General features: G+C 70.0%; 44 protein-coding genes and 2 pseudogenes (1 of these 46 running past the window's edge). 22 read left to right on the plus strand and 24 right to left on the minus strand.

Annotated features, from left to right (window positions below):
- Positions 1 to 662 precede the first annotated feature (662 nt).
- On the plus strand, positions 663 to 848 hold the full coding sequence (locus tag ACZ67T_RS38475; RefSeq protein WP_469990653.1) for a hypothetical protein: 186 nt from the start codon (positions 663 to 665) through the stop codon (positions 846 to 848).
- Here the strand turns inward: ACZ67T_RS38475 and ACZ67T_RS38480 are convergent.
- From ACZ67T_RS38480 to ACZ67T_RS38490, 3 genes are all read right to left on the minus strand, one after another.
- Entirely contained in the window at positions 821 to 964 is a 144-nt protein-coding gene (locus tag ACZ67T_RS38480; protein ID WP_469990654.1) for a hypothetical protein, read from the minus strand. The two genes, ACZ67T_RS38475 and ACZ67T_RS38480, sit on opposite strands and share 28 nt — an antisense overlap.
- Positions 965 to 1,161: 197 nt before the next feature.
- The gene (locus ACZ67T_RS38485; RefSeq protein ID WP_469990655.1) at positions 1,162 to 2,493 is read right to left on the minus strand and encodes a multicopper oxidase family protein; all 1,332 of its coding nucleotides are present in this window, start codon (positions 2,491 to 2,493) and stop codon (positions 1,162 to 1,164) included.
- A 719-nt stretch (positions 2,494 to 3,212) separates the two neighbouring features.
- Positions 3,213 to 6,959 (minus strand): S8 family peptidase, encoded by a 3,747-nt coding sequence (locus tag ACZ67T_RS38490; protein ID WP_469990657.1) that lies wholly within the window; start codon positions 6,957 to 6,959, stop codon positions 3,213 to 3,215.
- Positions 6,960 to 7,370: 411 nt separating this feature from the next.
- Between ACZ67T_RS38490 and ACZ67T_RS38495 the strand changes: the two genes are divergently transcribed.
- Positions 7,371 to 8,381, plus strand: a complete 1,011-nt coding sequence (locus ACZ67T_RS38495; RefSeq protein WP_469990659.1) for an alpha/beta fold hydrolase — start codon at positions 7,371 to 7,373, stop codon at positions 8,379 to 8,381.
- Between the two features lie 355 nt (positions 8,382 to 8,736).
- Here ACZ67T_RS38495 and ACZ67T_RS38500 read toward each other — a convergent pair whose 3' ends face one another.
- Both ACZ67T_RS38500 and ACZ67T_RS38505 read right to left on the minus strand, forming a co-directional pair.
- Complete coding sequence (locus ACZ67T_RS38500; RefSeq protein ID WP_469990661.1) at positions 8,737 to 9,906, minus strand: esterase-like activity of phytase family protein; 1,170 nt, start codon at positions 9,904 to 9,906, stop codon at positions 8,737 to 8,739.
- Positions 9,907 to 10,095: 189 nt separating this feature from the next.
- Entirely contained in the window at positions 10,096 to 10,782 is a 687-nt protein-coding gene (locus ACZ67T_RS38505; protein ID WP_469990663.1) for a GntR family transcriptional regulator, read from the minus strand.
- A gap of 145 nt (positions 10,783 to 10,927) precedes the next feature.
- Between ACZ67T_RS38505 and ACZ67T_RS38510 the strand changes: the two genes are divergently transcribed.
- The 3 genes from ACZ67T_RS38510 (at position 10,928) to madM (ending at position 15,147) form a co-directional block, all read left to right on the plus strand.
- Positions 10,928 to 13,849 carry an AMP-binding protein gene (locus ACZ67T_RS38510; RefSeq protein ID WP_469990664.1) on the plus strand — a complete coding sequence of 974 codons (2,922 nt, stop codon included), beginning with the start codon at positions 10,928 to 10,930 and terminating at the stop codon, positions 13,847 to 13,849.
- Positions 13,850 to 13,922: 73 nt separating this feature from the next.
- Entirely contained in the window at positions 13,923 to 14,375 is a 453-nt protein-coding gene (gene madL / locus ACZ67T_RS38515; protein ID WP_469990666.1) for a malonate transporter subunit MadL, read from the plus strand.
- A gap of 1 nt (position 14,376) precedes the next feature.
- The gene (gene madM, locus ACZ67T_RS38520) at positions 14,377 to 15,147 is read left to right on the plus strand and encodes a malonate transporter subunit MadM (protein WP_469990667.1); all 771 of its coding nucleotides are present in this window, start codon (positions 14,377 to 14,379) and stop codon (positions 15,145 to 15,147) included.
- Positions 15,148 to 15,212: 65 nt separating this feature from the next.
- On the opposite strand, the gene ACZ67T_RS38525 is transcribed toward madM, so the two are convergent.
- Both ACZ67T_RS38525 and ACZ67T_RS38530 read right to left on the minus strand, forming a co-directional pair.
- Positions 15,213 to 15,440, minus strand: a complete 228-nt coding sequence (locus tag ACZ67T_RS38525) for a hypothetical protein (RefSeq protein ID WP_469990669.1) — start codon at positions 15,438 to 15,440, stop codon at positions 15,213 to 15,215.
- A 431-nt stretch (positions 15,441 to 15,871) separates the two neighbouring features.
- Positions 15,872 to 19,615, minus strand: coding sequence for a S8 family serine peptidase (locus ACZ67T_RS38530; protein WP_469990671.1), 3,744 nt, complete (start codon positions 19,613 to 19,615; stop codon positions 15,872 to 15,874).
- A 158-nt stretch (positions 19,616 to 19,773) separates the two neighbouring features.
- Between ACZ67T_RS38530 and ACZ67T_RS38535 the strand changes: the two genes are divergently transcribed.
- The gene (locus ACZ67T_RS38535) at positions 19,774 to 20,574 is read left to right on the plus strand and encodes a winged helix-turn-helix transcriptional regulator (RefSeq protein ID WP_469990672.1); all 801 of its coding nucleotides are present in this window, start codon (positions 19,774 to 19,776) and stop codon (positions 20,572 to 20,574) included.
- A gap of 185 nt (positions 20,575 to 20,759) precedes the next feature.
- Here the strand turns inward: ACZ67T_RS38535 and ACZ67T_RS38540 are convergent.
- From ACZ67T_RS38540 to ACZ67T_RS38555, 4 genes and pseudogenes are all read right to left on the minus strand, one after another.
- A pseudogene (locus ACZ67T_RS38540) lies at positions 20,760 to 21,854 on the minus strand (transposase family protein).
- A gap of 89 nt (positions 21,855 to 21,943) precedes the next feature.
- The gene (locus ACZ67T_RS38545; protein WP_469990674.1) at positions 21,944 to 22,351 is read right to left on the minus strand and encodes an STAS domain-containing protein; all 408 of its coding nucleotides are present in this window, start codon (positions 22,349 to 22,351) and stop codon (positions 21,944 to 21,946) included.
- 450 nt (positions 22,352 to 22,801) lie between these two features.
- Positions 22,802 to 23,065: an integrase core domain-containing protein gene (locus ACZ67T_RS38550; protein WP_469990676.1), complete on the minus strand. Its 264-nt coding sequence runs from the start codon at positions 23,063 to 23,065 to the stop codon at positions 22,802 to 22,804.
- 313 nt (positions 23,066 to 23,378) lie between these two features.
- Entirely contained in the window at positions 23,379 to 23,990 is a 612-nt protein-coding gene (locus ACZ67T_RS38555) for a class I SAM-dependent methyltransferase (protein WP_469990678.1), read from the minus strand.
- A 290-nt stretch (positions 23,991 to 24,280) separates the two neighbouring features.
- On the opposite strand from ACZ67T_RS38555, the pseudogene ACZ67T_RS38560 reads away from it, so the two are divergent.
- Positions 24,281 to 24,379: pseudogene (locus ACZ67T_RS38560) on the plus strand (integrase core domain-containing protein); the annotation flags it as partial.
- Positions 24,380 to 24,517: 138 nt separating this feature from the next.
- Here the strand turns inward: ACZ67T_RS38560 and ACZ67T_RS38565 are convergent.
- Positions 24,518 to 26,875: a glycosyl hydrolase family 95 catalytic domain-containing protein gene (locus tag ACZ67T_RS38565; protein ID WP_469990679.1), complete on the minus strand. Its 2,358-nt coding sequence runs from the start codon at positions 26,873 to 26,875 to the stop codon at positions 24,518 to 24,520.
- 522 nt (positions 26,876 to 27,397) lie between these two features.
- Between ACZ67T_RS38565 and ACZ67T_RS38570 the strand changes: the two genes are divergently transcribed.
- The 3 genes from ACZ67T_RS38570 (at position 27,398) to ACZ67T_RS38580 (ending at position 30,508) form a co-directional block, all read left to right on the plus strand.
- On the plus strand, positions 27,398 to 28,225 hold the full coding sequence (locus tag ACZ67T_RS38570) for an LLM class F420-dependent oxidoreductase (RefSeq protein WP_469990681.1): 828 nt from the start codon (positions 27,398 to 27,400) through the stop codon (positions 28,223 to 28,225).
- A gap of 33 nt (positions 28,226 to 28,258) precedes the next feature.
- Complete coding sequence (locus ACZ67T_RS38575; protein ID WP_469990683.1) at positions 28,259 to 28,693, plus strand: TIGR03668 family PPOX class F420-dependent oxidoreductase; 435 nt, start codon at positions 28,259 to 28,261, stop codon at positions 28,691 to 28,693.
- A 504-nt stretch (positions 28,694 to 29,197) separates the two neighbouring features.
- The gene (locus tag ACZ67T_RS38580; RefSeq protein ID WP_469990684.1) at positions 29,198 to 30,508 is read left to right on the plus strand and encodes an integrase core domain-containing protein; all 1,311 of its coding nucleotides are present in this window, start codon (positions 29,198 to 29,200) and stop codon (positions 30,506 to 30,508) included.
- Positions 30,509 to 30,768: 260 nt separating this feature from the next.
- Here the strand turns inward: ACZ67T_RS38580 and ACZ67T_RS38585 are convergent, their stop codons facing one another.
- On the minus strand, positions 30,769 to 32,118 hold the full coding sequence (locus ACZ67T_RS38585; RefSeq protein WP_469990686.1) for a serine hydrolase domain-containing protein: 1,350 nt from the start codon (positions 32,116 to 32,118) through the stop codon (positions 30,769 to 30,771).
- Positions 32,119 to 32,422: 304 nt separating this feature from the next.
- Between ACZ67T_RS38585 and ACZ67T_RS38590 the strand changes: the two genes are divergently transcribed.
- Together ACZ67T_RS38590 and ACZ67T_RS38595 are read left to right on the plus strand one after the other, a co-directional pair.
- Positions 32,423 to 32,644 carry a transposase domain-containing protein gene (locus ACZ67T_RS38590; protein WP_469990687.1) on the plus strand — a complete coding sequence of 74 codons (222 nt, stop codon included), beginning with the start codon at positions 32,423 to 32,425 and terminating at the stop codon, positions 32,642 to 32,644.
- Positions 32,645 to 32,743: 99 nt separating this feature from the next.
- Positions 32,744 to 34,429 (plus strand): ribonuclease J, encoded by a 1,686-nt coding sequence (locus ACZ67T_RS38595; protein WP_116507058.1) that lies wholly within the window; start codon positions 32,744 to 32,746, stop codon positions 34,427 to 34,429.
- A 141-nt stretch (positions 34,430 to 34,570) separates the two neighbouring features.
- On the opposite strand, the gene ACZ67T_RS38600 is transcribed toward ACZ67T_RS38595, so the two are convergent.
- Positions 34,571 to 36,199 (minus strand): serine/threonine-protein kinase, encoded by a 1,629-nt coding sequence (locus ACZ67T_RS38600; RefSeq protein WP_469990689.1) that lies wholly within the window; start codon positions 36,197 to 36,199, stop codon positions 34,571 to 34,573.
- 170 nt (positions 36,200 to 36,369) lie between these two features.
- Here ACZ67T_RS38600 and ACZ67T_RS38605 point away from each other — a divergent pair, with 170 nt between their 5' ends.
- Entirely contained in the window at positions 36,370 to 37,164 is a 795-nt protein-coding gene (locus ACZ67T_RS38605; RefSeq protein WP_469990691.1) for an FHA domain-containing protein, read from the plus strand.
- Between the two features lie 62 nt (positions 37,165 to 37,226).
- Here the strand turns inward: ACZ67T_RS38605 and ACZ67T_RS38610 are convergent, their stop codons facing one another.
- The 3 genes from ACZ67T_RS38610 to ACZ67T_RS38620 all read right to left on the minus strand — a co-directional run bounded on the left by ACZ67T_RS38610 (position 37,227) and on the right by ACZ67T_RS38620 (position 40,722).
- A complete protein-coding gene (locus tag ACZ67T_RS38610; RefSeq protein WP_469990693.1) occupies positions 37,227 to 37,454 on the minus strand; it encodes a hypothetical protein in 228 nt (75 codons plus the stop codon).
- A 32-nt stretch (positions 37,455 to 37,486) separates the two neighbouring features.
- Entirely contained in the window at positions 37,487 to 39,898 is a 2,412-nt protein-coding gene (locus ACZ67T_RS38615) for a hypothetical protein (RefSeq protein WP_469990695.1), read from the minus strand.
- An 89-nt stretch (positions 39,899 to 39,987) separates the two neighbouring features.
- Positions 39,988 to 40,722 (minus strand): Crp/Fnr family transcriptional regulator, encoded by a 735-nt coding sequence (locus ACZ67T_RS38620; protein WP_469990697.1) that lies wholly within the window; start codon positions 40,720 to 40,722, stop codon positions 39,988 to 39,990.
- 175 nt (positions 40,723 to 40,897) lie between these two features.
- On the opposite strand from ACZ67T_RS38620, the gene ACZ67T_RS38625 reads away from it, so the two are divergent.
- From ACZ67T_RS38625 to ACZ67T_RS38655, 7 genes are all read left to right on the plus strand, one after another.
- Positions 40,898 to 41,647 (plus strand): hypothetical protein, encoded by a 750-nt coding sequence (locus ACZ67T_RS38625; RefSeq protein WP_469990699.1) that lies wholly within the window; start codon positions 40,898 to 40,900, stop codon positions 41,645 to 41,647.
- A 9-nt stretch (positions 41,648 to 41,656) separates the two neighbouring features.
- A complete protein-coding gene (locus ACZ67T_RS38630) occupies positions 41,657 to 42,073 on the plus strand; it encodes a hypothetical protein (protein ID WP_469990701.1) in 417 nt (138 codons plus the stop codon).
- Positions 42,070 to 43,272 (plus strand): protein phosphatase 2C domain-containing protein, encoded by a 1,203-nt coding sequence (locus tag ACZ67T_RS38635; RefSeq protein ID WP_469990703.1) that lies wholly within the window; start codon positions 42,070 to 42,072, stop codon positions 43,270 to 43,272. Before ACZ67T_RS38630 ends, ACZ67T_RS38635 begins: the two co-directional genes overlap by 4 nt.
- Positions 43,269 to 44,417: a hypothetical protein gene (locus tag ACZ67T_RS38640; protein WP_469990704.1), complete on the plus strand. Its 1,149-nt coding sequence runs from the start codon at positions 43,269 to 43,271 to the stop codon at positions 44,415 to 44,417. Before ACZ67T_RS38635 ends, ACZ67T_RS38640 begins: the two co-directional genes overlap by 4 nt.
- Before the next feature lie 14 nt (positions 44,418 to 44,431).
- On the plus strand, positions 44,432 to 45,082 hold the full coding sequence (locus ACZ67T_RS38645; protein WP_469990706.1) for a vWA domain-containing protein: 651 nt from the start codon (positions 44,432 to 44,434) through the stop codon (positions 45,080 to 45,082).
- Positions 45,082 to 45,387, plus strand: a complete 306-nt coding sequence (locus ACZ67T_RS38650) for a hypothetical protein (RefSeq protein WP_469990708.1) — start codon at positions 45,082 to 45,084, stop codon at positions 45,385 to 45,387. The genes ACZ67T_RS38645 and ACZ67T_RS38650 overlap by 1 nt, the downstream gene beginning before the upstream one ends.
- A 79-nt stretch (positions 45,388 to 45,466) precedes the next feature.
- On the plus strand, positions 45,467 to 45,721 hold the full coding sequence (locus ACZ67T_RS38655; protein ID WP_469990710.1) for a hypothetical protein: 255 nt from the start codon (positions 45,467 to 45,469) through the stop codon (positions 45,719 to 45,721).
- Positions 45,722 to 45,783: 62 nt separating this feature from the next.
- On the opposite strand, the gene ACZ67T_RS38660 is transcribed toward ACZ67T_RS38655, so the two are convergent.
- The 7 genes from ACZ67T_RS38660 to ACZ67T_RS38690 form a co-directional block, all read right to left on the minus strand.
- Positions 45,784 to 46,146: a CU044_2847 family protein gene (locus tag ACZ67T_RS38660; protein ID WP_356287729.1), complete on the minus strand. Its 363-nt coding sequence runs from the start codon at positions 46,144 to 46,146 to the stop codon at positions 45,784 to 45,786.
- Positions 46,147 to 46,185: 39 nt separating this feature from the next.
- Positions 46,186 to 47,499: an extracellular solute-binding protein gene (locus tag ACZ67T_RS38665; RefSeq protein ID WP_469990712.1), complete on the minus strand. Its 1,314-nt coding sequence runs from the start codon at positions 47,497 to 47,499 to the stop codon at positions 46,186 to 46,188.
- Complete coding sequence (locus ACZ67T_RS38670; protein WP_469990714.1) at positions 47,496 to 48,461, minus strand: hypothetical protein; 966 nt, start codon at positions 48,459 to 48,461, stop codon at positions 47,496 to 47,498. The genes ACZ67T_RS38665 and ACZ67T_RS38670 overlap by 4 nt, the downstream gene beginning before the upstream one ends.
- Positions 48,458 to 49,921, minus strand: a complete 1,464-nt coding sequence (locus ACZ67T_RS38675) for a vWA domain-containing protein (RefSeq protein ID WP_469990715.1) — start codon at positions 49,919 to 49,921, stop codon at positions 48,458 to 48,460. Before ACZ67T_RS38675 ends, ACZ67T_RS38670 begins: the two co-directional genes overlap by 4 nt.
- 119 nt (positions 49,922 to 50,040) lie before the next feature.
- Complete coding sequence (locus ACZ67T_RS38680; protein ID WP_469990717.1) at positions 50,041 to 52,284, minus strand: serine/threonine protein kinase; 2,244 nt, start codon at positions 52,282 to 52,284, stop codon at positions 50,041 to 50,043.
- A gap of 4 nt (positions 52,285 to 52,288) precedes the next feature.
- Positions 52,289 to 54,034, minus strand: coding sequence for a S1 family peptidase (locus ACZ67T_RS38685; RefSeq protein ID WP_469990718.1), 1,746 nt, complete (start codon positions 54,032 to 54,034; stop codon positions 52,289 to 52,291).
- Between the two features lie 174 nt (positions 54,035 to 54,208).
- Complete coding sequence (locus ACZ67T_RS38690) at positions 54,209 to 54,970, minus strand: hypothetical protein (RefSeq protein WP_469990720.1); 762 nt, start codon at positions 54,968 to 54,970, stop codon at positions 54,209 to 54,211.
- A gap of 560 nt (positions 54,971 to 55,530) precedes the next feature.
- Here ACZ67T_RS38690 and ACZ67T_RS38695 point away from each other — a divergent pair.
- Entirely contained in the window at positions 55,531 to 56,562 is a 1,032-nt protein-coding gene (locus ACZ67T_RS38695) for a 2,5-dihydroxypyridine 5,6-dioxygenase NicX family protein (protein WP_469990722.1), read from the plus strand.
- Positions 56,563 to 56,624: 62 nt separating this feature from the next.
- Positions 56,625 to 57,671, plus strand: the 5' portion of a protein-coding gene (locus tag ACZ67T_RS38700; RefSeq protein WP_469990724.1) for an FAD-dependent monooxygenase. It continues 225 nt past the right edge of the window; 1,047 of the gene's 1,272 nt are visible here — the first part of the coding sequence; its start codon is at positions 56,625 to 56,627; its stop codon lies beyond the right edge, outside the window.

A 57,671-nucleotide genomic window follows, 5' to 3' on the forward strand; every position in this document is an offset into this window, starting at 1 on the left:
TGCTCCGACCCGCTCACCGGGACGACAGCCATAGTTAGCGATGGCGGAACGGGGGCGCAAGGATGTGACGTACTACCCCACATCGGAGAAATGTCTGAAATGACCGAATAAGGTGGCTTAGGGTGGCTTCCTTGAGCCGCCAGACGACCCCACGGACCACTACCGCCCCTAGTATGTGATCTGGCCCCTATGGGCCGCCTCACAGCCCCAGGCCCGCCCGCGTTACCCACGTCACGCGCCCAGCCCGGCTCACAGGCCACGATCACGCCCTCAGGCCGTGGTGTTCCAAGACCAGCACGTCGGGCGCAGAGTCGACTCGTGCCGGCAGGCATTCCTCCGCAGATTCGATCGTGAGCACACCTTCCGGCTGTTCAACCAGACCCTTGCTGGGCCGTCCCCAAGGTCCGGGACCCGCACGCCTGCGGGATGCCAGAAGTCGTGCACCATCGTTGACCTGGGTATTTCGTCAGCCAGCTTGTGGATCTTGGTTAGGCGGTCGCGGCGTACTCGTGGATGAGTCCGGCGAGAACGTCGCGGCGGTGAATGCGCTGCGCCGGGAAACGGGATGACGTTCGGGTCGTCTGTAGGGGCTCGGAGTGCAGGGCCCGGTGGGGCCTTCCGGAGTCGTGGTGCTCCGCGTACTCGTCCAGGACCCGCCGGGCATGCTGCTCGTGGTAGATCAGGATCCGATCGGTGCACTCGGCGCGGACGCTGCGAATGAAGATCTCTCGGCGTGGGCGTTCATCGTCGGCGCCTGCGGCGCGCTCTTCAAGATCGCTATGTTCTCGCTCGTGACGACGGCATCGAAGGCGGCGGTGTACTACGCGTCCCGGTCGCGCAGCAGGTAGCGGAAGTCTGCGGCGCGCTCGCCGAGGTCGAACAGCAGGTTGCGGGCGAGTTGGGTTGCCCGGGCGGCGGTGGGGCGGGTGGTGACGCCGAGGATGTGGACGGTGAACACCAGCATGCAGACTGAACTCCGCGAATGGACTTTTCGGCAGGGGCACAGCCACCGCCTCCGGATCGTTGCCTCACCCGGGGCGCGTTCGACAAGCCGCGCAACGCGCTGGTGCCCGGGCGGGGCAGACATGCGGCACATGAGATCGGAGCTGCGGGACCGTCATCACACGTCGGCTGCCCCGCCCCGTGATGTCGTCGGGGTGGTTACTTCTCGATCTGGAGTACCGCCATCATCCCCGCGTCCTCATGATTGAGGATGTGGCAGTGCAGGACCGTCTTGCCCGGATAGTCGAGGAACCGGATCCGGATGACCATGTTTCCGCGCGGAGGGACGTCGACGGTGTCCTGCAAGCCGTAGTTGGTCTGCGGCCTGCCGTTGATGCTCATCACCTGGAAGTCGTTGGTGTGGATATGGAACGAGTGGACCTCGTCGCTGTCGTTCTTGATCGTCCACTCTTCGACGGTGTTGAGCTTGGCCCGGAAGTCGATGCGGCTGTGGTCGAACTGCTTGTGGTTGATGTAGAAGAGCGTGCCTGCCTTGTTCTCCGTGAAGGTGACCGTCTTGCGTCCCGCGACGGCCTCCTTCGCGAGGTCGTCCACCGGGGCGAAGGCTGTGGGCAAGGCCGCGGGTCGCATCGGTTCGCCGTCGGACTCGACCGTGGCCAGTGTCGCCCGGGGGAACTGGTTGCCGGCCTTGCCGGTGTTGTACGGCAGGGTCTGCAGTTCCGACACGCCCGCCTTCGGGCCCTGTACGAGAACGTCGTAGCGGGCACCGGCGGGGATGACCAGGGAGTCGACGGAGTAGACCTTGTTCACCGGGTAGCCGTCCTTGGCGACGATGTGGAACTTGGTGCCCGGCAGCCTCACTTTGTAGAAGATGTTGGCCCCGATGTTCGCGAGGCGCCACAGCTGGGTCTCGCCCGGCCTGATCCGGATCCGTGGGTTGAGTTGTCCGTTGACGGTGCGCGTCGTGGGTGCACCGATCTTGAGGTTCGAGGTCTTGATCTGGTCGCCCACGAGTTGGAAGTCCTTGAGCGCGACGACGTGTTGTGTGATCCCACGGAGCGCCGCGGGCAGATACGTGTCAAGACCGTCGACCACGATCAGGCCGGACATGCCACCGGCGGTCTGGGCGGCGGAGAGCGTGTGCGGGTGCGGGTGGTACCAGTACGTCCCCGGCTCCAGGCTCTTGGGGAAGGCGTACTTGTAGGTGAACGTCTTCCCTGGCTCGATCTTGAGGAAGATGTTGTCCGAGTCGCCGACGGGTGAGACATGCATGCCATGCACGTGCAGGTTCGTCTGCTGGTCGAGCTTGTTCTCGAAGGAGATCTCCATCCGGTCCCCCGGCCGTAGCCGCAGAGTGGGCGGCATGTACATCCCGTTGTACGTCAGAGCCCACAGATCGCGGCCTGCCAGGCGCACCTTCTCGCGTTTGACGACGATCCTGGTCCTGAGCAGTCCGTTCCTGCTCACGATCTGCTGGGGGTCGCGCAGATCTTCCGTTGCCCGCGCGGTGAGGGCCGGCGACGGGGACACGGTCTGCAGGGGAACCGTCGACCCTTCCGGGTGGCCTAGCGCGCTCGTGTCGCTACGCGTGGCACACCCCGCCGCCAGTGCGAGCGCGGCAAGTGTGGATCCGATGACGGTCCAGGTACGACGGGCGTGTGCGGACAAGCTGAACCCCCATGCACTGCACATGTGGAAGACGGGCGGCCGTAAGCTGCCATCATGCACCCGAAAACCAGGCGAAATCGGTCACGACCCGAAGGAGCAGGGTGGGCATCACCTTGATGAGCGAGCCCGTTCCGCAACACTCATCGGTACCGCGACACCAGGGTGCCCCTGGAGCTGTGCTCCCTGAACACCGCCGCAGAGCCCAGGGACAGGGTGGAACGGTGACCGGCGGCACGGGCGGCCCGAGCGCATCTCGTCGGCCGCGACGGGGAGCGACCGAGGCTGCGGTGCAGCTCCTGCCATGAGCCGAACTCCGCGAGCGCATCGCCGCCGGAGGGGCGTCGGACGGGGCAAGGGTGGTCACGGGCGCACCTGCCTGGGATCAGTGTTCCTGTCGAGCGACAGAAACCGGGCGCGGGCCGTTTCGGCCGCATGACACACCCATGTCCGCCAGGACATCGAAGTCCTCACTCACGCCGACGACTTCATGGGTGCAGGACAGTCCCGCGAACGGCGGAGAACCTCATAGCCCGATCGGCTGTCGAACTCGGGACGACAGGATGTGAACCTGCGGCCACCCCTCAGCCGCGCAGTGCGCAGGCACGTATCACCGTCTGCTGAGTGCGGCTGCCGGCCGCGTCCCAAGCGGTGACCCGCAACGTGACATAGCCAGTGTCCGTCTCCGCGTGCGGGTGGCGGTTCAGGACAGTGGTGGCCGAACCGTCGACGTGGACCCGTGGGTCGACGCGGTCGCTCCAGGTGGCACCGTCGTCGTACGAGGCCTCGACGCGGATGCCGGTGACCGCTGGGCCTCGGTAGCCGTCGGGACGCAGCGTGCCGATGTGCACCGGGAAGGCGTGGCGGGCCGAGGCGGTGTTGGCGCCGTCCACGTCGAGGTCGTAGCTGAGCAGGATCACCGGCAGGGCGGCACAGGAGTGGTCCTTGCCGTAGACGTCCGTGCAGCCGGGGGCCGTGTCGCCCGCCTCGGGTGCCTTCGAGCGGAAGGTGTACGAAGTATCGGTGCGGGTGCCGAGGGTCTCCAGGGTGTTGGTGTTGCGCCGCACCGTCTGGTCGATGCGGTACTCGGCCTCTTCCGGGGCGAACAGCTGGGCCGGGGGAACCTGTTGACCGTCACGGCGGTAGCTGAACGTGCTCGTGGCGGCGCCCATGCCGAAGTGAGCGGGGTCGCCGTCGCCGTAGGGGGCGAGCAGGAAGCTGGCGCCGTTGTCGGCGCGGCACAGCGGGCAGCTGATGCGGCGCGGCAGGGTGGGGTGCATGGGAGCGCGACCCCAGTCACGACGCACGGTCGTGCCTGTCTTGTACGTCGCCGGGTACTCCTCCAGGTACGTGCTGGACAGGTCGGAGGCGCGGACCGTCTGGAGGTAGCGGCTGTCGGCGGCGTGCACGAAGTCGGTGCGGGTGCCGGGGGCGAGGTGGCGGGCGCCGGTGCGGAAGGTCGTCTTCTCCCAGGTGTGCCAGGTCGTCAGCACGTCCTCGGCGATCCGGGCCGTGCCGTCGGCGTGGAAGGTGTTGACGAGGCGGGCGAACCGGTCGGCCTTCTCCGTGACGGTGGTGTGCGCCGGGATGGCTCCGGTGGCGTGGAACGGCAGCGTGTACGTGAAGCGGCTGTCGAGGCGGCCGGCGAGGGTGACCGTGACGTCGCTGTCGGCCATGGCGGCGAGGAGGGCCGTGCCCTGGTCGCGGGGGACGGCGACGGCCGGGATGGTGCTGTCGCCGTTGTCCTGGGCGAGGGTGGTGCCGTCGGTGGCACGGATCGCGAGGACGGCGACGGCGCCGTGCTGAGCCGCGGCAGCCAGGGCGGGCACCAGCCAGCCGTTGGCGCGGACGACGGCGAGCTTGCCGCTGACGTCGTGGTTCGCGTAGTCGGCGGCGCTGCCGGTGCCCACGTCGACGGCTGTCAACTTCCTTGTGCCGTCCAGGCGTTGACCGAGGTCCGGGGTGAGCAGGTCGAGCGGTGTCGTCCGCCCCGCGGCCCTCCACGATCCGCGGACGAGGGGGTCGCGCAGCCGGTGTTCGGCGGTGAGGTCGAAGGTGCCGTGCGCGGCGGTGGTGTGCGAGGCGATCGCCCCGTACGCGGTGGTGCGGTCACCTGTCACGGACGAGGTGCCGATGGCGGCACTGGCCCCGTCGTCGAGGGTGCGGCGCGCGGTGACGGACAGGGCGGCGCGCTCGAGCGGCCGGTCCTCGCCGTCGACGCGGACAGCCAGCGGCTGCGCCTCGCGGGCGTCGATCCCGACCGTGCTGTCGTCGCCGACGGTCAACTCCGGTTCGGCGAAGGTGTCCAGAGAGTGCACATAACCCTGGCCGTCGTACGTCGTGATGAGAGCCTGCAGTGCGTACCGGCCCTCTCGCAGCTTCGTCTGCCAGGTGCCCTCACGCAGGAACGTGACGCTCTGCAGTTCGGCCTCGCCGGTGGTGAGGTTGAGGATCTGCAGGTTGGTCTGGCCGGCCGCCTTGCCGTCGCGGCCGGTGAAGGTGAAGTCGACGGTGTGGCGCGGGGGTTGCTCGGTCCAGCCGACGGCGGTGGTGAGCGTGGTGCCGTCGCCGGTGGCGGTCAGGTAGCCGTCGAAGCGGCCGGTGCCGGTGCGGGACGGGTCGACGGTGAGGGTGGTGGTCGCGGTGGCGTGCGCGGGGACGGTGACCTTGTCGCTGGAGAGCGTCGCCGCCCCGTCGGGGACGGCGGTGCCGCGGCTCAGGTCCAGGTCGAGGGCGAGGGTGACGTCGTGGTCGCCGTCGTTGGTGTACGTGATGTCACGGGTGCCGGGCTGCTGTTGCTCGCGCAGGTCGCCGAAGTCGGCGGTGCCGGAGGCGGTCACCGACTGGGCGGAGGCCCGGTCGACGGCGAGCCGTCCGGCGCCCTGTTCGTAGACGTCGTAGTCGGGGCTGGTGTGCGCCGCCGAGACGAGCGCGTCCTTGAGGCGGGCGGCCCGCCACTGCGGGTGCTGCTGTACGAGGAGGGCGGCCGCGCCCGCGACGTGCGGGGTCGCCATCGACGTACCGTCCAGGGAGGTGTAATGGGCGTCGACGACCGCGCCGAGGCTGGTGCCCGCGGCGCGGGCCGCGACGATGCCGACGCCGGGCGCGGTGATCTCGGGCTTGAGCGCACCGCTGACCGTCGGACCGCGCCCGGAGAAGTCGGCGAGCCGGTCCTGCTTGTCGACCGCGCCGACGGTCAGCGCGGTGCGGGCGGTGCCGGGGCTGGCCACGGTGGCGCGGCCGGGACCGGTGTTTCCCGCGGCGATCACGAACAGGGCACCGGAGGACTCGCTGAGCGCGTCGACCGCGTCGGACAGCATGTCGCTGCCCTCCTCGGTGGCGGCGCCCAGGCTCATGGAGACGACGTCGGCACCCTGGGCAACGGCCCACTCCATCCCGGCGATCACACTGGACTCGTCGCCGCTGCCCCGGTTGTCCAGCACCTTGCCGACGAGCAGCTCGGCGCCCGGGGCAACTCCCTTGTACTTTCCGTCGGATGCGGCGCCGCTGCCCGCGACGGTGCTCGCCACGTGGGTGCCGTGGCCCTTCCCGTCCTGCACACTCTGCCCGGCGATGAAGCTCCTGGAGTCGAGGACGCGGTCGGCGAGGTCGGGGTGGGTGAGGTCGATGCCGGTGTCCAGGACGGCGACCTTGACACCGCTGCCGTCGTAGCCGCTCTTCCACACCTCGGGCGCGCCGATCTGCGGGACGCTCTCGTCGAGGGTGGCGTGCACGGTGCGGTCGGGTCGGACGACCGCCTTCGGCCCGTCGAGTACGTCGCGGTAGAAGGCGTGCAACTTGTCCTTGTCCACGTCGACGGCGGTGGCGCCGAGCGAGGTGAGGGCGGTGTGGTGAGTGACGCCGGGGGCGTCGTCGGCACAGGCGGCGAGCGTCGAACGGGCCGGGCTGCCCGGGTAGTCGACGATCAGCGGCAGCGTGTCACGGTCGGCATCGCCCTGCTGGTCGGCGGCGAGTCGCGTGACGTTGAACAGCTCCCGGTCGAGCCGCCCGTCCGCGAGCCCCTCCCCCGCGCTGTCCGGGATGACGTAGGTGTCACCGGCGGGCGTCTCCTCGGTGTGGAAGGAGGCCGAAGTCCCGGGCGCGGGCTCGGCGTCGACCGCTGCCCGCCCGTCGGCGCCGGTGGTGACGGTGACCGTGTCGCCGGTCACGAGGGTGACGGTGTCGGTGTGTGCGCCCCGGTCGGCGGCCTGTGTGGTGACGGTGACGGGCACGGCTGCGTCCGCCGAGACGGGCAGCGCCGGGCCGATGAGAGCCAGGATGAACGCGGCACCGAGCACGGTGGCTCTGCGCGGGACGACAGCGGTCGGCATGGCGGACTCCAGGCGGGACGGCGGGAGGCGGCCGCTGCGCCGGCTGCCGGACCACGGACACGTACGGATGTCAGGGCCGAGCGGCGACCGCAGCAGCCACCCGGCCCGACGGCCACCATGCTTCGGCCAACTTCGCGGCTACGGCAAGAAGTTGACGATGGCGAGGCTGCGTCATGTCGCGATCCCGACAGACGGTGGCATCGTCCAGACCTCAAGCGCGCCTACGCCCGGCGCTGAGCGCAGCACATCGCCCACACAGCACGCCACTTCCCCGCCCCGCCGACAAGGCGGAATACATCCGCAACCAGCGCGAAACCCTCCGCCGTACCGCGCTCCGTACACTCGACGCACCGCTTGCGGCACCGGGATCCGGCACGCACCTGCGGAAAACCGCGTACGGGGAGAACGGCCATGGCGCACATCTTTCCGGTTCACGGCCCGGCCGCACCCGCGCCGGAGACCGACAGCACGCTCACCTTCTCCACCGTCCACGGCTACCGCCGCGCCTACCGGATCGCGGGCCAAGGACCGGCGCTGCTCCTCATCCACGGCGTCGGGGCGAGCTCCGCGCACTGGGAGGACTGCATCGAGACCCTCGCGCGCCGCCATACCGTCATCGCCCCCGACCTGCTCGGCCACGGCCACTCGGCAAAACCGCGCGCCGACTACTCGGTCGCCGCGTACGCGAACGGCCTGCGCGACCTCCTCGGCGTCCTCGATGTCGAACGTGTCACCCTCGTCGGGCACTCCTTCGGCGGTGGTGTCGCGATGCAATTCGCCTACCAGTTCCCCGAGCGCGTCGACCGGCTCGTCCTGATCTCCACCGGCGGGGTCGGACGCCAGGTCACCCCCGTTCTGCGGGCCGCGACCCTGCCCGGCGCGGGACTCGCACTCGGCCTGCTGAAAGTCGCAGGCGCACGGTGGCAGATCACGGCATTCGTCCGCGCCCTCCAACTCCTGGACACCGGACTCGGCGTGGACGCACCCGACCTCGTCAACCTGGTCGACGCCCTGCCCGACCAGAACTCCCGCAACGCCTTCACCCGCACGCTGCGAGCCGTCGTCGACTGGCGCGGCCAGGTGGTCACCATGCTGGACCGCTGCTACCTCGCCCAGGGCGTGCCCACCCTCCTCGTCTGGGGCGACCGCGACAGCGTGCTGCCCGTGGCACACGCTCACACCGCCCACGAAGCAATGCCCGGCAGTCGGCTCGAGATCTTCCCGGGCGCCGGGCACTTCCCGCACCACGCCGACCCCGCCCGCTTCATCCATGTGCTGGAGGAGTTCATCGCCACCACGACTCCAGGCGACTGGAGCCTCGCGCAATGGCGTGAACTCCTCTGTACGGGACGGCCGGAGGAGAAGTGCGCGCCGACCTTGGCACGCGAGTACCGCGAGGCCAGCGAACGCAGCGCGACGTGACGGAGTCGGGGCGGATCGGGTCGGGCTCTCGAGGGCGACAGCGCAACAGCAGTGCTTCCGCCGATCGTTGTGCATGTGCAGCAACCGGCCCGTCCCGCGCAGCCGCTCGTCGTTCTCCCTGAGGCGTTCAGGATTGCGCTGTACAGCGCGGCCCGCTCACCGGCGGGCGACGAGGAACATGTCGGGTGGAACGCGCAGGACCCATCCGCAGGCGACGCCGGCGGGAACCTTTGACGGCTGCCGATGCAGATGCCCGTTCGGCTGCTCGCGGAGGGCCCGGACGTGCTCCGCGGTGTACGACAAGGCGCGGGCAGGGCGGAGGAACCGTCCTGCCCGCGCCTTGTCGCGTTCCGGCTCAGCGAAGAGCGAGGGCGACCACCTGGGTGACCGCACCCTTGTCGAAGTTGTCGTCGCTGACCAGAATCAACGCCCTTTCACCGGTAGGAAGTTGCGGACCCCAGGTCATGCCCTCGGTGTTGTCGACCGTGGACAGGCCGAGGTTGTCGAAGTCCGCGACGAGCTTCTTGCGCATCACCGCGACGTGCCGCCCGGCCAGGGACTGGATCGCCCGCACATCACTCGCACCGCGCGTCGTGGCGTCGTAGAGGCGGATCTTGTATCCGGAACCGGCGACCCACGTGCGTTCCAGCACGAGGAAGCGGTGCGGGTCGTCGGGGAAGGCGAGGATCGACGGGACTCCGGTGTCCGGGCCCCACGGGCTGGTCGGATCGGACTCGGCGAAGATCTTCTCGATCGGGTAGGCGTACTGGCCGAGCACCCGGCCCGTACGGCTCTGCTGCGTGAGGCGGACGAGCGCGCCGTGATGCGTGTCGGGCACCGGCCCGTCCTGGATCAGCGGCCCCTCGATGGCACTGGTCACCACCTGGCCCCGCGCCCCGAAGGTGAACGCCTCGAGCGACTGGTTGCGGCGCGGCCCGCGCTCGCCTCTCGTGACCGCGTAGTTGCTCGGCAACCGCAGCCGGCCCCGGTAGGCACCCGCACGGGAGGCGAACTGGATCGACGGCTGCACCAGCGGCGCGTCGTCCGCGGTGGGCCGGTCGCCCTCCTGCGCCCACCAGTAGCGGCAGGTCCGCGGGTCCACGCGGATCTCTTCCGGATCCACGGCCTTGGCCGGGTCGGCGGCCGGTGACGGATAGACCGCCCCGTCCGGCTGCAGGAAGGGACGGGTCCCGGTGAGACGGACGGAGTGCACGCCGTCGGCGTCCACGTCCACCGCGGCGGTGTAGAAGCGGGCGGGTTGCTGGAACGAGCGGTCGTCGCTGATGAACACGTACTGGCCGGTGCACCGGTCACGGTCGATGCCGGACAGGCCCCCGACCGTGGTGCCGTTGAAGTCCAGCTTGTACGGAACGATCTTCTCGCCCAGCAGGCGCGCATGAGCCGCGGGCCGGGAAGGTCGGGCGGAGTCACCAGGCTCCGGGGCAGCCGCAGCCACCGCGGGAGTCAGAGCCGTCGCCAGGAACAGGGCCGCACCACTCGCGCGGCGCATCACAGAAGCTCTCATGTAGATGATCTTCGGTAGCCGTGCAGCGGATCCTCAGTCGCCGATGCGAGTACTGCCCCGATTACCACCGAATGGGCCACCATCAGAACTGATATGCCATGTTGACGATTCAGGCCGCTCGGACCGCTTCGGTGCAGTCTCGCTCCAGCTGCCCGGAATGGGAGTCGTCCGGTCTGAGAATGTCGCTGCTCACCTGGCGCTGCGCCCGGTCGGCTCCTGTTCGGTCAGGTGCCGCCAGGTGCGCACCAGTTGACTGAACTCCTTGACCTGAACGAGAACATGGTCGCGGGCCGCGTTCTCGGCGCGCTCGGCGTCGCCCACGGCGATGGCGTCGGCGATCGCGCGGTGCTCGGCGAGGGAGCGCCGCATCCGGTCCGGCACCCTCAACTGCAGGCGCCGGTAGGGCTGGAGGGCACGCTTGAGGGCGTGGGCCTGGTCGGACAAGTAGGCGTTGCCGCAGGCGTCGTAGACGATGCCGTGGAAGCGCGCGTTGGCGTAGTAGTAAGGGTCGGCGTCGCCCGCGCGCGCGTGCTGCTCGCATTCCTCGAGGGCGTCCTCCAGCCCGTCGAGGGCTTCACGCTCGATGCGGCGGGCGGACAGGCGCGCGGCCATCCCTTCCAGCTCCGCCATGACTTCGAACCGCTCGGCCAGTTCATGGACGCTCAGTTCGGTCACGTATGTGCCCTGCTTGGGGCGGATCTGGACGAGGCCCGAACGCTCCAGCGCCTGCAGCGCTTCGCGGACCGGTGTGCGCGAGCAGCCGAACTCCCGCTCCAGCTGCGCCGGGTCCAGGCGCTCGCCGGGGCGGTAGCGGCCGTCCACGACGGCGTTCTCCAGCGCGTCGCGCACGCGCCTGGCTTCCGGTACTCGAGCCATGTGCACCTCCGAACGATCACATTATCCGGCGCCTCCAGGGGGTGGTGCGCCGTCGTTCCGTGATCTACGGTGCGACTGTTATATACATCACGCGCCACGATGCATATCTGCTGCGCGAAGGAGCAAGGAGCGGGGAGGGGCAAGCATGGAGCGTCACCCTCGGCACGACACGGCACGCGACGACGGTCGGCTGGTGGCCGCTCTGCGCCGGGCACGGGGACAGCGGTGCCTCGATGAGACTGCCTGCACCAGTCGCGGAGGCGGTGGGGGTACCCCGCTCGACGAGCTGCTCGCCGCCTGCGACGTCCTGATGACCGATGTCGGCGAGGCCTCGATGCGCGCGGTCGCCGCGCAGGCACTCGCCGCATACGGCCTCCTCGACGACGACGCCAAGGGCGCCTTCTTCCGGCACATCACCCGGGCCTACGACGCCGACGCCGACCAGGTCCGCGCCGCCTACCGCAGCTGGGAGGCGGCCCGCGCCGCCGGCTCGCAGGGCGCACCGGAGCTGGTCCACCTCTTCGGCGCCGTCGAACCCGCACGCCAGCAGCTGCTGCGCCGGATGAACCACGCGCCCGACGCCACGCTCGCGCTCGTCGGCATGCGGGCGGACCTGCGCCGCCTGATGCGCGAGGAACCCGAACTGCGGCCCCTGGACCACGACTTCCACCACCTGCTGACGTCCTGGTTCAACCGGGGCTTCCTGCACATGGCCGAGGTGACCTGGGACGATCCCGAGGAGCTCCACGCGCATGTGCTGCGCGGCGAGCGGGTCCACCCCATCGCCGACCGTGCGGAGCTGCGCCGCCGAATGGAGCCCGAGGACCGCCGCGTCTACGCCTTCTTCCACCCGGCCACCGGCGACGTCCCCCTGATCTTCGTGGAGGTGGCCCTGGTCCGCGGGCTGCCGGACAGCATGGCCCCGCTGCTCGAACCCGGACCGGCGCTCGATCCGGCCCACGCCGACACGGCCGCGCTCTACTCCATCAACAACGCCCTGGACGGACTCGCCGGAGTCTCCTTCGGCAGTTTCCTGATCAAGCAGGTCATCGAGCAGGTCGGCGAGCAGCTCCCGCATCTGACGCAGTTCGCCACGCTCTCCCCCATCCCCGGGTTCCGCGGCTGGCTGGAGGGGCGGGCCGGGCGGGAGCCCGAACTGAGTGCCCTGGTCGCAGAGTTGACGGCTTCGGACATCGACGTCGACGGCGTCCGCCCCCGGCTCTTCGACGCCCTGACCCGCTACATCGCGGTCGAGCGCCGCGACGACGGGCGCCCCCTGGACCCGGTCGCCCGCTTCCACCTGGGCAACGGCGCCGCGGCCTGGCGCCTGAACTGGCCGGCGAACGCCTCGGCCGAGGCATGGCGGCAGTCCTACGGCGCGATGATCAACTACCGCTACGAGCCGGAGCTGCTCGAACGCCGCCACGAGGACTTCGTCCGGCGCCGCACCGTCGCCCTGGGCGGCCCGATGCGGGCAGCAGGGACGACACGCACAGAACAGCACGAGAGAGGAACGACCCCGATGGCCCCCACGGGAACCCCGACCGCCCCCTTCCCGACCCTTCACCGGGCCTTCACCGAGCAGGTGACGCGCCACCCGGACAAGGCGCTCTTCGAGCTGCCCGACGGACGGTCCATCAGCTACCGGGAGACCGAACGCACGGTGGCCCGGATCGCGGCCCGGCTCGTCGCCGACGGGGTCGTCCCCGGCGACCGGGTCGCCATGCAGGTCGACAAGTCGCCCGAGGCGATCGCGCTGTACCTGGCGACGCTGCGCGTCGGCGGTGTCTTCCTGCCGCTCAACACCGCCTACACCGGCGCCGAGATGGAGTACTTCATCGGCGACGCAGAGCCTCGCGTCCTGGTCTGCTCCCCGAAGCGCCTGGCCGAGCACGCCCACCGCGCGGGCACCGGCCTCGTCGTCGAGACCCTCGGCACCGTCGGCGACGGCACCCTGCTGCAGGGCGAGGACCACCACGACGACGTGTACGAGGCCACGGCCGACGAACCGGCCGCCATCCTCTACACCTCCGGCACCACCGGTCGCTCCAAGGGCGCCGTGCTCTCTCACGGCAACCTCGCCTCCAACTGCCGTGCCCTGCTCGACTCCTGGCGGTTCACCGAGGACGACCGGCTGATCCACGCCCTGCCGATCTTCCATGTGCACGGCCTGTTCGTCGCCGCCAACATGACCCTCGCCGCGGGCGCCTCGATGTACTACCTGCCGAAGTTCGACGCGGAGCAGATCCTCGACCTGCTGCCCGAGGCCACGGTGCTCATGGGCGTACCGACCTTCTACACCCGGCTCCTCAAGAGCGACCGCCTCACCCCCGAGGCCTGCGCTTCGATGCGCCTGTTCGTCTCCGGCTCGGCGCCGCTGCTCGCCAGTGACCACGAGGCGTTCGAGGCGCGCACCGGACACGCCATCCTGGAGCGCTACGGGATGACCGAGACCGGCATGAACACCACCAACCCGTACGCGGGCGGCCCGCGCAAGCCCGGCACCGTCGGCATGCCGCTGCCCGGCACCGAGATCCGCGTGGTCGACCCCGAGAGCGGCAAGGCGCTGCCCGACGGCGAGGTCGGCAGCATCGAGGTGCGCGGCCCGAACGTCTTCACCGGCTACTGGCAGATGCCGGAGAAGACCGCCGCCGAGTTCCGCACGGACGGCTTCTTCATCACCGGTGACCTCGGCCGGATCGACGAGGACGGCTACCTCTGCATCTCCGGCCGCGGCAAGGACCTGATCATCTCCGGCGGCTTCAACGTCTACCCGAAGGAGATCGAGGAACTGCTCGACGCCCACCCGAAGGTCCTGGAGTCCGCCGTGATCGGCGTGCCCCACCCGGACTTCGGCGAGACCGTCGTCGCCGTCGTCGTCCCGCAACCGGGTCAGGAGCCCGAGGCCGGCGAGCTGCTCGACGCCATCGCGGGCGACCTCGCCCGGTTCAAGCACCCGCGCGCGGTACGCATCGTCGAGGCGCTGCCGCGCAACGTCATGGGCAAGGTGCAGAAGGCCGAACTGCGCAAGCTGTACGCCGACTTGTTCAACGAAACGGATGCGTAACCGCCCCCGTCCGCCCGCTTCAACCCCTCCCGTGATTCAAGTCCCAAGTCCCCAAGTCCCCAAGTCTCTCAGTGTGGAGAAGACGATGGTCCTCTATGGAGTGGCAGCGCTGGCTGCGTGCATGCTCGCAGGCACGCTCGTCGGTGAACTGCTCGGTGACGCCCTCGGCGTCGACGCGAACGTCGGCGGAGTCGGCTTCGCCATGATCATGCTGGTGCTCGTCACCCACTGGCTGCGCCAGAAGGGCAAGTTCCCCCAGGCCTCCGAGCAAGGCGTGCTCTTCTGGAGCGCGATGTACATACCCATCGTCATCGCCATGGCCTCCACCCAGAACGTGGCCAAGGCCGTCACCGGAGGGCCGATGGCGCTGCTGGCCGGCCTCGGCGCCGTCGTCGCGACGGGCGCCCTGGTGCCCGTCCTCGCCCGGATCGGCGATCCCGCCGAACCGCTGCCGCCGCTGACAGCTGACACCGATACCGCGGACGACGTCGCGGGCGACACCGCCGCGCAGAAGCAGGGGGCCTGACATGGACTTCGATGTGCTCGTCTCCGTCTGCGAAGACAACGGCCTGATCGTGGCGTTCGCGCTCATCGGCGGGCTGATGCTGCTGTCCGCATGGCTGTCCAAGGCCCTGACCCGCGGCCGCCTCCAAGGCTCGGCCATCGCCATCATGCTGGGCCTGGTCCTTGCCTATGTGGGCGGCAAGGCGTCGGGCGGCGAGAGCGGACTCGCCGACTTCACCGCGCTGTCCGGGCTGAGCCTGATGGGCGGGGCGATGCTGCGGGACTTCGCGATCGTCTCCACCGCGTACGGCGTCGATCTGCGTGAGATCAAGCGGGCCGGACTCACCGGCGTCCTGTCGATCCTGCTGGGCGTACTGGTGTCGTTCCTCATCGGGTCCGTCGTCGCCGCGCTGTTCGGCTACACCGACGCCGCGTCGATGGCGACGATCGGCGCGGGTGCTGCCACGTACATCGTCGGGCCCGTGACCGGCACGGCGGTCGGCGCGAGCTCGGACGTGATCGCGCTGTCGGTGGCGGCGGGACTGGTGAAGTCCGTGGTGGTCATGGTGGGCACCCCGCTCGTCGCCCCATTCATCGGCCTCAACAACCCGAAGTCCGCGATGGCGTTCGGCGGGCTGCTCGGCACCACGTCCGGTGTGGCCGGCGGCCTCGCGGCGACCGACAAGCGCCTCGTCCCGTACGGCGCAATGACCGCCACCTTCTACACCGGCGTCGGCTGCCTGCTCGGCCCGTCCCTGCTGTACGTGACCCTGCGCGCCGTCGTCGGCGGGTGAGGGACGCATAAGAACGGACCAGGGCACCCCTCGTCAGCGTTCTGCCGGACCTGCCTTGTCGACCTTCACGGACGCCAGGCCCAACTCCGGTATGACGGCGCCGCGTTCGCTGCCCCGGCAGGTCGTCGCCCCGCTCCCGCAGTTCGGGTGCGGACGGCTTGCCGCTGAGGTCCGGCGGGCAGGGCATCGGTATTCGCGTCGCCGTACCCGTCCTTGAGCAGCTGTGTGACGTTGAACAGTTCGCGGTCGACGGTGCCGGCCGCGATCGCGACGAGCGCGTCGGTCGGGTACACGTACAGGTCGCCGTCGTCGCCGGACGAGATCTGGAACGACCGGGGTGCTCTCCCTCCACCGGGAGGGCACCGGGTCGCCGATCCGTCGGCCGCCTCGCGGCGTGCGTGGGATCAGTCGGCGGACCCGTCGTCCGTCGGGCCGGTGAAGTCGACCTGCTCCGTGTTGGAGCAGTGATTCGTGCCCACGTCACACAGCTTGTACGTGTACGTCGGGCCCTCCGTGACGCGGATGACGTCGGTGTACCGGCCGGTGTTCGGGACGGCCTTCTACGCCACGGACGCCCAACGGACACCCAGGACGGCGGTTCGACGAGGATCGTCGTCGCGGACCTGCCGGACTGACCGGATCACCTCGCTCATAAGACGGCCCGGCTCATGAGACGGCCCGGTTCCCTTCGCGGGGAACCGGGCCGTCTGCTGCGGGAGGCGCGTCAGCGCACTTCGTACGCCCTGACCATCGTCTGCGTCGTCCTCGCCCCGTGTCCGTCGGCGAGCGTGACGCGCAGGTGCACGAACGTGCCCGTGGGAAGGTCGCCCGGGACGGTCGCCCGCCAGGCGCCGTGGGCGTGCGCGACGTCGGCCTGGTGCCAGTCCGTGACAGCGTCGACGGTGGTCTGGTTGCCGTACGCGTAGTCCAGGCGTACGTCGTCCAGCGCGACCTGACCGCTGACGCCGTCGGCCACCGCGCCCAGGCCCACGTTCGTGGCCTCGCCCGCCGGGCGGGTGTTGCGCAGGTCCGACGGGAGGCCGACGACGGGGACGAGGAGCCGCTGCGCGCCCTGGTCCGCGGCGCTCGACGGGAAGGTCCACTCGGTGGCGTAGGCGAGACCCGTGCGGTTGCCGGCCGTCGCCGGGCGCCGCCAGGTCTGCCGGAACGTCACCTCAGCCCGTTCCTGCGGCAGTGTGAACATGCCCGAAGTGGCGGCCTGCGCCTCGCCGTTCACGAGGACCTGGCGGGTGCCCGTGTCACCCAGGGCGAGCGTGTTGTCGTGCCCGCCCGCGTCGCCGAACGGCGCGAGCGCGTAGCTGAGGCGGTTGCTGTCGCGCGTCATGAGCGCCTGACTGTAGGTGTTGCGCACCGGTCCGTACGGCGCCTTGTACCACTGGGCGGTCGTGTGCCCCTTGCCGAGGGTGTGCGGGCCGTCGTAACCGGTGCTGCCGTACGGGCCGAGGTCGCGGCGCATCAGCGTCGTCCAGGTCAGCCCGGCGTCGCCGGACGGTGTGAACAGCTCGGTGCGCTGCTGCGGTGCGTGCAGCGGCAGCGTCGTGCCGCCCGCCCACACCGAGCCGATGCCCGGCAGGCCTACCTGGACGTCCGACCAGTACGTCGCTTCGCCGGTGTTCTGCACGTGGTAGCGGGCGTCGGTGACGGCCAGGTCGTCGTCGTGGACGCGGATCTTGCCGGGGCGGATCGCGTTCCGCGAGGTCGTGGCGAGGTTGTAGAGATACGGGCTGTCGGCGGTCGCGGTGCCCGACCAGGACACCGTGGCCGTGCCCCGCTCGGCGGCCTCCGCCTTGAGCGCGAGGGAGTCGGCCCAGGTGATGGTGGCCTGCGGCACCCCCTCGGGGCCGGTCACCTGGAAGCGGCCCACGCTGTCCGGCACGGCGGCGAGTACACCGACCGCTCCGGCCTTCACGGCGGCCGGGCCCCACCCGAAGGCGTTGCCGCCGCCGATTCCCGCGTCGACCAGGGCGACCTTGCCCTTGAGGTCCTGGCCGGCGAAGGCGGCGTCCGTGCCCTTGCCGATGGCGACCACCTCGGCCGAGCCCTTGCCGTCGAACTCGGTGGCCTTCTGTATCGGGAGTGTGTCCAGGGTGCGGCCGCCGCCGGTGGTGAGTTCGGCGAGCGGGGCGGTCTGCCGTGCGGACGCCAGGAAGGTGAGGTCGTCGGCGTGGGCGACCCGTTGCGCGTAGATGCCCTTCGTGTACGAGGGGACGGAGGTGAGGTAGCCCGCCTTCAGCTGCCTGCTGTCGTCGAGTCCGACGGCGAGGCCGAGCGCGAAGCCGCCCGACTGGCTGGGCCGGTCGGTGTCCCAGGAGATCCGCTCGGCGTCGCGGGCGTCGAGGGTGACGCTGGTGTCCCCGTCGACGGTGACCTTCGAGTCGTAGAGCTGGGACACGGAAGCGACACTTCCGACGTTCCCGGGCTCGTCCCTCGTCATGATCACGCCGCTGAGGGAGTACGTGCCGAGCGGCACCCGGACCGTGGTGGAGCCCGCGTCGGGATAGCCGAGCGTGTACCGCCTCGCGGTGTCGCGGTGGTCGTCGAACAGCTGGAACGCGGACGGCGTGGCCGCCGGATCACCGTGCCGGTCGAGGCCCTTGACCGTCAGGTCGGCCGAGGGCTCCTCCATGTACACACCGAACGGGACGGTGACCCGTGTGCCGTGGGCGCCGACGGCGACGAGCCGGCCGGTGACCGTGCCGTAGTCACCCGCGTCGAGGCGGGAGGCCGGGGATATGCGCACCGGGACGTCCGCGGTACCGCCCGCCGGGACGGAGACGGTGCGCCGGGCCGGGGCCGCGAACCCGGAGAGCCGGGAGCCGTCGTCGCCGCGCACGTCCTGCACGGTGAGCGCGAGGTCGACGTCCTCGTCGGTGAGGTTCGTCAGGGTGACCGGCTTGTCGACGGGGTTCAGGCCGGACTGCGGGTACGCGAACTCGGCGAGCAGCGCTGCGGGTTCGGCGGTCACGGGCTGGGTCACCGCGCGCGCCACGTCCATCGGGCCCGCGCCCTGCTCCAGGACGGGGGCGCCGGTCGCGGTCGCGGACGACGTCAGCAGGGCCTTGATCCGGGCGGGCGTGTAGTCGGGGTGCCGCTGGAACAGCAGCGCCGCGCCGCCCGCCACGTGGGGGGTGGCCATCGAGGTGCCGGACATCGCCCGGTACGCCTGGTCGCCGCGGCCCCCGGCGCGTGCGGCGACGACCTCGACGCCCTGCGAGGCGATGTCAGGCTTGGCGCTCTGCCCGTCCGCGGAGGGGCCGCGGCTGGAGAAGGACGCGGTGTCGTCGTGCCGGTCCACCGCTCCCACGGTGAGCGCCGCCGGGGCGCAGCCGGGCGTGGAGACAGTGCCGCGCAGGGAGGCGTTGCCCGCGGCGATCACGAACAGGGCTTTGTCGCCGAGGCGTTGCACCGCGTCCACGTCGGGGCCGGCGCAGCTCGTCGCGCCGGCCGCGCCGAGCGACATGGAGACGACGTCGGCACCCTGCGCGACGGCCCACTCCATGCCGTTGACGATGCCGCTGAGGGTGCCGGAGCCGTCGTCGCCGAGGACCTTGCCGATGAGGAGGTCGGCCTTGGGCGCCATCCCCGCGTACCTCCCGTCGGAGGCGGCGCCCGTCCCTGCCACGGTCGAGGCGGTGTGGGTGCCGTGGCCGGTGCGGTCGTCCGCGTCCGCGCCGGTGACGAAGACCTTGGTCGCGGTGATCCGCCCGGCGAGGTCGGGGTGGTCCGCGTCGACGCCGGTGTCGAGGACGGCGACCTTGACGCCGGAGCCGTCGAGCCCGGCCCGGTGTGCGACGTCGGCCCCGGTGAGCGGCACGGTCGGGGTGCCGAGGCCGGTGACGGCGCTGCCCTTGACCTTGGCGTCGAGCCAGAGCTTGGTGACGCCGCCGGCCGCGCGGGCCGACGAACCGGCCTTCGGGGCGAGGGACTTCCAGGCGTCGGCGGCGGAGTCCTTGGCGACGGTGAGCCCGGCGCCGCCGATGGAGTCGAGGTCCGCGGTGACCTCGGTGCCGGGTGCGGTGCTGCGCGGCAGCCGCCCGCCCGCGTACTCGGCGACCACGGGGACGGAGTCGCGGTGCGCGTCGTCGTAGCCGTCGGCGACGAGCAACCCGATGTCGAAGAGCCGGGGATCGGCCAGGCCCGCGTCCACCAACTGCTCGGCGCCCTGCGGGAACACGTAGGTGCGCGTGCCGTCCTGCCAGACGGCGGCGGGGTGGTCGGTGGTGGCGTCGGCACGCGGCGCCGCGGACAGCACCCGGCCGTCGGTGCCGACGCGGGCATCGACGACATCACCGGTGATCAGGGTGACGGTCACGGAACGGCCTCTCGGCCCGGCGGGCGAGGAGGTCTGCCCGGTGTCGGCCGTCGCCGCGGGAACGCCGGCGGCCAACAGGGCCACGGCTGCCAGTGAGGCGGCGGTGCTGCCCCGCCACGGTCTGCTGCGTCTCACAGGAAGTCTCCAGGGAAAAGGAGGGGGTGGAGGAGCAGGGTGACCAATGCGCGCGTGCTGCGGGGGCCTTCGCGGTGGCGAGCTCCTGCCTTGGCGCAATCTCGACAGCGCCGCCGCCACCCCTGGGGACCATCGACCCGTTGGGGCACACTGGTGCGATGCCCTCCGATCTTGAACCGCCGTCCGCACGGGCAGCCGCCCCCGTCACCGACTCGCTGCGCGACCGTTTCGCCGGGCTGCAGGACGAACTGCGCCGGGCCGACGACGAGTTGACCCGTCTCCTCGGGCAGTGGGCCGCCACGGGCCCGCGGCAGTCAGACGGTCTGGTGCGGCTCTGGGAGCAGCGCGAGGACCAGGCGCGTCGCGTCTACGAGGTGGAGTACGGGGCCCGCAGGTCGCTGTCCGGTTTCCAGTCCGGGGCCAACACCATCACCCCCGTTCCGACGACGGTGCCCGGGTCGGAGGAGCCGACGGGGGTCGCTCTGCGCAAGGACGGTAATCCGGACGCCGCCTATCGCGTGGTCGTCGACCGCGCGTTCCTGGCCGAGCCCGCGGCCATTCGCGCGCTCGACGATCGCCTCGCGGCCGGCCATCACGTCCGTGTCGTCGACCAGCCGTTGATCAAACTGCTCATCGCGGACGAGGAGACGGCCCTGGTCCAGCTGGAGCCGGGCCGCACCCTGGAGCTGCGGCCGCCGCTGGTGCTGCTGGCCACCGAGCTGTTCGAGTCGGTGTGGCGCCGCTCGCGCCCGTACCTGCGCGAGGACGGCGACCTGGCTCCGACGGACCGCCGCATCCTGCAGCTGATGCTGTCCGGCCTGACGGACGCGGCGACGGCGCACCAGGTCGGCATGTCGTCGCGCACCGTCCAGCGGCGGCTGCGCGCCCTGATGGACCTGGCCGCCGTGTCGTCACGCGTGCAGCTCGGCTGGTACGCGATGCGCAACAACTGGGTGTGACACGACGGCTGTTGCACCCGGATCGGATCTGTGAGCTGTACGACGTCCTGTGTTGCCCGTACGCCCACAAGGCGAGCGCCTCCCCGGCGGTCCGCCGCGAAGTCGCAGGGAGCACTGCTCCCCTGCGGATTCCGCCCGATTCCTGCATGCGGCCCTGCTCTTGCCGGAAACCTCGTCCGCCCAGGTCACGAGTCATGTTTGTATGCGTGGAGGATGCCGCCCAGGCGTTCACGCCTGCGTATGTCGAGGCGGGTGATCTGCCCTGGATCGGCGATCACCCAGGCAGCGGGTGTGGCGGTCGGGCGTCGCGATGCCCTGATGGGGCCCTATGGGAGTTATAGAACCGCTCGAACTCCCGCAGAACATGGCAGAGGTGGCGCTGGTTCCAGATCAACGTGCGGTCCAGCAGCTCACGCCGACAGGTCCACACCCACCTCTCCATAATCGAGTTCATTCGCGGAATCTGGACTCCGCTGAGCACGACCTCGATGCCCGCGTCCTTCAAGATGGCGTCGAACAGCTCAGAGAACCTGCCGTCCCTGTCCCGGATCAAGAACCTAGCTCGGCAGCCCGCGTCCTCCAGGTCCATGACGAGATTCTTCGCGGCCTGCACCACCCAGGCTCCCGACGGGCGCGGGGGCGCGCCCAGGATCCGAATCCGTCGGTTGGCATGCCCGATCACTGCGAACACGTACAGCCGCGCTCCAGTCAGGGTGACCGTCTCGAAGAAATCGCACGCCAGCAACGCCTCGCGCATGGGAACGCAAGAAGTCGGCCCACGTGCTGGAACTCCGCTCGGGCGGCCGGTCGATCCCGGCATCCCGCAGGATCTCCATACCGTGGAAGCGGCCACCTTGATCCCCAGCAAAGGCAGTTCGCCGTGCACCCACCTGTAGCCCCACGCAGGATTCACCCGCGCCAGGCGCAGAACCAGGACACATGGAGTGCACGGTGCGCGGCCGGCCCGAGCACTTCGGCCGAGAACGGGCCGCGTGGTGGCGCGAAACCAGGTCGCGGTGCCATCGCAGCACCGTGTCGGGGCGCACGAGCAACCGCAGCCGACGCGGTACATCACGCGGGACCTGGTGCAGCAACGCCGCCAGGAAGGCCCGATCACCCGGCCCGAACCGCGGCCTGTCCCCGCCCAGTTGCCGCTCCAGAACCGTGATCTGATGACGCAGCGCCAGGAGTTCCACGTCCTTGTCGCGATCGCTCATCGATAGCAAGCGCAGCATCGCGAACACGTTCGCGACACCCAGGTAGGCCAGTCGAAGCAGCACGATCGATCATGTTCCCGCAGCTTTCCGGCAAGCGCAGGGCTGCCGAGACCTCCAAGTTGCCGCACACCCGACACACAGTGGCGCCCTCCTCAGCCGGAGGATGGATGCGGCCAGTCCGCGAGGCTGCCAGGCAAGGGAGCAGACGCCGTCGCTTCCGCTGTCGAGGGGAGGATCTCGTAGCTCTTGCGCATGCCGCTCAGGTCGAAGATCTTCAGTACCCGGCTGGAGGCGGACACAATACGCAGTGCGCCCTCCTGTTCACGGAGGCGTTTGGTGATCGCCACGATCATGCCCAGCCCCATCGAATCCATGAAGGCGACAAAGCCCAGGTCCAGGACGAAATGGCGGTGTCCCTCGTTGAGGAGCTTGATCACTCCTTCGCGGATCACGGGGGCGGTGTGGGCGTCGACCTCACCATCGACCTCGATGACGGTCCAGCCGTTGACCACGTCGTAGCTCACCATCATGTTCTCGTGCCGGATGATGTTCGTTCGCATTGCCATCCCTCCTCACATCTCCAGGCGGCGTGGGATGCCCAGAAGCGTGCGGTAGAGACGGCCGGCCCGCGCCCGATCAAGGCGTACGCAAGCGCCAGTCCGCGTGAACGGTGGTGACCGCCACCACTGGCGTCTCACGTACTGGTCACCAGCTCCTGGTCAGCCACTCGGCGAGAGCAGCTCCCGACTGTGGTCCACATCCTTAGCGGCGCCCAAGACGATCTGTTCGGCCGTAACGGTGCCCTTCCAGACCGGTCGGCCGCCCCGACCTCGCGGGTTGACCAGCTCCGCCCCCGTTGCGAAGCGGTTGGTCCCGACCCTGTGACGCTCGAACACTTCATCCTGCGCCTGGCCCGGGAGAACAGCAACTGGGGCCCCCTCCGGATACAGCGCGAACTCATCCGGCTCGGCTACCCGATCGTGTGGGGCTCGAAAAGTCATCGCTGCAGCTCAGGCGGCATGTCGGTACTTGTTGATTGCTCCGCCGAGTATGCGGGTGCGTAGGAGTCCTTGGGCGTCGGGGTCCTGCCCGGGAGCGGAGAGGTCCTGGGCATCGGGCGGCCGTTGGGCTCGGGATCTGTGCGGCCGATGTCTGCTGTAGTGGTCCTGGTACTCGGCGAGGTCCTGTCGGGCAGGGGACTCGTTCATGATCAGAATGTGATCGAGCACCTCCCGGCAGATCGTGCCGATCACTCGCTCGCGATGGGCGTTCATGCGCGGCGCCCGGGGTGCGCTGAGCAGCACGTCCCATGCCTTCGGCGTCGAAGATGGCGTCGAAGGAGCCGGTGTACTTGCTGTCGCGGTCGCGGAGAACGAAGCGGAGCGACTCGACGCGGGCGCCAAGGTCGGCGGTCAGATTGCGGGCCTGCTGGGTCGCCCACTCACTCACGTCCACTTCGAGTCCTCAGCCCCCTTACGTGCCACTCGTGGCAGTCACGCTCTCGTAACGGGCGCCGGCTCCTTCTCGGCTCTCAGGACTCCGCCGCAGCGGGCTTGCCCCCCGTGGTCATGAAGCTGGACAACTGAGTCAGGGGCTGGCCCTGTGGATACTGACGGTGTAGCCACCACCGTCGTAGGCGTCAGCGTCCCAGGTGGCAAAGCGGTCGACGAGGGCGAGACCCGCCGCAGTGCAACTCGCGTCGTACTCCGGCAGCGTGATACCGGGCGGCACGGGCAGGTGGGCGGCGTCCAGGCCGAAACCCGCGACCAACAGGCCGCCCGGACGCAGGGCCCCGGCCAGGCGCTTGACCACCGCGCCCTCGGTACCGGCGGCCAGCAGCGGGAAGACATTGCCGGCAGCGACGACGAGGTCAAAGTCCGCGGCGATGCCGAGCCGGGCCGGATCGAACTCGGCGAGATCGGCCCGGAACCACGGCAGCTGAGGTCCGTGAGCCCGCGCCACGTCCAGCATCGAGGCGTCGAGGTCGACCCCGACGCAGTCGTACCCCAGCTCCGCCAGCCGGATCGCAATCCGTCCGGTACCGCATCCGGCATCAAGCACCCGTGCCCCAGCGGGCACCAGGGCCGCACAGAAACGCGCCTCACCATGCACATCCCTGCCGTTGCGGGCCAGCGCAGCAAAGCGCGCGGCGTACGCATCTCCCGATGTGCCACCGGTCAGTTCCTGCCAACGACTCATGAGATCGACTATAGGCCGCCCGGCGGCCCCGACATCCGGCCCAGGGCTGCCCCACCCCCGGTCGCGACCAGCACCGCGAGGGACGGTCACAGGCCTCGCCTCGCCTACCTCGCCGTGACCCAGACCTTCGCACCACTACGTTTGCTGCCGATGACCGACCGCGAGAAGGACGCCGAGATCCTGCCGCTTCGCCACCAACTCAGTTTCCCGCAACGGCAACTCGACGGAAAACGGCCGCCTTCAAAGCCGAGGAGATGGAGATCCTCATGAGCGCGCCGCGGGCCCCTCGGATGAACGCTCACGGCGAGAGGGTGATCGGCAGCATCCGGCGCGAGGCCCTCGACCATCTCCTCATCATGAACGAGGCCCACGCCCGACAGGTCCTGGCCGCCTACGCACCGCACGACAACGAGCACCGCCCCCGCCGGGCCCGCAACCAACTACCGCCAGGCGCCGACCAACAGCCTGCTCCGCTTCAACAAGAACATCCCTCCCGAGTCCGCCGCGCCGGTGCACTGACTCCGCGTTCAGTCCGGCAGTCCCCAGGGGCGCCGCGCCGACAGTGCGGGCACGTCCCGCGGTGCGGGACCGGTGACCCTCTTGCCGGCAGGGGTCACCAACACTGCGGCGCCTTTCGGGAGTTGGATCACAGCGCGCCCGACACCCGTCGTGCGGTACGGCAAACGTCGCCCCCGCTCGTCCCGTACGTCGATGTCCCCGCTGATCCCGTGCTCCAGGTCGAGCGGCGCGCCGGCCTCGCTGTGCACCCGTACCCATCGGGTGGCGCCGTCGGCCCGGTCGGCGTCGATGAGGAAGGCGCCCTGGGCGCGCAGGCCCTGGACACTGGCGTCGGGCCAGCTCGCCGACACACCGGGGAAGACCCGCACCGGCCCGGAGTGGCTCTGGATCATCATGTCGAGCACGGACTGGCCTGCGGTGAGCGGGGATTCGACGGCCAGGTTGCCGCCCTCGACGTACATGGTGTTCTCGGTCATCCGGGAGTTGCGGAACACGTTGCCATCGGTGAAGTACGTCAGCAGGTCGAGGGCCTGCTCGGGACGGCCGATCCGGGCGGCCATCGAGGACGCGGCGGCGAAGCTGTAACCCGCCCACTGCGTACGGTCCTTGACCCAGTGGTCGAAGGTGGCGTCGATCAGGGCGCGGTCGGCGGGGCGCGCGTGGTCGTACTCGGCTAGCGGAAAGAGCCAGAGCATGTGCGAGAAGTGCCGGTGCGACTCGGTGAGCGGCTTGTTCGCGCCGACCATCACCCCGGTCGCGTCCTGCGGGTAGGGAGTGAGCCGGTCCAGGATCTCCTGCCAGCGCGCCGCCTTGGGGTGCGTCGTGCGCAGCAGCTTCAGGCACTGCAGGAGGGTGGTGCAGCCCCAGCGCACCAGGGACAGGTCGTAGGTGCAGTCCTCGGCGTCGGCCCACTCCGGTGAGCGGGTCAGCGGCAGATGCAGGGCGCCGTCCGAACCCTCGTACAGGAAGTGGTCGTAGAAGTTCACCGCGCGGGTGAGGATCGGGTAGAGCACGTCGCGGACGATCGCCAGGTCCATGGAATGGCGGTAGCTGAGCCAGATGTTGTGCAGCGCCCACAGCAGGTTGCCCGTGTTGTCGGTCTTGGAGGCGGTGCCGGGGACGCCGACCGTCTTTCCGCCGGTGCGCAGCATCCAGTCCGAGGGGTGCGCGAGGGCGTAGGTATCGCCGTCACGGTACTCCGCGGGGACGGAGGTGGGGAGTTCTGCCTCGAAGGCCTTGAACGTCGAGGTGACGGAGTCGAGTTCGGGATGGTTGGAGCCCTGCAGCAGCCAGCTGGCGATCTGCACGTTCAGGTTCCACCAGACGGCGGTCCAGCTGCCGCCGGTCTCCGGATACCACGGCCCCCACTCGGACAGGGACGGCCCGTTCGCGCGGGTGGCGCTGGCGAGCTTGTACAGCTGGATCCAGTAGAAGTCCTGGATTCGCTTGTCGGGCACGGAGACGAAGCTGCGGCGGTAGTAGCGGTGCCACCAGGATCGGTGTTCGCGCAGCAGGCCCGTGGTGGAGGCGGCGAGGGTGCGGTCGACCGCGGCGAGGGCGAGGCGCGTGGTGCAGCTCAGCTCCTCCGGGTGCCGGTACACGACATGGGCGGCCAGCACCCGGCGGGTGCCGTCGCGGCGCTCGCGCCAGGCCGTGGTCCAGCCGCCGCCCGCTATCAGCGGCTGCTCGACATAGGAGGTGCCCTCGGCAGTGCCGGTCGCGGGGTCCGGGTTGCCCACGTAGTCGGCGGGCTTGTCCTTCGTGCGCGACGTGGTGGCGGGCATCCAGGTGAAGGACCACGCCGCGTCCTCTTCCCCCGGGCTCGGCTCGGTGAACGCCACCAGCGCGTCACGGGAGTTGTGCACCAGGATACTGAACGCGACGCTGCCCCGGGCCGTGGTGATGGTGCCGCGCAGTTCGGCGTCGTACAGGTCAAGGGTCCAGTCGACGGCGGTGATCTCGCCGGAGAGGCTGAGGGTGAGACAGCCGATCGGCAGCCGGGAGTAGCCGATGGCCGCACGCCACTGCCCGCGCTGGTCCTGCACCTTGGTGTGGCTGAGCATCACCTGGAGGGTGTTCGCGGCGGCGCCCTTGGAGACGACGGCGCCCAGCAGCCCGTTGCCGAGCAGTGCGCCGTCCTTCCAGTCAGCGGGCAGCGTGCGCCAACGCAACGAGGCCTCGCGCGCGACCCGTTCATGGGGCGAGACATCGGTGGAATGCGCGCTCGCCCCCACGGTGGCGGCAGAAGCGGCCCAGGCGGAGGCGGTCTGCGGGAGAAGCGTGGCTGCGCCCATTCCGGTGGCCAGAGTGAGAGCGGTCCGCCGGGATGGGCGGGAGAGTGCGGCCGAGATGTGTCTCTCGTTCATATAAGTGACTCCCATACTCGGAGGTGAACCCGCGTCTCGGGAATGATGCAGTCAACACCCCTGAGTCACAAGGGGTATTGAAGCAAGAGATCCGATCTTTTCGCGCGGCCGTGGACGGGAGGCCGCCGTCCTTGCGGTCCGGCGCGGTCCGATCGACCAGACGTAGCAGCACGCCCCACTCGAGGGCGCAGGCGTCATGGTTCTCGCAGTCGGAGGCCGCGTCCCGCGCGCGCGAGGCGGCGGCCGCGGCCTGCCGTGAGGTGCCGACGGCGTTGCGTCGGCACCCGGCACACGTGGGTCCTGCGCTGGCAGCGCAACTTCATGAATAACCGTCACGTCCGCCTCAGCCGCAACCCGCGTCCCGGCCGCCCTCGCACAGTCACCTCCGTCCGCACGCATGGGTCGGGCAGTGACAGTGGGCATAGGGTCCGGACGCCACGCCGCGGGAGGTCATGCCCGACGAGGAGCGACCGACCGCGTCACACTGACAGCAGGGGTGCCGACGAGACGAGGTGGTCGCGGATGAAGTTCGGAGTATCGACATTTGTCACTGATGAGGGCATTGGCCCCAAGGCGTTGGGACCCGCCGTGGAGGAGCGTGGGTTCGACTCCCTGCTGCTGGCCGAGCACTCGCACATTCCGGTCAAGCGGGAGTCCCCGTACCCGGGGGGCGGTGAGCTGCCGCGGATCTACTACCGAACGCTCGACCCGTTCGTGGCGCTCGCCGCGGCCGCCTCGGTGACCCGTGACCTGCTCCTGGGCACCGGCATCGCTCTGGTGATCCAGCGCGATCCGATCCACACCGCGAAGGAGGTCGCCTCCCTCGATCTGATCTCCGGCGGCCGGGCCGTGTTCGGGGTCGGCGCGGGCTGGAACCGCGAGGAGATGCGCAACCACGGGACGGATCCGGCCGTCCGCGGGCGGCTCATGGACGAACGCATCCGCGCGATGATCGAGCTGTGGACCAAGGAGGAGGCCGAGTTCCATGGCGACTTCGTCGACTTCGATCCCGTCTACGCCTGGCCCAAGCCGGTCCGGAAGCCCCATCCGCCCATCTGGGTCGGGGGCGACAGCGAGCGCGCTTTCGAACGCGTCGCCGCGTACGGTGCGGCGTGGATGCCGAGCGCTCTGCCGCTCGAGAAACTGGGTGAACGCATCGCGCGTATGCGGCGGACGGCCGGTGACCGCCCGTCCGTCGTGGTGTACGCGGGCCGGCACGACCGGAAGGCGCTCGACACCTACGCCGAACTCGGCGTCGAACGCGTCCTGCTGTATCTGCCGACCCTGCCGGAGAACGAGACGCTGCGCACCCTGGACGAACTGGCCGAGGCCACGTCCGGCCACCGGTGACGGCTCGCGGCTGCCGCTGAATAGGAGCTGACCGTGCCGGACATGGCCCGGGACGAGGCGCGCCGCCGGTTCATGACCGCGCGGGTGGCGCGCCTGGCGACGGTGGACGCGGGCCTGTGCCCGCATCTGGTGCCGGTCGTCTTCGCGGCCCACGGCGAGGAGATCGTCACCGCCGTCGACTGGAAGCCGAAGAGGTCGCAGCAGCTGAAACGGTTGGACAACATCGCGGCCCACCCGGCTGTCTGCCTGCTCGTCGACGCGTACGACGAGGACTGGGAGCGGCTGTGGTGGGTCCGCGCGGACGGTGACGCCCGCGTGCTGCCGCCCGGCACCCAGGGCGAGTACCCGACGGCCGTCGCCCAGTTGCAGGAGAAGTACGCGCCGTACCGGCAGCGACCGCCGACCGGTCCGGCGCTCGTGATCGCCGTCCGCCGGTGGCACGGCTGGCGTGCCGCGTCGGGGGGGTGACCGTAGGGCAGGAGACACGCCGCCCCCGGCATCACCAGTACCGGCACCATCACGGCTCGTCGTCGCCGTTATTCGGCTACCCGACACCGCCGTTGTCCCGGAGGAGCTGGGCGTCCACCGGCCGCCGTCCCGACACCGCTCGTCCCACCCGGCGCGCGGCGAACGCCGCAGCTCAGCCGGGCCCGACTGCGGGTCACCCCGCAAGAACTCCTGCAGATCGCGCAGCCCCTCCCGAGCGACCCGGCCTGTCTCGACCTGGTGATGGACGCCGTCTGCGCCCGGGTCCAGGCGCGGAGGGGCTCAATAAGCCATCACTGCAGGTGAGTTACGGGCGGATCAATAGTCTGCGACGCCGTGGCAATGATCGTTTCGCTGGTGTACCGCGCCGTTAGGGGACTGCTGTCACCGCCGGAGCTTCTACTCCGGCGGGAGGCGTCGGTGGAGGCCGAGGTGCTGGTCTTGCGGCACGAGAACACGGTGCTGTAACGGCAGTTGATCTCGCCCGTGCGCTACGAGCCGGCGGACCGGTTCTGGTTCTCCGTTCTGTCCTCGTTGATACCCCGGCAGCGCTGGGCCCGCGTCTTCCTCGTCACCCCAGGCACTGTGCTGGCCTGGCATCGCAGACTGATCGCCCGCCAATGGGACTACAGCGCGCGCCGAACGCGCATCGGTCGGCCGCCCTCGTCGGTGGCGTTGAAGAAACTGGTCCTGCGCCCGGCCGACGAGAATCCTCGATGGGGGCACCGGCGCATTCAGGGCGAGATAGCGCGACTGGGGCACTCGGTGACATCCGGCACGGTGTGGAACATTCTGCACGCGGCCGGGATCGACCCGGCACCAAGGAGGCAGGGGCCGAGTTGGAGGGAATTTCTGACCGCTCAGGCCAACGGTATCGTCGCGGCAGACTTCTTCCACCTCGACACCGCGCTCGGCCAACGCCTGTACGCCATGGCCTTCCTGGAACACGGAACCCGCCGACTGCACATCACGCCCGCAACCGCGCATCCCACCGGACAGTGGGCCGTCCAGCAGGCCCGCGAAGTCGCCAGGGCGCTGGCCGAACACGGCGCACAGGTCGGGTTCCTGATCCGCGACCGGGACGCGAAGTACACCCCATCCTTCGATGCCGTCTTCACCGCCGACGACGTCGACATCCTCCTCAGCGCCCCATGCACACCCAAGATGAATGCCCACTGCGAACGCGTGATCGGCACCATCCTGCGTGAAGCCCTCGACCACGTCCTGATCATGAACACACCCCACGCCACCAAGGTTCTCGCCGAATTTGCCGATCATTACAACCAGCACAGACCCCACCGATCCCGAGGACAACTGCCACCAGACGCGACACAGCAGACATCACCCGCCGCCAGCATCCAGAACCCCCGACTGCTGCGCACCCGCGTACTGGGAGGCGCAATCAACAACGAGTATCGATATACCGCGCTTGACCTGCAACAACGAATAAATGAGCCCCACAGGGGCCTCAATCACTTCCACAACCTCACCGATCAAGCCGGCGTCCCCCGCTGCGCCGTCCACGACCTGCGCCACCTCGCCGTAACCACGGCCATCAGCGAAGGCGTCAGCCTGTGGGCCGTCTCCCAGACCGCATGGCACTCCACCGTCTCTACCACCGCGAACATCTACGCCCACCTCACCCGACGCACCGCCCACCAGGCCGTCGACGCCATCGCCGCCGCCCTCAACCGCGAGGAACAACACCGCGACCACAACACGACCACCACTCCGGCCCACCAAGACCCGGTCCACCAAGACCCGGTCCAGAACACACGGCTACTAGATGCGGCATGACCACAAGCGGCACACGCCGGGGTCGCACCGACCAAACGACGACCACCCCACGACCACCAACGAAAAAGGTCGTTTCTGCCTAACGGCAGAAACGACCTCCGACCTGCAAAAAGCTGGTCGGGACGACAGGATTTGAACCTGCGACCCCTTGACCCCCAGGTCGAGTGCAACGAGGCACCGCTGGCCGCGCTACGCAGACCCTCTGCGCGGTACACCGACATTCGCCGCCGTTGGTTGCCACATTCCGGCCACTGCTCGGGTCATCGGGAGCCCGCGCCGATGACCTCCTTGACCAGGGCCACCTCGCTGGGCTCGTCGTCGGCGTCGGGAGTGAATCCCATACGTACGACGACGAGGTCCTGCGACGGCACGACGATAACCTTCTGGCCGTCGTGTCCCGAGGCGTAGTAGGTGTCTTTGGGCAGCTCGGGCCATCGCAGGCTGCCGTCGGGCAGTACGTTGACGCGCCACGTCATGCCGTAACCGGGGTCGTCCGTCTTGTCGACGGGCTCGACCTCGAGCGAGCGCTTCATCCAGTCCTCGGGCAGCAGCTGCTTGCCGTGCCACTTGCCGTTCTGCAGCGCGAACTGGCCGATCGTGGCCCAGTCACGGGGTGTGGCCCACAGGTACGAGGAGCACACCGGCGTGCCTGCGGCGTCCGGTTCGAGCACGGCCGAGGAGAGACCGAGGGCGCGGAACAGCGTCTGCCGCGGAAGGTCGGCGCCGAGCCCGGTGCGTTGCGCGAGGACCGAGCAGAGCAGGGTCGTCGAGCCACTCGAATACTCCTGCACGGTGCCTGGCTTGTGCTCGGCCGGACGGCCGGCCACATAGGCGCCCATGTCGGACTCGCCGTAGAGCATCTGCGTGATGGGCGTGCCCAGGTCGTAGGTCTCGTCCCATTCCAGACCGCTCGTCATCCGCAGTAGCTGCTCGACGGTGATGTCCGCACGGCCGTCCTTCTTCCACTCGGGACGCAGCTCGTGGTCGTCGAGCGTGACCTTGCCCTGCTGCACGAGCATGCCGGTGATCAGGGCGGTAGCACTCTTCGACATCGACCAGCCGAGCTGCGGGGTCGTGGCGTCGAACCCCTTGGCGTAGCGCTCGGCGACGAGCTTGCCGTTCTTCACCACGACGACCGCCCGGGTGCCGAGCGCGGCGGCGTCCGAGGCCGACAGCCCCTTGCCGAAGGCGCGCGCGAGCGCGGCGTCCAGCTTCGCCGACGACTTGGGCGCCGGGGCGTGCGTGAAGGGGTTGCCGTCGGCCGAGACGCTCGAGGCCGCGCCGAGCCGGGGGCGCTCGTCAGCAAGCGTGCAGCCGAACCCCTTCGTGTACCAGGCCTTCTGCTTCGCGAGCACGCCCAGCAGCGAGCCGGTGGTCTCGGCGGACCCGTCGGAGCCGTACCGCAGATAGGACTTGATCGGGTTCGCGGGCAGGTCGCTCGCTGCGTCGCGGCGGCCACCGATCTCGGTGACCGCGCAGTCGTTGTGCGCCGCATAACCGGTGCCGGTGAGGATCATGGGCCGCTGCCACCGGTAGACACCGGTACCGGCGGCGGTCGCCACGACCACAAAGACGGCGGCGACGACAAGTATTCGACGGAGTTTGCGCACAGCCGGAAGCTAACAGTCCGGGCTACCAAACGGTAGCCTCCGGAGCCCCAAAGAACACGAGGTCAGACCCTCACTGTCACTCCCCTGAGAGCGTAGAGACTTTCGTTACGCGGATTGCCTCGTGACGCTCGTAGTTGAGCGGGCCTCCCGCATGTCCTGTTCGAAGGTGATCGATCCTGGGCGTTCGGCAAGCGGGGAGGGCGAACCGCTCCCCCCTGCACAGATCTCCCACCTCGACGTACGCCGAAGAGACCGCCTCGGCGGAGTCCTCCACGAATACCTACATGCCGCCTGAACAGCATGGATGGACTCTTCGCCAGGCGCAGAGTTAACGCAGGTCGTCCCGCCAGAGTTGCTAGATGCCGTAGTGGAGGAGACCGGGGCACGTGAGCAACGAATGCGGAGCCTCCCCTCTCCCGTCGGGGTGGACTTCGTGCTCGTGCTCGGGCTGTTCGAGCATCTGGGCGCCGGGCTGGTGTGGGGCAAGCTGCGCCTTCACCACTCCCTGTACCATCCGCCGGCGTAATCCGATTGACCCGCGGCAGCCGCTGCGGGTGCCCCGCTCCGTCGGGAAGAAGAGATCACACAGGCAGTGGATCACCCCGCCCCCGGGTAACGTCAAGGTATGAGTCATCCGCACCCCGAGCTGAAAGCCGCCCCGCCCCTTCCCGAAGGAGGGCTGCGGGTCATCGCCCTGGGCGGCCTAGGTGAGATCGGCCGCAACATGACCGTCTTCGAGCACGCCGACAAGCTGCTCATCGTCGACTGCGGCGTGCTGTTTCCCGAGGAGACCCAGCCCGGCGTGGACGTAATCCTGCCGGACTTCACCTCGATCCGGGACCGGCTGGACGACATCGTGGCCGTGGTACTCACCCACGGCCACGAGGACCACATCGGCGGCGTGCCGTACCTGCTGCGCGAGCGGTCCGACATTCCCGTCGTCGGCTCCAAGCTGACGCTGGCATTCCTGGAGGCCAAGCTCAAGGAACACGGCATCCGGCCGCGCACGGTGCGGGTGCAGGAGGGCGACCGGCGCGGCTTCGGGCCCTTCGACTGCGAGTTCGTTGCGGTCAACCACTCCATCCCGGACAGCCTCGCGGTCGCGATCCGCACCGGCGCCGGGATGGTGCTGCACACCGGCGACTTCAAGATGGACCAGTTCCCTCTCGACGACCGCATCACCGATCTGCGCGCCTTCGCCCGCCTCGGCGAGGAGGGCGTGGACCTGTTCCTCACCGACTCCACCAACGCCGAAGTACCCGGCTTCACCACCTCCGAGCGTGAGCTGAACCCGGCGATCGAGCAGGTGATGCGCACCGCGCCGCGCCGGGTCATCGTCTCCAGCTTCGCCAGCCATGTGCACCGCATCCAACAGGTCCTGGACGCCGCCCACCAGCACGGCCGCAAGGTCGCCTTCGTCGGCCGGTCGATGGTCCGCAACATGGGCATCGCCCGTGAACTGGGCTATTTGAAGGTCCCGTCCGGTCTGGTCGTGAGCACGAAGGAGCTGGAGAAGCTCCCGGACCACAAGATCACTCTGGTGTGCACCGGCTCCCAGGGCGAACCGATGGCCGCGCTGTCACGGATGGCCAACCGCGACCACCAGATCCGCATCGGCAAGGGCGACACCGTCCTGCTCGCCAGCTCCCTCATCCCCGGCAACGAGAGCGCCATCTACCGCGTCATCAACGGACTTACCCGGTGGGGCGCCCACGTGGTCCACAAGGGCAACGCCAAGGTCCACGTCTCCGGGCACGCCAGCGCTGGCGAACTCGTCTACTGCTACAACATCGTCAAACCCCGCAATGTCATGCCCGTGCACGGCGAATGGCGCCACCTGCGGGCCAACGGCGACCTCGCCATCCGTACCGGTGTCGACCCAGACCGGGTCGTCATCGCCGAGGACGGCGTCGTCGTCGACCTCGTCGACGGGCGCGCGTCCATCACCGGCAAGGTCCCCGCCGGCAACGTCTACGTGGACGGCATGGAAGTCGGCGGCGCCACCGAAGCGTCCCTCAAGGACCGCCTCACCCTCGCCGCCGAAGGCGTGGTCACGGTGGTGGCGATCGTCGACGCGGACACCGGCGCCCTCGCCGAGGCCCCCGACTTCCTGGCCCGCGGCTTCGTCCACGACGACACCACCTTCGAGCCGGTCGTCCCCGTCATCGAGAAGACCCTGTCCACCGCGGCTGAGGAAGGCGTCGGGGACGCGCGCCAACTCGAACAGCTCCTCGCCCGCGCTGTGGCGAACTGGGCGTTCCGCACCCACCGCCGCAAGCCCCTCATCATCCCCGTCATCATCGACGCCTGAGCCCCGGCAGCACGGTCCCCGGTTCCGGTCGCGGCCCCGCGAGCATCGAGGTCGGGCACGGAAGTCAGCAGCCACCCGAGGAGCCGGGGTGGCAACGCATTCCGGCCAAGCCTGTGACAGGAGTCCCGCACGCCGTTTGTTTCACGCCTTGACCGGGGTATCGCCGTGCATGGCGAAGCGGGCGGAGCACTGCTCGTCGGATCGGTCGCTCGCGTTCCAGACGCAGATCCACATCGTGTGGCCGACGTCTGAGATGAAACTTGTCTTCGCAGCGCCCCAGGAGGCGCGGAACGTGTACGCGATGCCGTCGCTGCGGTGCAGCTCGGCGTCGCAGTTCTGGTTCAGGGAGGTATTGAGCACGCCCGCGAGCTCGCCGGAGCCGTTGTCGTCCAGCCAGGCGGAGCAGGCGGCGTCGTTGCCTACCCAGGAAGTGTCCGCCTCGGAACCCTTGACCTGTGCTGGGTCGTCGCTGCCGTTGATGCCACTGATCGACGACGAGGTGACGTGGGTGGCGGCTGCTGAGGACGGGGCGGTCGCGGCGGGGCCGGAGGGTGGACGCGCGCTGGACCCGCTCGGCGGGCCGGCTGTGTCCGTACCCGCCGGGACGACCGGGGTGGGGCGCCCGGACTCCGCGGTGGGCGAGGCCGAACGGCGCGGCCTCCCGGAGGACGTCCGTGTCGCCCCGGCCGCAGGACCGGCGCTGACCGACGCGCTGCCGGACGGATGCGCGGCGCCGTTGAGCCGGGAAGCGGACGGGACGAGTACGAACGCCGCGACGGCGCCGAGGGCGATCACCGCGGCGGCCGGGATCAGGAGCAGGCGCTTGCGTGGGTGGCGAGGTGGCGCGACGGACGGGGGCTCGGTCTCAGGTGTCGGATCCGCGTCCAGGTCCGGCGGCGGGACGGTCTCCAGCTTGCTGACCGGCGTCGCGGCGAAGGCCCGTCGCGAGGCGATACGTGACATGACCTCGGAAGGCCAGGAGGGAGGAGGAACAGGCAGGTGTACGCGGGCCGCCTCCGCCACCTCGGCGGCGGTGGGGCGGGCTCCGGGGCCGGTCGCGAGACAGGACCCGATGACGGCGGCGAGGTCGGCGTCCACGGCACGCAGCGGCTCGACGTCGGGGACGACACCGGGCGTGCGGCCCGAAGCCGCGTAGAGCACGAGCGCCCCGAGCGCGTAGACGTCCGCGGGCGCGTCCACGTCCTCGTCCCCGGCTTGCTGTTCCGGTGCCGAGAATCCCTGCGTACCATAGCTGCCACCGCTCCTGGTGAGCCGCGCCTGGTCCGCGGCGCGTGCGATGCCGAAGTCGATGAGCTTCACACCGTCCCGCACCAGCATGACGTTGCCGGGCTTGACGTCACGGTGCACGATCCCGAACGCGTGCACGGCCGACAGGTGGGTGGCCGCCTCGGCCAGCAGCAGCCACAGCGCCTCGGCGGGCAGCGGGCCGCGCAGCCGGACCGCCTCGTCCACGGTGAGTCCGGGCACGTACTCGGTGGCGAACCAGGGACGTTCGGCGGTGCCGTCGCTCGCCAGCACCCGCGGCCCGACCCCGGCCGGCACACGATAGAGGATGCCGACCTCGCGTTCGAAGCGCTCGCTGGAGACCAACCGCGGCCGGACGCGCTTGACGGCGGCGTAGCCCTTGCCGGACGCCCCGAGGTAGACCTCGCCCATGCCGCCGACGCCGAGCAGACCGATGATGTTGAAGCTGCCGATCTCCTGCGGATCGTCCGCGCCGAGCGGTTCGGCGATCGTGCTATCCATCATCACCAGTTCCCCGGCCGCTCGCGGTCACGGCGGGCAGGCTATCGAGCAACTCAGGCCAAGGCAAAACGAGTTGGCGGCGAGCGCGCCTTTCCCGGCGTCCGCATCTGCGCGAGGACCGGTCCTCGCGGTGCGCTCATACACTGACGCGAGCCGAGCCGGAGGTATGTGACATGGCGTACGGAAACTTCCCACCCCAGATGCTGCCGCCGGGCAGTCCCTCCGACAGGGTGCCCTCGGCGCCGCCGGGGACGATCTTCGTGCTGGGTCCGGAGGGCGGCTACGCCGTGCCGCCGCGCCGGTACACGCTGCTTTTCGGGCGCGACCGCGAGGACGTGCATGTGCCGGTCGGTGTCGACGACCCGACCGTCAGCCGTCGGCACGGTGTCTTCACCTGCACGGCCACGGACGGGGATTGGTGGCTGGTCAACACCGGCAATCTGCCCATCGAACTGCCAGACGGCGTGCTGATGCTGACCGGCCACAAGCGGATCGTCGAGTCCGGGTACACCCCGCTGGTGATCAACTCGTCCAAGCGACGTTCCCACCTGGTCGAGGTCCGCGTCGCGGACGATGACGACCAGAACCCCCGCTCCGCGAGCGGTGCGGAGACGATGGATCCCGAGACGGTCTACGAACTCTCCCCGCAGGAGCGGCTGGTGGTCACCGCGCTCGCCCGGCGCTACCTGGAGGGTCACGACGCCTTCCCGCTCCCGCTGGCCTGGGAGGACACCGCCCGTCTGGTCAACGCCTCCCCCTACGTGACCAAGTCCTGGACCCACAAGTCGGTCGCGAACACGGTCGAGGACGTGCGCGAGCGGCTGCATCGCCGGGGCGTGCGCGGACTGCTGCGCGACGAGGTCGGCGAGCCGGTCGGCTCGACACTCAGCGTCAACCTGATCAGGGAACTGCTGAAGACGGCGACGCTGAGCGCTCAGGACCTGGAGTTGCTCGCCGACAAGGACTGAGCGGACCGCAGCGTACGTGCCCCGTGCCCCAGCCGATTGTCGGCCGGGGCACGCGGCGTGTCTCAGCCTTCCGCCTCAGGCGCCTCTCGCTCGGCTGGGGCCGCGTTGTACGTGACGTGCATGTCGCCGTGCTGGGACGCGAAGACGACTGCCTGGTCCTCCGCCGAACTCTGCTGCTGCGGCTGCTCAGGACCATGCGTCGTGTTCGTCACGCGGTTGTTGTTGCCTACGATGAAGGTGCCGGAGACGTCCCCGGTGTGGATGTCCCCATGTGCGGATTCCGTGGGCATGGTCGGCCTTTCTTGGCTGGTCTCAGGGAGGTTCATTCGCCGCAGTCGGTATCCAGGCTGTTTGCGGCCGAGAGTATTGCCGAGGCCTGGCTCGACGTGTCGAAGTCGGTACCTTTCGCAGAGTTCGCGTACGACTGATACAGGCTCTTCATTTGCTGAACAGGGGTCAGCATGCCGTTGAGGTCTGCCTCCACAGAGCTGTCTTGGACTTGCTCTACGGCCCCCTGCAACGTGGACTCGATGGAGCTCAGGTCACTGATGACAGTGCTGACATTGGAGAACACCGTGCTGTCGTCCGGAGCGGTGGACGTCTCGCCCGAGTTGTAGGAGCCCATGGCGGTGTTGTACGAGTCCATCGCCTCGGTCGCGCTGGAGGCGTCCGTGCTGAACTGCTGGATCTTTGGCGGCAGGTCGGACGACACGGTCGCACACACTGGATCGACGCTGGGCGAGGTGTCGTCCGTGGACGAGGTGTAGTCGCTCAGGTTCGGTGCGCTGGCGTAGCTCGGCGCGGCGGTTGGGGTCGAGTTCGGCAGGTCGGTCGCGTAGACCGCGGCACCCACGCCCAGTACGGCCGCGAAGCCGATCGTGCAGGCGACGGCGAGTGCCGACATTCCGCCCTTGGTGGTCGCCGCACCGGCGGCGGTGGCCCCCGTGTGGCCGGTGCTCGCCGCAGGCGAGGTGGTGCTCACGGGGGGCGTGGAGTGGGCGACGGAAGAGTGTGCCGAGAGGTCGATCCGCTTCGGAATCGGTACGGCGGAGTGTGCTGCGGAGTGTGTGCCGGCCGCGTGGCTTGCGACGTGCGGCTGCGCGGAGGCACGGGACGCGTCGAACACCGGCCTCGTCACGTGCCCGGACAAGGTTGTGTGTGCGTGCCCGGAAGCGACGGACGAGTGGACAGTCGGGTGGGTGACAGTCGGCGCGTGGCCCGCGACGTGCGACGTGGTGACTGTGTGGGCCGGCAGTGAGGTCACCGGCGACGGGACCGCCGCCCCCGCGTTGGCCACCTGATGGGCCGCCGAATGCGCGTGCAGCGCGGCGAGTTCCCGCCACAGCACCCCCGCCTCGAGCGCCAGGGCAGTGGTCAGCGCGGCCCTCCCGATCGCCTTGCGGCGGGTGCGGGCCTCGCTCAGGAAGAACGCCTCCCCCTCCTTGTCACCCGCGCTCTTCGCCGCTGCCCAACCGACTCCGAGCAGGCTGCCCCACGCGTCGAACTGCCGGGACAGCGCCAGCTTCGGCGAGGCGGCACGGGCCAGTGCCGCGCCGAGCCGGGCGTGTCCGCTCCTCTCCGCCCGCAGTACCGCGACGTCCAAGGCTTGGAAGTGCGCTGCGACGTCGTCCGGGGTGGTGTCCTTCGCCTCGACCCATACGGTGAGCGCCCGGCAGAGCTGATCGGCGGGATACTCCGTCGCCCGGCTCTTCAGCACGCACTCGGCGACGTCCGGCGGACAGCTGTAGCCGGTCTCCGAGGCGAGCAGCAGGCCGTGTCGCACCAGACCGCCGGCGACCGCGTCGGCGTCCGTCCGGCCGAGCAGCTCATCGAGATGTCGGGCGGCCAACTCGGCGCCGGACAGCGAACCGAGCAGGTACAGCAGGTCGCGTTCCTCGGGCTGGAGCTTGTTCAGCAGAGCCGGAAGCAGTGCGGGGAGATCGGCGATTCCCGGCAGGCCCTTGCCGGTCGCGGCCGACAGGGCGATGCGCCGCAGCCGCAGCGGGTTGCCGTGCACCGCGTCGCACAGCGCCTCTACGACCGGCTCCTCCTCGGGCCGCAGCTTGCGGGGCAGCAGCGCCCGCACCAGTTCCGACGCCGCCAAGGCCGTCAGCCCGTTGAGCCGGATCGCGTGCACACCGTCGAGCGCGGACCGCTGCTGCGAGGTGAAGACGAACGTGGACTTGCCGGCCATGTCGAAGAGCCGGCGCAGATCCTTCTCGTCGAATCCCGCGTCGTCCAGGTAGATCCGCAGCCGCAGGGTCTTCAGATGCTCCTTCAGCACCTCCAGCGACGGCTTGTAGTTCGGTGCGTCGAAGCTGATGTCGAAGATCGCCTGCGCGATGTCATCGGCCGTACGTCCGCCGGCTTCGATGTAGGCCGCGCCTTCGGGCCCGCGCGGCAGCTCGCACGCGAGGTGGCGCAGCAGTGCGCTCTTGCCGACCCCGGGCTCGCCCCAGACCTGCACCAACTGACGTGTCTTGATGGCCTTTTGCAGTGCCTGAACGTCCCGCCCCCGTCCGATCAGCGGCTCGGCGGCGGCCCTCGGCAGCTGGGAGATCGGATGGCGCTTGACCGGATCCGGCAGCGGTCCCCCGTGCACGATGACGCTCGAACCGGACTCGGCGGTGATCAGGGTGTTCACGATGTTGTGGTTGCCTACGACCATCGTTCCGGACACGTCGCCGGTCCGGATTCCCCCGGCACCGTCCGGAACACCGTTGTTCTCTGGCATCTGCTTCCCTCGTCCTCTCTCACGCTGGGGTCCCGCACGAGAGGCCCTAGGTCAGGCTGGTGCCGACTCGTCGTGCGAACCCGGCGCTTTTACGTGTTCGGCGAGATCGCCGATAATCCGGCGGGCCCGGCCGCGACGGCGATCCGGGCGAGGTGATCCAGGTCGAGGATGGTGATCCTCCGGTAGCCGGTCACGACCGCGCCCGAATCCCGCAGCGCCCGCAGGGCCTTGTGGATCGACGACTCGGCCGCCCCGACCAGGGTGGCCATCTCTGGCTGTGACAGCGGGAGTTGGGCATCGTTGCGACCGGGACGCCCGTAGATGACAGCCAGGTGGTGCAGGATCCTGGCCAGCCGCCCGAGCACGTCGCAACCGGTGAAGTCGACGATCCGGCCGGTCGCCGTGCGCAGCTTGGCCACCACACTCGCGTTGAGCGCGAGTCCGATGGTGGGGTGCTGTTTCGTGCACTCCAGCAGCTCGGAGCGGAGTACGTAGCGGGCCAGCACCCTGCCGCAGGCGGTCACGGTGCCGACGCGCGGCTGACCGTCGATCCCGGCGAACTCCCCGACCAGATCCCCGGCCATCCGCACCGCCAGCAGCGCCTCACGGCCGTCCTGCGCACGCGCGGTGACCTTCACCATGCCGCCGAGCAGGAGCAGCGCGAAGTCCGAGGTGTCGGCCTCGCGGATGGTGATCTGACCGGCCGGGTAGGCCACGCCGTGGCCGAGTCCCAGGAGGATTCCGCGGTCGGCCTCGTCGAGCCGGCCGAGCAGCCCGGCCGGCGGCCAGTAGGCCACGGCCCCGCGAACCCGTGTATTGCTCATCGGCCACACCTCTCTTCCTGGTGCGGCCGAAACCGCACAAGCCGTATTAGTAGCCGTTCTACCCGGGGACCCCTCCTCTACGGTCTCGTCAATCATCTTCTCGACACCGGATAACCGGGACGACAGCAAATCGATCTTCGAAATGCCTGCCCCCGTCGTGAATCGCGGAGGAATCGTGAATCCGAAGTACGAATACCGAGCCCTGCTGGCGTGCGACATCGCGGGCTCCGCGGGCCGCGGCGAGCAACGGCTGCAGGAGATCCGGGGTGTTCTGCGTTGCGCGCTGCTCAACGCCATGGGCATCGCGGATCTGGACGCGCGGGACTTCGCGTACGCCGACACCGGAGACGGCTGCCAACTCGTCGCCCCGGCCGGACTGCCCAAGGCCAGACTGCTGTTCCCGCTGCTCCCGGAGCTGAGCTACCGGATCCGCGAGCACAACCGGCACGCCGGCGCGGACACCCGGCTGCGGGTGCGGGCCGCGTTGCACGCGGGGGACATCCGGCTCGATCCGGACGGCACCGTCTCCGGCGCCCCCTTCGAGGCGCTGGCCCGGCTGCTCGACTCGGCCCCGCTGCGGCACGCGACCCTGGCCGGGACCAGCGGCACCCAGGTGACCGCGATCCTTTCGCACCACTACTACGAGGAGACGGTCGGGCACGGCTACGAGGGGCTCGAAGCCGATGCCTTCACCGCGGCCGACGTCCGGGTCAAGGAGTACGCAGCACGGGCCTGGCTCTGGTACCCGGGCAGCCCCGTCGGGCCACGCGTCGACTCCGGCCGGGAAGCGGGCTCCGGCTCGGGTGAGCCGCCTGCGCAACCCGAGCCGCGGGCCGTGGAGCAACTCGTCCGGGCCACGGGAAACGGCACGGTCTTCGCCGTACACCGGGGCGACCAGTACATCCGCCACAACGACCGGGGTTGAGACGCGCTGATGAACGAGGAACTCGCAAGCCTGGCCGCGAGCGGCGCCACCGCACTGGTCTCCGCGATGGGCACCGATCTCTGGCAGGAGGCCAAGAGGCTGATGAGCGGCGTCCTCGCACGAACTCGCGACAGCCGCCGTAACGAGCTGTCCGAGACGCTGAACCGGCAGTCGACCGCCACGAGGGGAGCGGTCGGCGCCGGGGCAGTGGACTACTGGACCGAGGCCCTGTCCCGGCTGCTCGACCGGAACCCGGATCTCGCCCAGGACGTCATGGCCCTGGCTTCTCTGCGAACCGCAGAAAGGCCGGACATCGTGATCCAGGTCAATTCCGCCACCCATTCAGGTGAGGTATTCGCGGTGCAGCACGGTACTCAGCACTTTGCCTCCGGGCCGAAATCCCGCGCTTCCGAGGAACGGCCGTGAACCGGGACGACAGCCGGCGGGGCGGCCTCATGGGCGGACGGGCGCGGGTGGTGCTGCTCGTGGCCATCGTCATCGGGGCGTTCATCGAGGACTGCACGGAGCATCGGCGGTTCGGCCTGCTGGTGAACGGGTTCGCCCTCGCGGCAGTGGCTGTCGTAGGCGCGGCGGCCGTACTGCGGTCCGAGTCCGCCGGGCCGCTCGCCCGGCAGCGGGACCGGCTCGAAGAGGCACCCCGGCCCGACACGACGGTTCCGGTCTGCCGCTACGTCACCGGACCGGCGGCGGCGCAGTCCCTGCCTCCGAGGCCCCAGCCGTTCCTGCGCGAGCGGCCGACCGACCTGAGCGTTCCCCGCTTCGGCGACGGCGCCCGCGCTCAGGGCTACCCCTGGCTGCTGCCGGAGCGCACGGTCCAGAACGGGATCGCCGCCGACGAGGCCACGGTCGGTGCCTTCACCATCCGCGCGGCCTCCGTCATCGGGCCCGGCCACCGCTGCGCCCGGCCTGCCGAGCCGCGGCAGGACTCCTACCGGATCGGGCGAAGCCCGGACAGCCGGTACGCGATCGTGGCCGTGGCCGACGGCCTGTCCAGCGCGGCCTGGTCCGACGCCGGAGCGACCACGGCCTCCAGCCAGGCCGTTACCCTGCTGCGCGAGCAGATCGAGACGGTGGGCTTCGGCGGGCTCGACGTCAAGGAGCTGTACGGGCGGATCGCGGAGTCGGTCGCCGCGCACGCGGCCGGACGCGGCGTCGACGTCTCGCACGTGGCCACGGTTCTGATCACCGCGGTGGTCGCCGAGCCGGACGCGAACGGCGTCGCGCAGGCCTGGGTCGCGTGGCTCGGCGACAGTTCGGCCTGGACGCTCGATCCGCGCCTCCCGCTGTGGCAGTTCTCCGCCGGCGATGCCAAGGACCGCACGGCCGCGGTGGTCTCGAACGAGGTCGCCGGGCGACTGCCGGACACGCCGCAACTGGCCAGGGACCACTACGTCAGGCTGGCTCCCGGCGCCGCCCTCGCGCTGGTCACGGACGGGATCGGCGACGCGTGGGCGGACCCTGCGGCCAATATCAACGAGTACTTCGCGAACGCCTGGCGCTCGCCGGTCCCGGCCACGCGGTTCACTGCCGACGTCGGCTTCGACGCACCGCAGTGCCTTGACGACCGCACCGCGGTCGTGATGTGGAACGGTGACCGGGCATGACAGAACCGCATCTCATCGACGGCGCCGATGACAGTGCCGGAGCCGGCCCGGCGGCCGATCCGCGGGACTGGGTGTTGCCACGGGCCGTGAGCGTCAGCGACCTCGGACCACTTGCCGAGCCGATCTCCGAACACAACGGCCAGGCCATCGCCGTAAGGCCACTGACGAACCATCCGGGCTGGCTGGCCAAGCTTTACCGGCCGGACCAGCACCCGGAGGACGCCCATCGGCTCGACCAGCTGATCTCGGCTCCGGACACTCTGTCGGAGTCGGATCGTACGGTCCTGTACGCCGGGACGTGCTGGCCCGCCTCCCGGATCCATGAGCCCGGCAACCCGGCCGTCGGCTGCGTGATCCCGATGGCGCCCGAGCAGTACCGTTGCGAGCTGCGGCGAGGCGAGTTCAGCGACCGCCGGTTCGTGGAGATCGACTGGCTGGCGAAGTCCGACGAGTCGATCCGGGGCGTCGGACTGCCACCCCCGGGCTTCGCGGGCAGGCTGGCCGCCTGCATCGAACTGACGGACCTCGCCGCGATCCTGGAGCGCCTGGGCCTGGTCTACTCGGACTGGTCGTTCTCCAACGCCTTCTGGAGCCCGGATCAGCGTTCGGTCTACCTCATCGACGTCGACGGCTGTCAGCCGAAGAAGATGCCTGACCTCCACCAGCCGAACTGGGCCGACCCGCTCACGCCTGCGGGCACCGATGCGGACGAGTACACCGACAGCTACCGGCTCGGACTGCTGGTCGCCAAATGTCTGACGGGCAGGCGGGACGCGAGCGCATTCCACACCATCGCCGCGTCCCACTGGCGGAACCAGCCCGCCGTGTCCGAGGTGCTGCTCGACATGCTGCTCGCGACCGACCGCGAGCGACGGCCCTCGGCCGCTCAGCTGAACCAGGCGCTCAACAGCGGGCCCTATCTCAGAACCGCGCCACGTCCGACACGAACCGAGCTGCCCCCGCTGCCCCCTCAGCCCACGCAGGCCCCGATCCGGCAGACACCTGCCGAGACCCACAAGCCCGTGAAGGAACCCCAGTCGGCGCCTTCCAAAGCACCTGATCCCGGCTCGCAGGTCGGGGTCGGCTGGATTTTCGTGATCGTCATAGCCGTGATCCTGCTCTTCGTCATCGCCTCCAACCACTAGCTCAGAGGTGCACCATGTCACTCTGCCTGCCCACCTATGTGGTGATCGACGCGTCCTCGTCGATGAAACCCCACGAGGCAGTGCTCAACGCGACCCTCTCCCGTCTGCACTACAACCTGGCGACGAATCCCCGCGTCTCGGAGTTCGCCCGAGTCAGCGTGATCGCCTTCTCCACCGACGTGCACGTGGTGATCCCGATGTCGGACATGGAGCAGGTGCCGGCCATGCCCGAGGTGATCTGCGGCGGGCGCACGGAGTACGGCAAGACCTTCGACCAGGTGCGGGAGTGCATCGAACAGGATGTCAGCAACCTGAGAATGCAGAACCTCGAGGTGCTGAGGCCGACGATCTTCTTCCTGACCGACGGCGGTCCGACCGACGCGCACTGGCAGCACTCTTTCCGCAAGCTCGTGGACAGGGACTGGCCGCGCCACCCTCACGTGATCGCCTACGGCTTCGGCGGCGCGAAGCGCGACGTGCTCGAACAGGTGGCGACCAAGGCGCTGTTCATCGCCGACGGTTCGGACACCGAGTCGGCGCTGAGCGAGGCGATCGCTGGTCTGCTCAACACCCTGATCGCCTCGTCGAAGACCGGTCAGATGAAGATCGCCACCGACGTCAGGGGTTTCCAGTACGTCGAGGTCGCCCAGGAATACGTGGACTGATGACGGACATCGACCCGCGTTCCACGGCGTCCCGGGCACAGCGCGCCTCCGCCGGACTGACCGCGCTGGCCGCAGCGCTACTCGTCTGCGGCGCCGCGGTCGAGGTGACAGGCAATGTCCTTGACTCCTCGGCGAACGGGAGCGGAGGCGGCTCGCACCCGGCGACGACTGTGCAGCCGACCCACACCCGCTCCCACGTCTCCGAGACGCCGTCGCCGGACCGCCCGGCCCCGACCTCACCCGCCTACCTACCCGGACCCACGGCCACAGCCACGGCCACCGGTAGTTCGTTCAACCGGCGGTAGAGGCGTACCTAATCACTCGGGCCCGTAAGGCAGTTGGGAAGGTCAACGGGCCCACGGCAGCCCAGAGCTGGAGGCGCACGTGGGAATACTGCACGCGATCCGGATGCAGAAGCTCGTCGCGGATGCCAGGCGCGCACACGCGCAAGGGGACCACATCTTCGAAGCGTCCATCGACATCGACCCCCGGGGCATGGCCCGGGTGAGGAACCCCATGAAGAAGATCCGCAAGGAGATCGACCTGGTCGTGCGATCCGTCGAAGACGTCGGCTGGGAGTGCGTGAGCGTCGGCCAGTTCATGTACTCGATCAATATGGAGTTCGTCCGGGCGGGCTGAAAGGGCCTGCCGAAACCGGGCGTGGGGCTGGGGGTTCCACCGCAGTTGTATCCGCGCCCGTGTCACCCCGGTTGGCCGGGCGTGCCCGGAGGCGCCGAGTCGTCGTCGGCGGGTCCCCGGCTGCTCCAGCGCAGTCGTACGTCGAGATGCGTGCTGGCCTTGGCGGTGCTGATGATCGCGCCCACCTGCGTGTCGAGCGCGACGCCGAAGGACACCTCGATCTCGTCGGGGCACCGGGTGTGGGCGCGGAACTCGTCGATCACATCGGAGGCCGCCGCGGTGACCGGGGCGAGTGCCTGGCGCAGCGACTGCCGGGCGCGGCCGAGGTGGTCGCCGAGGCCGACGGGGCCGCCACCGGTGCGTTCAGCCTGCGACACATGGACGACGGTTCCGTCCTCCAGCAGGAATTCCACTGTCTCGGGCACGGGGCTGGGCTCCTTTGCTCAACTACACGGCTCCGACGGTTACTTGGGGACAGTACAGACGCTCTGCCGGGGCAGGGCGGAGCCTCCCAGGTTTGCCTGTACTTTCTGCAGGCTCTGCATGAGGTGCGTCAGCTGATCCGGCTGGTCGACGTACTCGATGACAGCGCGGTAGAAGGCGGCGGAGACGTCGGGGCTCAACACGTCTGCCGCGCTGAAACACAGCGGGCGGCGCGCCTGGGGGCGCAACAGCTCGGCGATGCGCCGCTGCACGGCGTTGTCGTACCGCGTCACGCGCTTGTGGGCGGAGAGCGCGACGGCGCCCTTCTCGTTCACCCAGGCCTGTTGCGCCTGCTGACCGGCGAGGTACCTGACGAAGGACTTGGCGGCCGCGTTGTGCGCGGTGAACATGCCGACGAAGTCGCCGGACACCTGCAGCGGGCCACGGCCGGCGGGGGCCGTGAAGTCGAGCCGGTTGTCCTGCTGCACATCCGTGGCCAGGGCGGAGCGCGCGCCGTGCGCGAGTCGGCAGTCCGGCGACGCACCCGCCAAGTCCTGCGTGGCCTCGGCGAATCCGCGCTGCGCGGCGCCGTCGAGGACCTTCGCCCCCACCAGGCCGCGCCAATGCTGCCACGCCTGCTCGACCTGGCCGGCCGTCCAGGGCAGATCGCCGGACACCCACCGGGCGTACGCGTCCGGGCCCGCGCCGGCGAGAAGCACGTCTGCGATCCAGTCCGCGCCGGGCCAGCCGGACGTCGGCCCCGACTCCAGACCGAGGCACCACGGCAGACCGGAGGGCACCCCGGCGCCGCGCCCCGATGCCGACGCCGCGCCCGCGGCCGGTGCGGAGGTGGTCCGGGAGTCATACCAGACGAGACTCTTCACATCGACCTTGACCGGCACGGCGTAGGCGGTGCCCGCCACCCGCGACAGGCCCTGGAACGGCTGTAGATAGTCGGTGATGTCGACGATGTTCTCGTCCCCGCCGCCGTCCCCGTGCCTGTCCAGGGCCCGCAGGCCGCCGCTCCGACCCGCGTAACGGGCCACGGCGGCCGGGCTCGGCAGCACGGCCAGGTCCGGCGGGGCGCCCGCGGTCACGGCCGCGTCGAGCTGTTGGGTGAGCGCCCGGGTGACCTGGACGTCGACCTCGATGCCGGTGTCGTCCTCGAAGTCCTTCACGAGTGAGTAGAACGTCTGGAACTCGGCCTGTTGGGTCCAGGGCACCATGATGGTCACGCGTTCGCGGGTACCGCTGCATGCCGCGAGGACGAGCAGCAGGCAGAGGCACGCGCCGAGGACCGTGAGGCGGGAATTGGACCAGGTGCGGGCGGCGGGCACCGGTGAGGTTTTGGTCATGGGCGCGGGAACCTGTATTCGGCGAGGCGCGGGCGATACGCGAGGTGGTTGAGGAGTCCGGCAACGGCAAGGGCGAGCAGCGCGGCGGTCATGGCCCAGGGAGTGCCCGCGGCCGGCTCGGCGGCGAGGCGGCTCTCGTCCCAGGCGGTGAGCGCCGCCGAGGCCAGCCCTACGGCGCACGTGACGGCGCCCGTGAGCGGCAGGAGCGGGCCGGTGGTGCGGTGGAAGTGCCGGGCCAGGATGCGGGCGGTGACCAGGGTCATGCCCAGCATCGCCAGGAGCGGGGCGACGGCCAGGGACCAGAGCTGGACGGGGTCGAGCCACCCTTCGTCCTTCTGCCGCGCCAGGCCGGACCGCTGCAGGTCCCTCAAGTCCTCCAAGGACGCCTGGAGGCCGCCGGTGCCGGGGACCGGCCGCTTCGTCTCCGGGTCACGCAAAGGTGCGGCGGTGAGCGCGGCGCGGGCGGCACCCACGTCGTCGCCGTTGTCGTGCACCGCCGCCGCGGCGAGCAGACAGCCGGTCAACTGCCCTTGGACGAACTGGAACTGGCTGCGGCCCGCGGCTCCCGCCGCATTGCCCTGCGCCGCGGCCGTGAGCAGGGTGCCGATCCGGGCGGTGGCGTTGGCGAAGTCCGCTCCGGTGCCGGTCAGTTGGACCTGGCCGGTGTCGGCGGCCTGCTGCAGCGCCCGGTCAGCCGCGGTGGCCGCGTCACGCGCATCGTCGATGTCCTGGATCGCGGAGTCGACCCGTCGGGCGGTGGTGATCTCGCGGGCACCCGTGGTGGCCAGCACCAGATAGACCACCGCGGTCGCGCACACCATCGCGAGCATTCCGACCCGCAGCCATCGCAGCACCTGCACCGGGTGCGCGTTCCGCGCCCGCTTCCACGCGGCGACCAGCGCGCCGCCCTTTTTCGGCTCGTCCGGCGCGTCCGTCTCGGCCGGTGCTGTGGAGGTGCTCATGCGCCGCTCCCCAGGCGGACCTCGTAACCGCACTCGCAGAAGCGCTCATCTGGCAGGACGGAGGCGTCGCAGCGCGGGCAGCGGGCGGAGTCCGTCGCACCGTCCGGGAGGGCGCTGGGTGTGACCTCGCCCGTCTGCGGACGGCCCGTGCGGCTGGAGACGACTCCGATCCGCTGCATCTGTCCACGAGCGACACCTCGTCGGACCACCGGGACGGGGCCGGGCTCGGCGACGGACCGCAGAAGTTCCAACCGCCGTGTGTCGCCGAGGTGTTCCGCCAACCGCAGCGCGAGGCGCAGTTCCGTGTCGGCGCGCGCCGAGTCCCCCTGATCGTGCGCGTCGGCGAGGGCCCGCATCGCCATGCCGAGCTCCCGCGTGCTCTCCACGCGGGTCATGCCGGCCGAGACGGACAACTTGAAGGCAGGTAGCGATCGTTGGCGCACGATCAGGGATGCCTCGGGCGTCAGATGCGTCTGCTCCCCCTCCCCCTTCCCCTCGCCCTGCGACTCTCCGTGGACGGTGATGCCGCAGGCTCTCACCGGGTCGTCCACGGGCAGCGTCCCGGCCTCGAACCGCAGAGTCACCTGATAGCCCTTACTCTCCGGCGACCAGGCGCCGAGCGGGACCCGGACGAGCCCGCCGCCGTCGTCGACGGCCTGCGCGGTCAGATCGACCTCCGCCGGCCAGGTCTGCCGTACCGACTCCAGACGGAACAGCTCCGTGATCCGGAGCCCGAGGGTGGACCGCGGAAGGACGATCTCCTGTGCCCGGCGCATCAGGCGGACGAAGTCCTCGGTGAGATCGGAGATGTCGACGACGGCGTCGGCCTCGCCGTGCAACGCCTGGGTGATCCGAAGGAGTTCGTCGTAGTTCCACCCGTCGCCCAGGCCGCGCACATCGCAGGTGAAGCGGTCGCCGCAGGAGGCGAGAGCGGCGTCGAGCTGTTCGGATGTCTCGTGCTCGTTCTTGCCGTCGGTGTACAGGACGGCATGACACACGTCGCCGCGGCCTGCGGACCGCTCGAAGAGGCTGCGGGCCGCGGTGAGCCAGGTACCGATCGCCGTGCCGCCCTGGGCCAGCTGGGCGGCGACACATGACTTGGCGTTCTCGCGGACCGCCTCGTCGACGACAGCGAGCGTGTCGCCGTGCGGCGGATAGATCACAGTGGCCCTGTGGTCCCCCGCGACGATGCCGAGAAGGGTGCCGTCGCGCAGTGTGTCGATCGCCGCGCAGGCCGCGCGTTTCGCCTCGTCGAGCTTGCCGAAGCCGGCCATCGACAGAGACCTGTCCATGACCAGGATCTCGGCGCCGCACGGCACGCGAGCGCCCGCCTCACCCGCCCCGCCCGTCGTGGCGCGCACGGTGACCAGGGCGTCGGCGCGTGTGGCGCCCAGGGCCAGGTCCTGCTCCGCGTCCACCTCCACCGTGAAGTCCAGGCCCGTCGGTGATGTGTCCGGCATGGCGTCCTCGCCCCCGTCGTCGTGTGTGACCGCCGTGTGCCACGTGGTGTGTCCGTCGGTTGTCCGCCGGTCCCTGTCCCCCGTACGCCGGCCCACCCCCGGGAGCGTAGCGCCGCCGTTCACGAGCCGGAACGGATCTGTGCGTCCAGGGCCTCACTCGTGCGTCCCCGGCGCCGGCCGATGCGCCCCGGCGAGCGCACACCGAGCCAGGGTCGCCACAACGGCCTTGGTTCCGGGCGTAGTTGGTTGGCCCGGTCCACCAACCGGAAGAATGCCTCCTCCGTGGGTGCGCGCCGGGCAAGGGCGCGGACAGCCTCCGAGAACACCAGGCGGTCTCCGTCCAACAGGAAGGTGGCGTGGGCCAGTTCGGCGCTGAGCTCGGCGTGGTTCGCGCCGTCCATGCGCAGCAGGTCGAGCAGGAGATGCCGGGCCCGAGTGGCGAGCCCGGTGTCCTGGGCCCGCTGCCGGTCGTCCGTGGCCTGCTGCGTGCACAGGGCCGCGCACAGCCGGAACTCCGCGATGCGCGCCGCACGTTCGAAGGCTGTCTCCCGCGTCAGATCGGCGACGACCTGCATGGCCCGGACCGTACTGCCGTCCTGGTGCTGCACGCGGGCGAGGCCGAAGGCGGCCGCGCCGAGCGCCGGTGCCGTGGCGAACACGATGGAGTAGTAGTTCCTGGCGAGCGTACGCTCCCCGCGGCTCTCGGCACACAGGCCGAGCGCGAGTTGTGGGATCAGCTCTCCGGGCAGCGCGTCGCGCACATCGGCGAACTGGGCCTCGGCGCCCTCGAGATTCTTGTCCAGGAGCGCGATCAGCCCGGTGTACCAGTGGCGCAGCCAGTGTTCCCCGGACACCGCCACGTGGGCGAGTTCTTCCCGCGCGCGACCGGGCTCGCCCATGCCCACCAGGGTGCGGCACACGGCGAGTTGTTCCTTCACGGCGCTGCCGCAGGTCGGATCGTCCGGGTCCTCCAGGGGCATCGGCAGGGCAGCGGCGATGTCCGGCGCGCTCGGGGTCACGAACAGGGGTAGCAGGTCGAGCTGCACCGAGCCCGTGCCCCGGTCCGTGCGTACTGCCGCGTCGGCCCAGTCCAGCAGCGGCCGCGCGGCCCCGAGCCCGCCGTGCAGCGCGGCGTCCAGGGAGCCGAACAGAGCGGAGGCCCTGCGCACCCGGCGGCCGACCTGCGGCGCCGCGACAACCTGTCGGACGACGCCGCTGAGCTGCTCGCCGAACTGGCGCGCCGAGGTGAACCGCCGGGCGGGCCCGCCCGCGTGCGTGGCCCGCTGCAACAGCAGGTCGAGGGCGAGCACACCCGGCGCCGACTTGTCCCGCAGACGGTCCCTGCACAGCTCCAGCAGGGTGGCGCCGAGCCCGTACAGATCGAACCCGGCGGTCGGCCCCTCCGTGTACTCGGCGTCCCCGGGCAGCGGTGCGTACAGCGGCGTGTAGGTGTGCATCGGTGAGGTGTCCCCCAAGGAGCGCACGGCACCGAAGTCGATGAGCCGTACGCGGTCCAGCGCCCCGGTGGCGCCCTGCTCGCGGAAGCGCATGATGTTCAAGGGTTTGACATCGCAGTGCAACAACTGGCGGGCGTGCACGTAGTCAAGCGCCTGCAGCACACGGATCCCGTGTGCGAGCAGGGTCTCCAGGCGGTCGCCGCGGCGTGCGGACAGGGCGTCGCCGGGCACGTATTCCAGCACCAGGTAGGTACGCCGCTCCTCGCCGCCCTCCTCGCCTTCCGCCCCCTCCCCGGCCTGCGTCCCTTCTTCTTCGTATCCCAGGATCCGCACGATGGCGTCGTGCCGCAGGCCCACCAGGACATCGCGCTCCTGCTGCGACATGTCCTGCTGCGCAAGCCTCTTGAGCACCACCTGGGTCTCCAGGTTGCGGTCGTGGGCGAGATAGGCCTCCCCGTACGAGCCCTGGCCGAGCCGGCGCAGGAGGTCGTAGCGGTCGGCCACGACCAAGCCCGCGACCGAGGTGAAGTCGAACGGAGTGCGGCAGCGCGGGCAGAAGCCGGAGGTGCGCCCAGGCCGGCCGTCCCTGCTGCGGCCGACCTCGCCCTGGCAGTCCGGATTGGCGCAGAAGCGGTCTTCCTCCGCGCGCGTGCTGCTGTCGGGCTTGAGCCGAGCCGGGTCCTCCAGCCCGGGCGCCTGGGCGTCGTCGACCAGGGTCAGGCCGTACCAGGGGTCCGGCCGCACCTGCGCGACGCCGACGCGGGCCGGTGGCGCCGGTGGCTCCGCCGGATGCGGCCGCTCCACTCTTACGGCTGCCCCGGCTGCCGAAACCCGTCCGCACACGGTGCAGAAGCCGTCCGCGCCGATCGTGCCGCGCCCGCACTCCGGCCGCTCACATCTGCCCATCGCCTCATTCCTCCCCGACGGCGTCGCTCGGCGTCCGGCCTGCCGCGATACGGGTGTTGACCGCGGCCACATAGCGCGGCACCCGCCGTCCGGCCGCCGCCAGGTCGACGGGCACCTGTTTCAGCGCGCGGGCCGCGTGCGCGTACAGCTCCCCGAGTTCCAGGTCCTCGGCGCCGACGTTCCGGGCCGCGTAGACCCGGTGCAGCTCGAGCCGGGCATCGAGGTCCTGCCGTTCGGCTTCCATGCGCCGCACCTCTTCTACGTACGTGCGCAGAGGGGTACGGGCATCGCGCGCGTGCTCGGCCACGGCGGCGAGTTCACCGGCGTCCCCCCGCGGGGAGCCGGCGACGGCGAGGCGCACCGCGAGGCGGGGTGCCCGGGCCCGTGGCAGACGCGGCGGCGCGAGAAAGCTCGTGGCCACTGTGCGGTACGCCGCGAGTGCCTCGCCCTCCGACCGGGACAGATCCGCCACGGCCTCCTCGACCGCGGCGGCCGCGGGTGCCCCGTCCGGTGCGGCAGGCGGTAGCGGCGCCGGGTCGAGCCACACGTCGTACGGAAGCTCGGCGGGTGGCACCCCGTCGAAACCCAGGACGACGCGCAACCCTCGCAACTGCGCACGCCGGGCCAGCGGCGCGCAGAGTTGCGCGACGAGTGCGCCGGGGTCCTGGGCGCGGTCGACACCGTCCACGATCAGACAGGCGGGCGGCTTGCGGCGAAGCAGCGCGTGTACCAACTCCTCGACCGCCTCCGGCCCGTCGCCATCGGGAAGCCCGAACCGCTGTGTCAGATACCGGCACACCTCGCGCGTCGTACTGCCCCGCGCGTCGTACGCGGCGTCGATGCTGCCGTGGGCGAGATCGGTGTCGCCGTGGGCGCCGCTGCCGGCCCGGGTGGGGCCGCCCGGGTCCGATGTCCGGGCGAGGCGCGCGAGCCACGAGGAGCCCACGCCGGATGCGCGGCCGGTGCTGACGACGACCGTTCCGGCCCAGGCGTCGTCGGTGAGCAGCCGCCGCAGCTGGCGGGTGAGGGCGAGCCTCAGCGGTCCTGCGAGCGGTCCGCCGGCGTCGACCCCGGTACCGTTCCCGTTCTCGGGGATGACGATGGTGGAGGCACCGTCCGTGAACTGCTCGAGCAGCGGCAGATACGAGAGGATCTTCTCGGCGGGCATCATCCAGGCGGCCCTGGCGTCTCCGGCGATGTGGTCGGCGACCGCTATCCCGACCACGCTCCCAGCGAACTCGCCGTTCTTCGCCATCACTCCGGCCCCCGAGTACCCCGGCACGATCCACGGCCCGATCGCGTCCAGCTTCTTCAGCTGCCCCCGCTCGGGACCGGCGGAACCCGCCAGCTCGGCGTCCGCCCACACCCCTCTGGGTTCCACTCGCGGGAAGCCGTAGACACGCACCGCGCCACCCGAGATCGGGGCCTTCCACAGCCGGGCCCGGATGTCGCAGCCGGGTGGTGCGTCCAGTTCGAGCAGGGCCACATCACCGCGCGAGAAGGTCCCGCTCGTGTACGCCCAGGTGCCGGGCACCAGCCTGGCTTCGGCGGTCCAGGGCGGATCGCACTCCGTGCTGCACACGCGCACATGGTCCAGCGGCCCCCTCGGACCGGCGCCCGCCTTCTCCACGACGTGCGCACATGTCAGCACGTACCGCTCCCCGAGCAGCACGCCCGCCCCACGCACAGTCCCCTCGGCATCGTCGACCCTCACCCGCCAGGGCGCTTCCTGGTGCTGATGCGACGTCATACACGCAAAGCTACTCGGTCGCCCCACCCGTCGCCCATGGATTACCAGCCCCAAGTGCCTTGTGGTAGCGACGATTTGACGCGTTGAACCGAACGTGAGGGGGGCCGCCGGCTGGACACGGCGGCTGCCGTCACCGGCCCGGTGAATCAAGGCTCTGGGCATCTCCGGGCGGGATCACCGGCCCTCTTCGCTCCTTGGCCAGCTCGTCGGCGACCTCGCCGACGGCCTCCGGGTTGCGCTGGCGCAGTACCAAAGTTTGCGGACGTCAGAGCTGTCCCACAGAGTGCTGCGGAAGTTGGAGGCGAAGCGGTCGCGTACCTCGGCCGCGCCCGGGGAGAGGTTGTCGCGGTCATCCCTGGCGGACATTGCTTCCCCGATGCTGGTGAAGGAGCGCTTGCGCGACTCCACCCAGTCCTCGGCCACCGCGCGCGCCCACTGGTCACGGCCGCTCACGGTCGCCTGCGCCAGCGGCACCTCGCTGTTGCCGTGCGAGATGTAGGCGCGCAACGTGGAGGCCGTGATGCCACCCAGCTCGGCCATCTCCGGGACACCGATCAACTGGCCCGCGCTCAGCTCCGGGCTTGAGAGGTCGACGATGCACTGCTCCAGCGGAAAGGCGCGGACCTGCTTGGTGCGGCGCTCGGCCCACAGCGCCAGGTGGTCGAGCCAGTTGTCCGGCTTGGGTGCATCGGGAGTGAACGTGGCGACCTTGCCGACGTGGGCGCGGGCCGGGTCAGCGCGGCCGTCAAGCATGTCGGCCGCGGTGACGGTGACCGCCAGGCGGGCCTTGCGACGCTCGAAGTCCTGGATGGCCGGGTCCCAGACCTGGCCGGGCCGGTACCAGGTGGCGCCGTCGAACCAGTAGCCGCCGGCGCGGAACAGCGGAGCGTCGTATGCCCACTTCAGGTGCCACGGGGACGTGTCCTCGTCGTGCATGAGCAGGACAGTACGGCTGCTCGGGGTGCCAGAGCACCGACCAGCCCAGCGTGTCCTGCTTGGGGTCGGTGGTGAAGGCGTACCAGCTGTTGGTCTTGCGGTTGCGGTCGAAGCGACCCCACATGCCGCTCATCTCGTGGCGGCCGACGGCCTCGATGGCCTCGGGTCCCTCATCGAGCGGGAGGTGGGAGTCGTCGACGAAGGGCAGGCCCGGTACCGGGTGGTCGGTGCGCAGGCCGTTGGCGAGCGGAAGAACGTGGCTCAGGGCTGATTCATCGAAACCGGATCCTCCCACCCCAGCCGACCCCGCCCGACAGACCAACGCTCGGCCACCCGTGACGACGCCCCCGGGGGGCCGAGGCGCGTCTGCATATCTGACACTGCGTCATGAAAGCTCTGCGTTAACTCCTCCCCCACCCCTTGCCAAGCAAGATAGTACGTGTTCGGATTATCTCTGTCGGGCGGTGCTCCGCCCCTAGTCTTCGCAGCTCAACTCCCGTGCACAAGTGGCCAGTTCGCCATGCCCGCGTGCACCCAGCCGAGCCTTGGAAGGACATCTCGTGTTCGATCTGACCGCCGTCGATCTGCTCGACGCATTCACCCGCCAGCTACGTCTCTGCAAGCTCAGCGAGGGCGAGCACGTCGTCGTGCTGTCCGAGCCCGGCAGCCGTGGCGACTACGTGGCCGCCGCGTTCGGAGCGGCCAAGACGTGCGGCGCTCATGTCATCGCCGCGACCGTGCCAGGCGGCAGCCCCGCTCCGATGCCCAGCACCCACACGGGCGCAGGCCCCGGCCTCCTCTCGGTGCTCAACGACACCACCGCGCAAGACCTGTTGAAGTCCGCCGACCTGGTGGTGGACCTCACCCGGGAAGGGTTCATCCACGCCCCGGTGCAGCAGGAGATCCTGCGCGCCGGCACCCGGATCATCTTCGTCTGCGACGCCCCGGACGTGCTGATCCGCAATCTGCCCAAGGAGTCGGACAAGGAGGAGGTGCTGCGCGGCGTCGAGCTGCTCAAGGCCTCGTCCGTCATGCACGTCTCCTCGGCTGCGGGCACCGATCTCACCATCCAACTCCCCGGCTCCAAGCCTGAGTTCCAGTGCGGCTTCGCCGACGACCCGGGGCGATGGGACCACTGGCCGAGCACGATGGTGCTGTGCTGGCCGGAGATCTCGGACGGGCAGATCGTGCTGTCCGAGGGAGACATCCTGCTGCCGTTCAAGGAGTACGTACGCACGCCCGTCACGCTGGAGGTCTCCGGCGGCCACATCGACAAGGTCACCGGTGGCGCCGAGGCCGAGACGCTCAACACGTTCTTCGACGACTCGCAGGACCAGTGGGCCCGCAGCCTCTCCCACATGGGATGGGGCCTGATGCACACCGCAGACTGGTTCGCCACAGCGATGTACGGCAAGGACGACCTGATGGGCATGGACGCCCGCGCCTTCGCCGGCAACTTCCTGTGGTCCACGGGCCCGCACCCGCACCTGCAGCGCGAGTCGTACGCCCACCTCGACATCGCCATGCGCGGCTGCACGGTCACCGTCGACGGCACCGAGGTCGTCACGGGCGGCCGCCTGGTCGAGAGCTGACGCCCGAACAGCTGACACCGCAGGTCCCACGGCCTCATCAGACTCCCAGGAGAACAGCCATCGTGGCTCTCAGCCAGTCGTTTGAAATCACCGTCGTCGGCGGGGGCCTCGGCGGACTCACCGCCGCGCTGTCCCTGCGTCACCAGGGCCTGCGGGTCACCGTCCTCGAACAGGCTGCCGTGCTGGGTGAAGTGGGGGCGGGCATCCAGACCGCACCGAACGCCAGCCGCATCCTGATGGGCCTCGGCCTGCGCCGCCAACTGGAGGCCATCCGCACGGAGCCGCTGGACCAGGTCCGCCGACGCTGGCAGGACGGCACCATCGTCGGGCTCACCCCGCTCGGGCAGCGCGTCAAGGACACCTTCAACGCCCCCTACTGGCACTACCACCGGGCGGACCTGCACCAGGTCATCCTCGACGCCTGCACCGATCCGGTCGGCCCCGGCCCCGCCGTCCGGATCCGCACCGGAAGCCGCGTGACCGCCCTCGACCGCAGCGATCCGCAGCGCCCCGTCGCCATCACCGAGAACGGCGCCCGGTACGCCGGCGACATCCTCATCGGCGCCGACGGCGTCCGCTCCCAGGTGCGCGACCTCATAGGCGCCGAGGACACGCTCGTCTTCTCCGGCGACATGGCTTTTCGCACCCTGATCCCCGGGGAGTTGCTGCGAGCGGATCCGGCCACCCGGTTCCTCTTCGACCGCTTCCAGAGCACCATCTGGTACGGGCCCGGACGCCACCTCGTGCACTACCTCATCCGCGGCGGCGAATCCCTCAACGTTGTCGGCTGTGTTCCCTGCACCGACGAGGTCGCCGAGAAGTGGACCACCACCGCCTCCGCGCAGCAGCTGGTCGATGCCTACGAGGGCTGGGACGACCGCGTTGCGGCGATGCTGTCGAAAGCCAAGGACGACGTCACCTGCTTCGCCCTCTACTACCGGCGTCCCGACCCCGTCTGGGTCGACGGCCGCGTCGCGCTCCTGGGCGACGCCTGCCACGCAATGCTGCCCTATCAGGCACAGGGAGCATCGCAGGCAATGGAGGACGCCGCCGTCCTCGCCGAAGAGCTCGGGGCCGTGACGGTCGCCGGTGTGGAGGGCGCGCTGCAG

The sequence above is a fragment of the Streptomyces sp. NPDC107517 genome (assembly GCF_055582645.1).

Excerpts from the sequence above, each read along its gene's own strand:
- ACZ67T_RS38475 (WP_469990653.1), top strand. The coding sequence starts at position 663 with ATGCTGCTCGTGGTAGATCAGGATCCGATCGGTGCACTCGGCGCGGAC.
- ACZ67T_RS38480 (WP_469990654.1), bottom strand. The coding sequence starts at position 964 with ATGCTGGTGTTCACCGTCCACATCCTCGGCGTCACCACCCGCCCCACC.
- ACZ67T_RS38490 (WP_469990657.1), bottom strand. The coding sequence starts at position 6,959 with ATGCCGACCGCTGTCGTCCCGCGCAGAGCCACCGTGCTCGGTGCCGCG.
- ACZ67T_RS38495 (WP_469990659.1), top strand. The coding sequence starts at position 7,371 with ATGGCGCACATCTTTCCGGTTCACGGCCCGGCCGCACCCGCGCCGGAG.
- ACZ67T_RS38500 (WP_469990661.1), bottom strand. The coding sequence starts at position 9,906 with ATGAGAGCTTCTGTGATGCGCCGCGCGAGTGGTGCGGCCCTGTTCCTG.
- ACZ67T_RS38505 (WP_469990663.1), bottom strand. The coding sequence starts at position 10,782 with ATGGCTCGAGTACCGGAAGCCAGGCGCGTGCGCGACGCGCTGGAGAAC.
- ACZ67T_RS38510 (WP_469990664.1), top strand. The coding sequence starts at position 10,928 with ATGGAGCGTCACCCTCGGCACGACACGGCACGCGACGACGGTCGGCTG.
- madM (WP_469990667.1), top strand. The coding sequence starts at position 14,377 with ATGGACTTCGATGTGCTCGTCTCCGTCTGCGAAGACAACGGCCTGATC.
- ACZ67T_RS38535 (WP_469990672.1), top strand. The coding sequence starts at position 19,774 with ATGCCCTCCGATCTTGAACCGCCGTCCGCACGGGCAGCCGCCCCCGTC.
- ACZ67T_RS38545 (WP_469990674.1), bottom strand. The coding sequence starts at position 22,351 with ATGCGAACGAACATCATCCGGCACGAGAACATGATGGTGAGCTACGAC.
- ACZ67T_RS38550 (WP_469990676.1), bottom strand. The coding sequence starts at position 23,065 with ATGAACGCCCATCGCGAGCGAGTGATCGGCACGATCTGCCGGGAGGTG.
- ACZ67T_RS38555 (WP_469990678.1), bottom strand. The coding sequence starts at position 23,990 with ATGAGTCGTTGGCAGGAACTGACCGGTGGCACATCGGGAGATGCGTAC.
- ACZ67T_RS38565 (WP_469990679.1), bottom strand. The coding sequence starts at position 26,875 with ATGAACGAGAGACACATCTCGGCCGCACTCTCCCGCCCATCCCGGCGG.
- ACZ67T_RS38570 (WP_469990681.1), top strand. The coding sequence starts at position 27,398 with ATGAAGTTCGGAGTATCGACATTTGTCACTGATGAGGGCATTGGCCCC.
- ACZ67T_RS38590 (WP_469990687.1), top strand. The coding sequence starts at position 32,423 with ATGGACTCTTCGCCAGGCGCAGAGTTAACGCAGGTCGTCCCGCCAGAG.
- ACZ67T_RS38595 (WP_116507058.1), top strand. The coding sequence starts at position 32,744 with ATGAGTCATCCGCACCCCGAGCTGAAAGCCGCCCCGCCCCTTCCCGAA.
- ACZ67T_RS38600 (WP_469990689.1), bottom strand. The coding sequence starts at position 36,199 with ATGATGGATAGCACGATCGCCGAACCGCTCGGCGCGGACGATCCGCAG.
- ACZ67T_RS38605 (WP_469990691.1), top strand. The coding sequence starts at position 36,370 with ATGGCGTACGGAAACTTCCCACCCCAGATGCTGCCGCCGGGCAGTCCC.
- ACZ67T_RS38610 (WP_469990693.1), bottom strand. The coding sequence starts at position 37,454 with ATGCCCACGGAATCCGCACATGGGGACATCCACACCGGGGACGTCTCC.
- ACZ67T_RS38615 (WP_469990695.1), bottom strand. The coding sequence starts at position 39,898 with ATGCCAGAGAACAACGGTGTTCCGGACGGTGCCGGGGGAATCCGGACC.
- ACZ67T_RS38620 (WP_469990697.1), bottom strand. The coding sequence starts at position 40,722 with ATGAGCAATACACGGGTTCGCGGGGCCGTGGCCTACTGGCCGCCGGCC.
- ACZ67T_RS38630 (WP_469990701.1), top strand. The coding sequence starts at position 41,657 with ATGAACGAGGAACTCGCAAGCCTGGCCGCGAGCGGCGCCACCGCACTG.
- ACZ67T_RS38640 (WP_469990704.1), top strand. The coding sequence starts at position 43,269 with ATGACAGAACCGCATCTCATCGACGGCGCCGATGACAGTGCCGGAGCC.
- ACZ67T_RS38645 (WP_469990706.1), top strand. The coding sequence starts at position 44,432 with ATGTCACTCTGCCTGCCCACCTATGTGGTGATCGACGCGTCCTCGTCG.
- ACZ67T_RS38650 (WP_469990708.1), top strand. The coding sequence starts at position 45,082 with ATGACGGACATCGACCCGCGTTCCACGGCGTCCCGGGCACAGCGCGCC.
- ACZ67T_RS38665 (WP_469990712.1), bottom strand. The coding sequence starts at position 47,499 with ATGACCAAAACCTCACCGGTGCCCGCCGCCCGCACCTGGTCCAATTCC.
- ACZ67T_RS38670 (WP_469990714.1), bottom strand. The coding sequence starts at position 48,461 with ATGAGCACCTCCACAGCACCGGCCGAGACGGACGCGCCGGACGAGCCG.
- ACZ67T_RS38675 (WP_469990715.1), bottom strand. The coding sequence starts at position 49,921 with ATGCCGGACACATCACCGACGGGCCTGGACTTCACGGTGGAGGTGGAC.
- ACZ67T_RS38680 (WP_469990717.1), bottom strand. The coding sequence starts at position 52,284 with ATGGGCAGATGTGAGCGGCCGGAGTGCGGGCGCGGCACGATCGGCGCG.
- ACZ67T_RS38685 (WP_469990718.1), bottom strand. The coding sequence starts at position 54,034 with ATGACGTCGCATCAGCACCAGGAAGCGCCCTGGCGGGTGAGGGTCGAC.
- ACZ67T_RS38690 (WP_469990720.1), bottom strand. The coding sequence starts at position 54,970 with ATGCACGACGAGGACACGTCCCCGTGGCACCTGAAGTGGGCATACGAC.